The following is a 56,709-nucleotide window of genomic DNA, read 5'->3' as shown; positions in this document are numbered from 1 at the left end:
CCAGCCCCGCCAGGTAGCGACCGCGCACCGTCTCGGGGGTGCAGCGGCGGTGCAGGTCCACCACGGCGGGCGCGTCCGCCTCGCGCACCTGGCGCAACGACAGCGGGACGCCCTCTCCGGTACGGACGATCCGGTCGGTGGGCACCGGGCCGGCGGAGGGCATCACCGAGCGCACCAGGGCGTCGGCGCGGCTGGACTCGGTCCAGGTGAAGGGGCGGGAGGCGCGGCGCACCAGCACCCCGCGCAGCGGGCCGACCGGCACCAGCAGGGAGGTGCCCGGCTCCGGGCCGCCCGGGCCCTCGGCCCGGGTCAGGTTGGTCCAGCGGGCCCCGTCGGCCGCCAGCAGCTCGGCCAGCGCGTCGGGCAGCCGGTTGGGGTGGGCGCGCAGCCGCGCGGTGAGCAGCAGGGCCCGGGTCACGTCGTCGCCGACCTCGCGCCGGTGGGCGGGGACCGCCGTCACCGTCCCGGTCGGGCAGTGCTCCTGGAGCGCGCGCAGCGCCGCCCCGGGGTCGCCCGGGATCTCCGCCACGAACTCGTCCACCACGCCCGAGACGTCGGTGTGGATGGACAGCCCCACGATGTCGCCGCCGCACCCCGCGAGGGCTCCGACGAGTCCGGCCAGACCGCCGGGCCGGTCCTCGACCGCGGTCCTGATGCGCCACAGACCCACAGCGCCCCCTGGAGAAGATGTTCCCGCCGCCGCGGGGACGACGCTGTCCCCGCGGCGGCGGGACGCGCACCGACGTGATCCCAGGTTGGGGGACGCAGGTTTCCGGGACGTTAGGCGCCCGTTGAGTTCTGCGCCCCGCCGCTCCGAACGGGGCTCAGGGGCGGCCGTGGGCCAGGACGCCGTCCTTCCACACCGCGGCGACCAGGGGGACGCCCGGCCGGTAGGCCAGGTAGAGGTGGTTGGGCGCGTCCAGCAGCACCAGGTCGGCGCGGGCGCCCGGGGACAGCCGGCCCACGTCGGTGCGGCGCAGCGCCAGCGCCCCGCCCGCCGTGGCCGCCCACACGGCCTCGTCGGGGGTCATCCCCATGTCGCGGACCGCGACGGCGATGCAGAACGCCAGGCTGGAGGTGAAGCACGACCCCGGGTTGCAGTCGCTGGCCAGGGCCACGACCGCGCCCGCGTCGATGAGCGCCCGCGCGTCCGGGTAGCTCTGCCGGGTGGAGAAGTCCACCCCCGGCAGCAGGGTCGCCACGGTCGGCTCGGGCCGCCCGCCCGCCTGCGCCAGCGCGTCCACGTCCTCGGCGGACAGGTAGGTGCAGTGGTCCACCGACGCCGCGCCCACCTCCACCGCCAGGCGGACCCCCGGGCCCTCGCCCAGCTGGTTGCCGTGCACACGGGGCAGCAGCCCCCGCTCCATCCCGGCGGCCAGCACCCGGCGCGAGGCCTCCTCGTCGAAGGCGCCGCGCTCGCAGAACACGTCGATCCACCGCGCGTGGGGGGCGCACGCGTCCAGCATCGGGCCGGTGACCAGGTCCACGTACCCCTGCGGGTCGTCGGCGTACTCGGGCGCCACCACGTGCGCCCCCAGGAAGGTGACCTCGTCGGTCACCCGCCCCGCCACCCGCAGGGACCGCGCTTCATCGGCGACGGTCAGCCCGTACCCGGACTTGACCTCCAGGGTGGTCGTGCCCTGGGCGCGCGCCTCGGCGACAAAGCCGCGCGCCCGCCCCAGCAGCTCGGCGTCCGAGGCCGCCCGGGTGGCCGCCACGGTGGTGCGGATGCCCCCGGCGGAATAGGGGGTCCCGCTCATCCGGGCGGCGAACTCGCGGCTGCGGTCGCCCGCGAACACGATGTGGGAGTGGGAGTCCACGAAACCGGGGAGGACGCACCTCCCGGCGGCGTCCACCCGCGCGTCGGCGGCCGGGGCCCGGCCGCGCGGACCGGCCCACGCCACCGTCCCGCCCTCGATGACCAGGGCGGCGTCCTCGACGGCGCCGACCGCCCCCTCCCCCAGCCCGGGGTCGTTGGTGACCAGGGTGGCGATGTCGTCGATGAGGATGCTCTCGGGCACGTCGGTCACTTGAGGGTCTCCTTGTTGGCTTCCTCCTCCTCGCGGGCGAGGAGGATTCCGACCGGGCCGTGCGGCCCGGTCGGCGCTGTCCGCCTCACGGCGGCAGCCGGTTCCTGCTTCACGGACATGGCATCCCAGAGGTCTCCGCAGGCTGGCACGGTTCACCCCGGTAAGGGGATTTCTGCCCATCCGCGCACAAGGGTGTTCTTGGCCGCGTTGACATCAGCGTTCTCCCGGTGCCCGCACACGGTGCACCGGAAGCTCGCTTGGCTCTCGCGAGACTTCGGGTCCACATGTCCGCACGGATGACAGGTCTGCGACGTGTACGCGGCATCGACCTCCACCACACGGGTCCCCGTGCGGCGGGCCTTGTTCTCACAGGCGAGCTTGAAACCGTGCCAGCCCTTGGAAAGGATCGCCTGGTTCAACCCCGCCTTCGCCCGCACGTTCCGCCCCGGCATCTCGACGGTGCCCTTGGCGGAGGCGGTCATGTTCGCGATGCGGAGTCTCTCCAGCACCACCACCGCGTTCTTCGCGCACAGCACGGCCGCGGTCTGCGCGCAGAAGTCGGCGCGGCGGGCGCGGACCCGCCCGGTAAGCGCCGACAGCGCGGCCTTGGTCCTGGCCCGGTTGCCGGATCCCCGGCACCGGCGGGACAGCCGACGGCGCAGGCGGCGCTCCCGCTCGTGCTCTTTCGGAGTCTGGAAGGTGCGGTCGAACAGGTCTCCGTCGCTGGTGGCCACCGCCACCCCCCGGTCCACCCCCACCGCGCTGCCCGGAACGGCATGGATCCCGGGAGTGTGCTCGCCGTCCTCGCACAGCAGCGACACGTACCAGTGTCGACCGTCCAAAGAGACGGTCGCCGAACGGATCGTGCCCTGCGGGGCACGGGACCACCGGAATCGCACCCACCCCAGCTTGGGCAGCTTCACCCGGCCGCGCTTGCGGCCCAAGCGCTCCACCGCGATCCGCGGCCCGTCCGGAAACCGGAACGACGGTTTCCACCGGCCCTTGGCACGCCAGCGCACCTTGAACGTGCCGTGGCGACGGCACGCGAAGTCCAGGTCCTTCAACGTCTGCTGGAGGATGTGCGACGGCGCGACCCTCAGCCACTCCTCTTCGGCCTTGGCCTCGACCAGTTGCGCGGCTTGCAGCCGGTAGCCGCAGAACGGGACATCCTGCCCGCGCCGCCACCGCCGGAGGACCTGACGGCGCTGGTCCAGAGCGGTGTTCCACACCGCACGACAGATCGCCCCGTACTCGACACACCGCTGTGCCTGCTCATCGGTCAGCGACAACCGGTACCGGTACGCGGTCAACATCGGCGGGAACACCCCCTCTCTCTTCAGAACCGAATCTTAGGAATCACCGATGACAATCCGTATTCGCTCGAATACCCGACAACCCGAGCAGGGGGCGCTCAAATCAGCGACTTGATCACCGTGTCGAGGTCGCGGGCGAGGTCGGGCATCCGGGTGTGGACGCCGTCGCGGACGGTCCAGCGCCCGTCGGCCATCACGTTGCGCACGTCGGAGGCGTCGGCGGCGAACACCACCGCGTCCACCCCGCGCGCCGGGTCCGCGCCGGCCAGCCGCACCCCCTCCAGGGGCACGTTGACCAGGTCGGCGCGGGACCCCGCGGCCAGCGCGCCCGCGTCGTCCCAGCCCAGGGTGGCGTGGGCGGTGGCCGCGCGCAGCAGGTCGCCCGCGCCCAGGGTGCCCCGCCGGTGGGTGCGCAGCCGCTCGTGCAGCTCCACGGCGCGCGCCTCCTCGAACATGTCGATCCGGGCGTGCTGGTCGCTGCCCAGGCTCAGCCTGCGGGCGTCCAGGTCGCCGGTGCGGGGCAGGCCGTCGGCCAGGTCCCGTTCGGTGGTGGGGCACAGGCACACCACCGAGCGGGACCCGCGGATCGCCGCGACGTCGCCGTCGGTGAGGTGGGTGGCGTGCACCAGGCTGGTGCGCTCCCCCAGCAGCCCGGCGTCGCCGAGCACTGCGGTGGGGGTGCGGCCGTGGGCGGCCAGGCAGGCCGCGTTCTCGGCGGGCTGCTCCGACAGGTGGACGTGCAGCGGGCCGCCGATCCCCGCGGCGGCGGCCGCCACCTCGGGCAGCTCCCGCGGCGGGACCGCGCGCACCGAGTGGGCGGCCGCGCCCAGCAGGGCGTGACCGGGCAGCGGCCCGAACGAGCGGACCCGCTCAGCCCACCCGGCGGCGTCGCCGTCGCCGAACCGCGTCTGGGGCCCGGCCAGCGGCCGGTACGTCCCGTCCGGCTCCAGCCCGCCCGCCAGGTAGCAGACGTCGAGCAGGGTCAGCCGCACCCCGGCGTCGGCGGCGGCCGCCACCAGCGCCCGCCCCATCTCGTTGGGGTCGGCGTAGCGGACCCCGCCCGGGGCGTGGTGCAGGTAGTGGAACTCGCCGACGCACGTCACCCCGGCCAGGGCCATCTCCGCGTAGACCGCGCGGGCCAGGCGCAGGTAGGTATCCGGGTCGAGCCGGTCGGCCACCCGGTACATCACCTCGCGCCAGGTCCAGAACGAGCCGCCGTCGGCGTGGGTGCGCCCGCGCAGCGCCCGGTGGAAGGCGTGCGAGTGCGCGTCGGCCAGGCCCGGAAGGGTCACCCCGGGCAGCACCTCGGCGTCGGCGGGGGCCGTGGTACGGGCCGTGACCGCGGTGAACCGGCCGCCGGCGACCTCCAGCAGCACCCCCGGTTCGGGGGTGCCGTCGGCGGAGCCGGTCCAGGCCCATTCGCACCACAGGCGGGTCGGCGCGCTCATCGGACCGCCTCTCCGGTGAGCAGGTCGGCCAGGACGTCGGCCAGGGCCGCCACCCCGGCGTGGCAGTCGTCCGGGCGCGCCCACTCGTGCGGGGAGTGCGACACCCCGGTGGGGTTGCGCACGTACAGCATGGCGGTGGGGACGTGCGCGGCCAGCACCCCGGCGTCGTGCCCGGCGCCGGTGGGCAGCACCGGCACCGCCGGGCCGTCCCCGGCGAGCACCGCGCCGAGCCGGTCGCGCAGGCCCTCGGTGAAGGCCACCAGCGGGGTGCGGGACTCGGCGGTCACCGCCACCCCCACCCCGTGCTCCAGGGCTGCGCGCTCGGCGGCCCCGCGCACCCCGGCCACGACCGCCTCCAGGGCGGCCTCGTCGGCGGCCCGCGCGTCCAGCCAGGCGTTGACCAGCGACGGGATCGCGTTGGTGCCGTTGGGAGTGACCCGGGCCTTGGCGACGGTGGCGCGGGCGCCGTGTGCGGCCGCCATCTCGCGGGCGGCCAGAATGGTGTGCGCGAACGGCAGCATGGGGTCGTTGCGGTCCTCCAGGCGGGTGGTCCCCGCGTGGTCGGCGCGGCCGGTGAAGTCCAGCCGCCACCGGCCGTGCGGCCAGATGGAGGAGCCCACACCCACCGGGTGCGGGGTGTCCTCCAGCGCCCGGCCCTGCTCCACGTGCAGCTCCACGAACACGTCGAGCAGTCCCAGGGTCGCGGGGTCGGCGCCGGCGGCCGCCGGGTCCAGCCCGGCCCGCTCCATCGCCGCCGCCCAGGTCGTCCCGTCGGCGTCGGTCAGGCCCAGGGCCCGCTCCGGGGAGATCTCCCCGGTGCTCAGCCGGCTGCCCAGGCAGGGGACGCCGAACCGGCCGCCCTCCTCCTCGACGAACACCGCCAGGGCCAGCGGCCGCGCCGGGCGCACCCCGCGCCGGCGCAGCTCGTCCACCGCCGCCAGTGCGCTCACCACCCCCAGCGGGCCGTCGAAGGCCCCGCCCGAGGGCACCGAGTCCAGGTGCGAACCGGTGGCCACGGCGCCCGGCCCCGGCGCGCCCCACCAGGCCCACAGGTTGCCGTTGCGGTCGGTCCGCACGTCCAGTCCGCGGGCCTTCGCCTCCTGGACGAACCAGGCCCGGGCGTCGGTGTCGGCGCCCTCCCAGCTGAACCTGCGGTAGCCGCCGTCCGGGTCCCGGCCCACCGGGGCCAGGTCCGCCCACATCCGATCGAACGCCCCCGCGTCGGGGGCGGTGCCGTGCTGCGCCACCGGGACCCTACTCCCCCTCGCGCATCGGAACGCGGATGCCGTGGGCCCGGGCGACCTGCTCGGCCTGCTCGTACCCGGCGTCCACGTGGCGGATGACGCCCATGGCCGGGTCGTTGGTGAGCACCCGCTCCAGTTTGGCGGCGGCCAGGTCGGTGCCGTCGGCGACGCTGACCTGGCCGGCGTGCAGGGAGCGGCCCATGCCCACGCCGCCGCCGTGGTGGATGGACACCCAGGAGGCGCCCGAGGAGGTGTTGACCAGGGCGTTCAGCAGCGGCCAGTCGGCGATGGCGTCGGAGCCGTCCTTCATGCCCTCGGTCTCCCGGTAGGGGGAGGCCACCGAGCCGGTGTCCAGGTGGTCGCGGCCGATCGCCAGCGGGGCGGAGATCTCCCCGGCCGCCACGAGCTCGTTGAACCGCTGTCCGGCGGCGGCCCGCTCGCCCTGTCCCAGCCAGCAGATGCGGGCCGGGAGCCCCTGGAACGCCACCCGCTCGCCGGCCATGCGGATCCACCGGCCCAGGTGCTCGTTCTCGGGGAACAGGTCCAGGATCGCGCGGTCGGTGCGGGCGATGTCGGCGGGGTCGCCCGACAGCGCCGCCCACCGGAACGGCCCCTTGCCCTCGCAGAACAGCGGCCGGATGTAGGCGGGCACGAACCCGGGGAAGTCGAAGGCCCGGGTGAACCCGCCCTGGCGGGCCTCGTCGCGGATGGAGTTGCCGTAGTCGAACACCTCCGCCCCCGCGTCCAGGAACCCGACCATCGCCTCCACGTGCGCGGCCATCGACTCGCGGGCCCGCACCGTGAACTCCTCGGGCTCGGCGGCGGCCAGGCCCTTCCAGTCCTCGAACGCCACCCCGGCGGGCAGGTAGGCCAGCGGGTCGTGGGCGGAGGTCTGGTCGGTGACGATGTCGATGGGCGCCCCGCGCGAGAGCAGTTCCGGGAACACCTCGGCGGCGTTGCCCAGGACGCCGATGGACAGCGGGCGGCGCTGGTCGCGGGCGGCGGTCGCCAGCTCCAGGGCGTGGTCCAGGCCGTCGGCGCGCACGTCCAGGTAGCGGTGCTCGATGCGGCGGTCGATGCGGCTGGAGTCGCACTCCACCACGATCGCCACGCCGTCGTTCATGGTCACCGCGAGGGGCTGGGCGCCGCCCATGCCGCCCAGGCCGGCGGTCAGGGTGATGGTGCCGGCCAGCGTCCCGTTGAAGCGCTTGGCGGCGACCGCCGCGAACGTCTCGTAGGTGCCCTGGAGGATGCCCTGGGTGCCGATGTAGATCCACGAACCGGCGGTCATCTGCCCGTACATGGTCAGCCCCTGGGCCTCCAGGCGGCGGAACTCGGGCCAGTTCGCCCAGTCGCCCACCAGGTTGGAGTTGGCGATGAGGACGCGGGGCGCCCACTCGTGGGTGCGCATGATGCCGACCGGGCGGCCGGACTGCACGAGCAGGGTCTCGTCGCCCTCCAGGTCGCGCAGGGACGCGGTGATGCGGTCGAAGCTGCGCCAGTCGCGGGCGGCCTTGCCGGTGCCGCCGTAGACCACCAGCTCCTCGGGGTGCTCGGCGACCTCGGGGTCGAGGTTGTTGTGGAACATGCGCAGGGCGGCCTCCTGCTGCCAGCCCTTGGCCGACAGGGTGGTGCCGCGGGCGGCGCGGACGGTGCGCGGGGTGCTCATGGTGCCGTGTCCTCCTGGGGGTCTCACTGCAGCGGGGTGACGGATTCGGCGGCTGCGAGGACCGAGCCGTCGGTGATGAGTTCGCCGACCCGGGCGATCTCGGGGGCCAGGTAGCGGTCGGGGCCGGGGCCCTGGACGTGCTCGCGCAGGGCGCGCACGACGGCGCCGGTGGCCGGGCCCGGCTCCAGCGGCGAGCGCAGGTCCAGGGCGCGGGCGGCGGTCAGCAGCTCGACGGCCAGCACGCCGGTCAGGCCGTCGACGGCGCGGCGCAGCTTGCGGGCTGCCGACCAGCCCATGGACACGTGGTCCTCCTGCATCGCCGAGCTCGGGATGGAGTCGACGCTGGCGGGCACCGCCAGGCGCTTGAGCTCGGAGACGATGGCGGCCTGGGTGTACTGGGCGATCATGTGGCCGGAGTCGACGCCGGGGTCGTCGGCCAGGAAGGCGGGCAGCCCGTGCGAGCGGGACACGTCGAGCATGCGGTCGGTGCGGCGCTCGGCGATGGACGCCACGTCGGCGACAGCGATGGCCAGGAAGTCGAGCACGTAGGCCACCGGCGCGCCGTGGAAGTTGCCGTTGGACTCCACCCGGCCGTCGTCGAGCACCACCGGGTTGTCGATGACGCTGTCCAGTTCCCGGCCGGCGACGGTGAGCGCGTGGGCCAGGGTGTCGCGGGCGGCGCCGGCCACCTGGGGGGCGCAGCGCAGCGAGTAGGCGTCCTGGACCCGGCTGCAGTCGGGGCCGCGGTGGGAGGCGACGATCGGGGAGCCGGCGAGCAGGGCGCGCAGGTTGGCGGCGGAGGCGGCCTGCCCGGGGTGGGGGCGCATCCGCTGGAGGTCGTCGGCGAACACCCGGTCGGTGCCCAGCAGCGCCTCCACGCTCATGGCGGCGGTGATGTCGGCGACCTTGAGCAGCCGCTCCAGGTCCGTGCAGGCCAGGGCGAGCATGCCGAGCATGCCGTCGGTGCCGTTGATGAGCGCCAGGCCCTCCTTGGCGCCCAGCTCCACCGGCGTGATCCCGGCCTCGTGCAGGGCGGTGAAGGCGGGCTTGAGCTCCCCGGCGGAGTCGCGCACGTCGCCCTCCCCCATCAGGGCCAGCGCGACGTGCGACAGCGGGGCCAGGTCGCCGGAGCAGCCCAGGCTGCCGTACTCGTGCACGACGGGGGTGATCCCGGCGTTGAGCAGGGCGGCCAGGGTCTCGACGGTGGCCACCTCGACCCCGGTGTTGCCCGAGGCCAGCGTGCGCAGGCGCAGCAGCATCAGCGCGCGCACCACCTCGCGCTCCACCTCCGGGCCGGCGCCCGCGGCGTGCGAGCGGATGAGCGAGCGCTGCAGCCGCGCCCGCAGGTCGGGCGCGATGTGGCGGGTGGCCAGGGCGCCGAACCCGGTACTGACGCCGTACGCGGGGACCTCGCCGCGGGCCAGGGCCTCGACCCGCTCGCGGCCGTGCCGGACGGCCTTGCGGGCCTCCTCGGTGAGGGTGACGTGGGCGCCGTGGCGGGCGACGGCCAGGACTTGGGCCGGGGTGAGCGGGGCGCCGCCGACGGTGACGGGAGCAACTGCTGTGGACATGCCCCCATTCGACACCCCGCGCCACCACCGCCGCAGGCCCGACACGGCCATTGTGTCTGAGATACCGGACATCGGCCGAACCGGCCCGTGGCAGACTCGGGGCATGAGCATCGTCCCGGCGGCGACCCGCGCCCTGCGGCTCCTGCGGTTCCTGGCGACGCGCCCGGGGCCGGTGTCGGCGGCGGCCGCCGCCGCGGAGCTGGGCATCCCGCGTTCCAGCGTCTACCAGCTGCTGGAGGCGATGGCCGAGGAGGGGTTCGTGACCCACCTGCCGGAGGAGCGGAGGTGGGGGCTGGGCGTGGCCGCCTTCGAGATCGGCTCGGCCTACCTGCGCCACGACGGTATGGAACGGCTGGCCCGGCCGCTGCTGGCGCGCCTCACCGAGGCCACCGGCGCCACCTCGCACCTGGGGGTGCTGCACGGCGCCGACACGCTCTACCTGCTCAAGGAGCAGCCGCCGCACGCGCCGTCGCTGATCACCGGGGTGGGGGTGCGCCTGCCCGCGCACCTGACCGCGTCCGGGCGCGCCATGCTGGCGCTGCTGCCGCGCGCCCAGGTGCGCGCCCTGTACCCCGGGGCGGCGGCGTTCACCGACCGCACCGGGCGCGGCCCGGGCGACCCCGCCGAGCTGCGCCGGGTGCTGGCCGAGGAGGCGCGGCAGGGCTGGTCCATGGAGGACGGCCAGGTGACGGAGGGGTTCGTGTCGGTGGCCGCCGCGGCGCTGGACCACAACGGGCGCCCCGCGGCGGCGATCAGCCTGACCGTGCCCAGCGCCCGGCCGGTCACCCCCCAGGCGCTGGCCGGCCGGGTGCGCGACGCGGCCGCCGAGCTGACGCGCAGGCTCGGCGGCCGCACCCCCTAGGCCGCCTTGGGGCGGACGCGCTGGACGATCCCGGGGAAGGGCGCGGTGTTCTCGATCATGCGCAGGATCTTCTCCTCCAGGTCCTTGGGCACCTGGACGTAGAACTGGGTGGCCGCCTCGGGGTCCTCCTCCAGGCCCAGGGCGCCGGCGCTCTCGGCCCAGGAGGGCAGTTCGGCGTCGGTGCGGGGGGTGTCCAGCGAGAACTCGATGAAGTAGGTGGTCCGGTGGGCCACCACGGTCTCCTCGCGGATGCGCCGGATCTCGGGCCAGGCGATGAAGGTGCCCTCGCCCGGGAACCACCACTTGCGCTCCTGGAGCACCGTGACGCCGTCGCTGTCGGCGCTGATCCCCTGCCGGGTGATGCGCTGGGGCAGGCCGCGCAGCACGAACACGTTGCTCACCGGGCCGATGAACATCATCGTCAGCGACGCCGAGACCCACAGGGCCACCGACCCGACCGTCGTCTCGTCGTTGAGCACGTGCCAGAACGTGGAGCCCAGGACCACGAGGAAGCCGAGGGTCAGGGTGGCCGAGAAGTAGGCCACGGCGATCCACATCCGGGCGTTGGGTCCGCGCAGGCTGACGTATCTGCGCAGGTGGGAGACTCCGGTGGGCGGATGGGTCAGGTCCGAGGGGACGCCCCGTGTCACAGGGACGTCCGAGGGGTCGGGGGAAGCCATGGGTCCATTGTCCCCCTCCCCCGCCGTGCTCGGTGCGTCCGACATGCCCGCTTCTGCCGCTATATAGGCGGTTCGGCACCGAACGGACCGGAACGATACGGTGAAATCCCGGGTGGGGAGGGGAGCGGGCCGTTAGAGTCCGACCCATGAATCCCAACACGAGACCGGGCGCGAGCGAGTACGACACCGAACTGAGGGCCGGTGGCCGGGTCGTCTCCCTGGACGGGATGGTCTACCAGGGACGCACCGTCCTGGTGGAGGGCCCGGAGATGTTCGAGCCCCTGGAGCGCTGGGCCAAGGGGGTGGCCGAGGCGCTGGGCGAGCCGGTGACCTGGCGGGCCACGGACCGCAAGGGGGAGCTCGCCGGACGCGGCACCGTCCAGCCGGGCCCCGCCGCTCAGAACCTGCGGGCGCTCTGAGCACCGCACTTGGCGCACTGGAACTTGCGGTCGTCGCCGAGAATCCAGTCGTGGTCCCCGCCGGTAGGGCATGCGGACATGGACACCAACTCCTTGGGAGGGGGCTGCGAGGGGTCTGCGCTGCTCACTGTACGTCCCACGCACCACACCAGTCCCGAGAATGAGGAAATTCCACTCTTCGCTCACCTTTGCCACGACGTGCGCGAACGCCGACGGGGCCCGTCGCACAGGCGACGGGCCCCGGGCAGGTTCGAAGCGAAGGGGGTGTGCGTCAGTTGCGGGCGGCGCGCATGTGGGCCTCGACCGCGGCACGGTCGGCGCGCAGCTTGGCCAGGGCCTCGTCGAGGATGAGCTTGCCCTCCTCCGCGCTGCGCCGCTCCTTCACGTACGCCAGGTGGGTCTTGTAGGGCTCGGTGCGCGGCGGCGACGGGGGGTTCGCCTTGTCCTTGCCCGCGGGGAACCCGCAGCGGGGGCAGTCCCACTCGTCGGGGACGAGCGCCTCACTGGCGAAACTGGGCACGACCTCGTGCAGGTTCGCACAGTAGAACGGGACCCGGATGCGCGGGGCGGCCTCGCCGCGCTCCGCCTCGCCCATGGGACCGGCTCCGACCCGGCTGCCACGGATGGCACTGCCACTACCCACGAAAAACTCCTTCGGCGAACACGCTCACCGGCGACTCTGGCGAGCTTGACTGTGGAGGGTGAGCACCCGCTGGGTCGCGGGTCACATCCCCCGGTTGATCAGCAGGCCGAGGACGACACCGGCGATGATCCAGAGGACGGCGACGATGATGGTCATCCGGTCGAGGTTGCGCTCGACCACCGACGATCCACCGAGCGAGGAGGTGACACCGCCGCCGAACATGTCGGAGAGGCCGCCGCCCTTGCCCTTGTGCAGCAGCACGAGGAGGACCAGCAGCACGCTGAGAAGCATCACGAAGATGGACAGACCGAGGATCACACGCTCACCCGTAGCTCGACCCCGCAGCGGGGGGATGGACACCTCGATCCCCCGCTTCCCTCCCGTCCCGTCGGTGCCGTCGCGGCACCGGCCCGGTTCAGGGGGAGGAGGAGATCGGGGACGATTTCGGATTTTACCGTGCCCTGAGTGACACGGGTGGGGAAACGGCAAGGGACGCAGGAACCCCACAGCGAAGTGTAGCCCGACCTGGAGACCCGTCGGGCGCCCCGCCCGTCACCGTTGCGCAACGGAGTGCGACGATGGCGGACGGGGCGGGAGGGGTCAGCCGTTCTCCGCGAAGCGGATGATCTTGACGAACTCCTCGGCCTTCAGGCAGGCGCCGCCCACCAGGGCGCCGTCCACGTCCTTCTCGGCCATGATGCCGGGGGCGTTGTCGCCCTTGACCGAGCCGCCGTAGAGCACGCGCACCTTGTCGGCCAGGTCGGCCGAGTACAGCTCGGCCAGGCGGCCGCGGATCGCCGAGCACACCTCCTGGGCGTCGGCCGGGGTGGCGACCTCGCCGGTGCCGATGGCCCACACCGGCTCGTAGGCGATCACCAGGCGCTCGGCCTGTTCGGCCGGGATCTCCTTGAGGGCGCCGTCGACCTGGGACAGCACGTGCTCGACCTGGCCGCCGGCCTTGCGCACGTCCAGGCCCTCGCCCACGCACAGCAGCGGCACGATGTCGTTCTTGAACGCGGCCTTGATCTTGGCGTTGACCAGCGCGTCGTCCTCGTTGTGGTACTCGCGGCGCTCGGAGTGGCCCACCAGGACGTAGGCGCAGTCCAGCTTGGCCAGCATGGCGCCGGAGATCTCGCCGGTGTAGGCGCCCTTGTCGTGGGCGGAGATGTCCTGGGCCCCGTACCCGATGCGCAGCCGGTCGCCGTCCACCAGCGTCTGCACGCTGCGGATGTCGGTGAACGGCGGCAGGACGACGACCTCGGCGGCCTCGTAGTCCTTGTCCTCCAGGGAGAAGGCCAGCTTCTGGACGAGCGCGATGGCCTCCAGGTGGTTGTTGTTCATCTTCCAGTTGCCCGCGATGAGCGGCAGCCGCTGGGTCATACGGATCACTTCCTCGGAAAGTCTCGGGGGTTCGCGTCAGCGCAGGGCGTCGATGCCGGGCAGGTCCTTGCCCTCCAGGTACTCCAGGCTGGCACCGCCGCCGGTGGAGATGTGGCCGAAGGCCGCCTCGTCGAAGCCGAGGGCGCGCACGGCCGCGGCCGAGTCGCCGCCGCCGACCACGGTGAAGGCGTCGGAGTCGATGAGGGCCTGGGCCAGGGCGCGGGTGCCCCCGGCGTAGGGCTCCATCTCGAACACGCCCATGGGGCCGTTCCAGAACACGGTCCTGGCGTCGGCGAGCTTCTCCGCGAACAGGGCGCGGCTGCGGGGGCCGATGTCCAGGCCCATCCGGTCGGCCGGGATGGCGTCCACGTCCACGTCGGCGTGCGCGGCGTCGGCGGCGAACTTCTCGGCGGCCACCACGTCCACCGGCAGGACGATCTCCACGCCCTCGCGCTCGGCCCGCTCCAGGTAGCCCCGGACGGTGTCGAGCTGGTCGGTCTCCAGCAGGCTGGTGCCGACCTCGTGGCCCTGGGCCCGCAGGAAGGTGAACACCATGCCGCCGCCGATGAGGATGCGGTCGGCGGTGCCCAGCAGGTTGTCGATGACGCCGAGCTTGTCGGAGACCTTGGAGCCGCCCAGGACCACGGCGTAGGGGCGCTGCGGGTCGGTGGTGAGCTTCTTGAGGACCTCGACCTCGGTCAGGACCAGGCCGCCGACGGCGTGCGGGAGCCTGCCGGGCAGGTCGTACACGCTGGCGTGCCTGCGGTGCACCGCGCCGAACGCGTCGCCCACGTACAGGTCGGCGAGCTGCGCGAACCGGTCGGCCAGCTCGCCGCGCTCGGCGTCGTCCTTGCTGGTCTCGCCGGGCTCGAAGCGCACGTTCTCCAGCAGCGCCACCTCGCCGTCGGCCAGCCCGTCGCAGACGGCGCGGGCGGACTCGCCGGCGGTGTCGGCGGCGAAGGCCACCTCGGTGCCGAGCAGCTCGCCCAGGCGGGCCGCCACCGGGCGCAGGGAGTAGCGGGGGTCCGGGGCGCCCTTGGGGCGGCCCAGGTGGGCGGCGACGATGACGCGGGCGCCGCGCTCGCGGAGCGCTTCGATGGTCGGCAGGGCCGCACGGATGCGCCCGTCGTCGGTGATCCGCTCGCCGTCCAGGGGCACGTTCAGGTCGGCCCGGACGAACACGCGCTTGCCGGAGACGTCGAGGTCGTCGATCGTCCGCATGCTGGTCTCCTCGTGACGAATATCGGGTCTTGCCGCCCCTGGTCGCAGGGGCCGGAAAGGGGCGCGCTCACGACGGCACCCCTCCGCGCGCAGTGCGGGCGGAGGGGTGCCGTGTCACGCGCCGGAGGCCGCGGGGGCCGGGGCGTCCTACAGACCGGAGCCGACCAGCTTGGCCAGGTCGACCAGGCGGTTGGAGTAGCCCCACTCGTTGTCGTACCAGCCGACGATCTTGACCTGCTTGCCGAAGGCCATGGTCAGGCTGGAATCGAAGGTGCAGGAGGGCGAGGTGCCGACGATGTCGGAGGAGACGATCGCGTCCTCGGTGTAGACCAGCACGTCCTTGAGCGGCCCCTCGGCGGCGGCCTTGAACGCGGCGTTGACCTCTTCCTTGGTGACCTCGCGGGTCAGGGTGACGACGAGGTCGGTGACCGAGCCGTCCGGCACCGGGACGCGCATGGCCATGCCGTCCAGCTTGCCCTTGAGCTCGGGGATGACCAGGGCGGTGGCCTTGGCGGCACCGGTCGTGGTCGGGATGATGTTCTGCGCGGCGGCGCGGGCGCGGCGCAGGTCCGAGTGCGGGAAGTCCAGGATGACCTGGTCGTTGGTGTACGCGTGCACCGTGGTCATCAGGCCCTGCTCGATGCCGAAGGCGTCGAGCAGCACCTTCGCCATGGGCGCCACGCAGTTGGTGGTGCAGGAGGCGTTGGAGATGACGTGGTGGGCGGCCGGGTCGTACTTGTCGTCGTTGACGCCCATGACGACGGTGAGGTCCTCGCCCTTGGCCGGGGCGGAGATGATGACCTTCTTGGCGCCGGCGGCCAGGTGCTTCTTGGCGTCCTCGGCCTTGGTGAAGCGGCCGGTCGACTCGATGACGACGTCGACGTTCAGCTCGCCCCAGGGCAGCAGGGCCGGGTCGCGCTCGGCCAGGACCTTGATGTTCTTGTCGCCGACGCGGATGAAGTCCTCGCCCACCTCGACGTCGCCCGCGAGGGTGCCGAGCACGGTGTCGTACTTGAGCAGGTGCGCGAGCGTCTTGGTGTCGGTGAGGTCGTTGACCGCGACGATTTCGATGTCGCCGCCGCCCGCTGCGACCGCACGCCAGAAATTGCGGCCGATCCGGCCGAAGCCGTTGACGCCTACACGGATGGTCACGGAACCAATCCCCTCATATATCGCACTTCATTTACACCCGTGCATTGCCGACCGGCTCGCGCCCGGACCGCGGTGTACTCCGCACGGACGGCTGTGAACAGGTGTTACGCCGCATCGGGTGTTCACAAAGAGCCTAGCGGAGGACGTGCGGGGGTCGGTTACCGACCCATGCCGACCGCGCTCCGAACGGCTCGTGGATTCGCGACCATCCTGGCACCGCAAAGCGAAGAGGTCTATACCATTTGCCGAAGTTATCGGCGAGTTCTCGCAGTTAACAAAGCCGAACATCGGTGTTACGCGCGCGCTGCGGCCCGGACGGCGGCGTCCCAGGTCAGGGCACCAGCATGTCCGGAGTGAGGTTCGCCTCGGTCCCCTCGATGCCCAGGTCGGCCGCACGCTTGTCGGCCATGGCCAGCAGCCTGCGGATGCGCCCGGCGATGGCGTCCTTGGTCAGCGGCGGCACCGACAGCTGGCCCAGCTCCTCCAGGGACGCCTGCTTGTGCGCCAGTCGCAGCTTGCCCGCCGCCACCAGGTGCTCGGGGGCGTCCTCGCCCAGGATCTCCAGCGCCCGCTCCACCCGCGCCCCGGCCGCCACGGCCGCCCGGGCGCTGCGCCGCAGGTTCGCGTCGTCGAAGTTCGCCAGCCGGTTCGCGGTCGCCCGCACCTCCCGGCGCATCCGGCGCTCCTCCCAGGCCAGAACACTCTGGTGGGCGCCCAGCAGGGTGAGCAGCGCTCCGATGGAGTCGCCGTCGCGGACCACCACGCGGTCCACCCCGCGCACCTCGCGCGCCTTGGCGTGCACCTTCAGCCGCCGCGCCGCGCCGACCAGTGCCAGGGCCGCCTCCGGGCCCGGGCAGGTCACCTCCAGCGACATCGACCGGCCGGGCTCGGTGAGCGAGCCGTGCGCGATGAAGGCGCCCCGCCACGCCGACTCGGCGTCGCAGGCCCCGCCCGCCACCACGTGCCGGGGCAGGCCGCGCACCGGGCGCCCGTTGTTGTCGACCAGCCCCGTCTGCCGGGCCAGCGACTCGCCCTCCTTGATCACCCGCACCACGTACCGGTTGCCCTTGCGCAGGCCGCTCGGGGAGAGCACGACCACCTCGGACTCGTGTCCGAACACCTCGGAGATGTCCTTGCGCAGGCGGCGCGCGGCGGCACCGGTGTCCAGCTCGGCCTCGATCACGATCCGGCCGCCCACCAGGTGCAGGCCCCCGGTGAACCGCAGGATGGTGGACACCTCCGCCTTGCGGCAGCATGGCTTCAGAATGGCCAGACGGCTCAGTTCATCCTTCACCACGCCGGTCATCGCCATCGCTGCGATCCTCCCCTTGAAACGACCTTGACCGGTGCCGCGCGCCCGAACACCGGCGTGCCGCCGCGGCCCCGCCACGAGCGACTTTCTCCGAGGAGACTACGTTACGAGACGCCCGGTGCCGACCCTTGAACGGCGTGTTGCCCGCACGACGGCGCCGTCGGCGCCGCGGGGCACGGGGTTCGTGGCGGTGTGCGGTCAATTGCCCCCGACCTGCGATGACAACAGCTCCAGCAGGTGGTCGCGCAGCACCACCGCCTGATTGTGCTCCTCGTCGCGCGCCGAGTACAGCAGCGTCACCGGCCCCCGGCGCGCGGCCTCCAGGATCGGCTCCAGCGCCCGGGGCCGGTCGGCCAGCTCCGCCCGGTAGCGGCGGGCGAACTCCTCGAACCTGGCCGGGTCGTGGCCGAACCAGGTGCGCAGCTCCGTGCTGGGACCCGCCTCCTTGACCCACGGCACGCCCTCCAGCGCGCTCTTGCGGACCCCGCGCGGCCAGAGCCGGTCGACCAGGAAGAGCGCACCCGGCGGCCGGTCCCCGCGCACCTCGTCGTAGACCCGTTCCACGGTGATGTCGTAGCCCATGGCGGCGGTGTTCCCCGGGGGCCGCCAGGGGGAACCCGTCAGTCGTTCAGGATCCGCTCGAAGGCCCGCGCCAGCAGCTCCGGGTCGTGCCGGGGGCTGCCGTCGCCCATCGCCAGGTCGGCCAGCTCCAACCGCCCGCCCAGGTCCCGCGCGGCCGCGGCCAGCGGCTCGGCCTCCTCCACCGTCCCCCGGTCGGCCAGCACCACGTCCACGCCCAGCTTCGGGGCGTGCTCGCGCAGCACCTCCAGGTAGGTCTCGGGCCGGAAGTCGTCGGTCTCCCCCCGCTGCGGGGACAGGTTGAGCGCCACCACCCGCCGGGCCCGCGTGGTGACCAGGGCGTGCGCCAGGTCCGGCACCAGCAGGTGCGGCAGCACGCTGGTGAACCACGACCCGGGGCCGAACACCACCCAGTCCGCCTCGCGCACCGCCTTGACGGCCTGCGGCTCCGCCGGGGGCTCCGCCGGGATCAGCGAGACGGAGCGCACCCGGCCGCCGGTGCTCGCGCACGCCACCTGGCCGCGGATCGTCGTCACCTCGTCGGGGCGCCCGGCGTCGGCGCCCACCACCTCGGCGGAGATGTCCAGCGGCACCGACGACATCGGCAGCACCCGGCCGTGGGCGCCCAGCAGCTGGCCCACCCAGTCCAGCCCGGCCACGGAGTCGCCCAGCAGCTCCCACAGCGCCACGATCAGCAGGTTGCCCACGGCGTGGCCGTGCAGCTCGCCCTCGGAGCGGAACCGGTGCTGGATCACGTTGCTCCAGGTGTGGCCCCACTCGTCGTCACCGCACAGCGCGGCCAGCGCCATCCGCAGGTCTCCCGGGGGCAGCACCCCCAGCTCGCGGCGCAGCCGCCCGCTGGAGCCGCCGTCGTCGGCGACCGTCACCACCGCGGTCACGTCGGTGGTCACCCGCCTCAGGGCCGACAGGGACGAGTACAGGCCGTGCCCGCCGCCCAACGCGACCACCCGGGGCGGACGTGTTCCGTCCCCGTCCGGTGCGGTGCTGTTCGCCATGGTCGTGGCCTGCCCCTCGTACCCGTGTGCAGCGACGGGCCGCCCCGCCGAGGACGGCGGACGCGCCCGACGTCCCCGAACCGCCGGAGCCCCCGCCCCACGGGGTATCGGCACCGACGGTGACCGAGTCAATCTAAGGGAAGACGGCCCGCTTGGCGATTCGGTTGACCCGGCCCCCGCTCACTCCCGTCCCACGTCCCGGTGCACCACGTGGACCTCCACGCCCTGGGTGCGCAGTCGCTCCGCGAACTGCTCGGCCATGGCCACGCTGCGGTGCTTGCCGCCCGTACAGCCCACCGCCAGCGTCATGTAGTGCTTGCCCTCGCGCTGGTAGCCCTCGATGGTGAGCTTGAGGACCTCGCTGTAGGCCTCCAGCATCTCCTTGGCCCCGTCCTGGGACAGCACGTAGTCGCGCACCGGCTCGTCGCGGCCGTTCATCGGCCGCAGCTCCGGGATCCAGTGGGGGTTGGGCAGGAACCGGCAGTCCAGCACCAGGTCGGCGTCCACCGGCAGCCCGTGCTTGAACCCGAAGGAGACCACGTTGGCGCGCGGGCGCGCCTCGTCGCTCTCCCCGAAGAACCCGATCACCCGCGCCTTGAGCTGGTGCACGTTGAGCTGGGAGGTGTCGATGACCAGGTCGGCCTCGCCACGGATGGCGCGCAGGGTCTCGCGCTCGCGGGCGATGCCGTCGGTCAGCCGGCCGTCGCCCTGCAGGGGGTGGGGCCTGCGCACGCCCTCGAACCGGCGCACCAGGGCGTCGTCGCCCGCCTCCAGGTACAGCACCCGCGCCGTGATGTCGCGCTTGCGCAGCTCCTCCACCGTGGACAGCAGGTCCTCGGTGAACGCCAGCGACCGCACGTCCACGACCACCGCCACCCGCGGCACCGCGCCGTGGGTGCGCCCCGCCAGCTCGATCATCGTCGGCAGCAGGCCCGGCGGCAGGTTGTCCACCACGAACCAGTCCAGGTCCTCCAGCGCCCTGGCCGCCGTGCTCCGGCCCGCCCCGGACATCCCGGTGACGATGACCACCTCGGGCGGCAGCTCCCCGCCCAGTTCGACCGTCATGTGTCTCCTCCCCCGTCAGTGCTGTTCGGTACCGGTGCCCCGTCGGTCTCCCGTCCCGCGGGACTCCCGGAAAGGTGCGCGTGCACGGACTCGGCCAGCTTGGGCCCGATGCCCGGCACCGCGGCGATCTCCTCGACCGTGGCCCCCGCCAGCCGCTTGACCGAACCGAACGCCTTGATCAGGGCGGTGCGGCGGGCCGGGCCCAGGCCGGGCAGCTCGTCCAGGGCGCTCCCGGTGAGCGCCTTGGCCCGCTTCTGGCGGTGGTAGGCGATGGCGAACCGGTGCGCCTCGTCGCGCACCCGCTGCAGCAGGTACAGGCCCTCGCTGGTGCGCGGCAGGATGACCGGGTCCTCGTCGTCGGGCAACCACACCTCCTCCAAGCGCTTGGCCAGACCGCAGACGGCGATGTCGTCGATGCCCAGCTCGTCCAGGGCACGGCGCGCGGCCTGCGCCTGGGGGCGCGCCCCGTCCACCACCACCAGGTTAGGGGGGTAGGCGAACTTCCCGGGTTTCGGCTCGTCGTCGATCACGTGACCGTCCTGTGCGGCGGAGTCGCCGCCGGTCTCCCCCATCCGGGCGACCTCGCCGCTGCGGGCGCTCTCCTCCAGGTAGCGCCGGAACCGGCGCTTGACCACCTCGTACATCGCCGCGACGTCGTGCTGCTCGGCGCCGCCCTCGCCGCTGCCGCGCACCGAGAAGCGCCGGTACTCGGACTTGCGGGCCAGGCCGTCCTCGAACACCACCATGGACGCGACCACGTGCTCGCCCTGGAGGTTGGAGATGTCGAAGCACTCGATGCGCAGCGGCGCCTCCTGGAGCTCCAGTGCCTCCTGGAGCTCGTTGAGGGCTCGGCTCCGGGTGCTCAGGTCCCCGGCCCGGTGGGTCTTGTGCCGGGCCAGCGCCTCCGCGGCGTTCTTCTCCACGGTCTCCATCAGCGACCGCTTGTCCCCGCGCCGGGGGACCCGCAGGTCCACGTTGGCGCCCCGGTGCCCGGCCAGCCAGCCGGCCACCGCCTCCGGGTCGGCCGGCTCGTGGGAGACCAGCACCTCGCGCGGGACCGCGGTGCCGGTCCCCTCGCCCTCCTCGGTGCCCTCGGCGGAGCCGTACAGCTGGCCCAGGAACGTCGCCATCAGCTCGGCGGGGCCCGCGTCGTCCACCTTGTCCACCACGTAGCCGCGCTGGCCGCGGATGCGCCCGCCGCGCACGTGGAAGATCTGCACGGCCGCCTCCAGCTGGTCGTCGGCCAGGGCGATCACGTCGCAGTCGGTGGAGTCGGGCAGCACCACCGCCTGCTTCTCCAGTGCGGCGCGCAGGGCCTCGATGTCGTCGCGCAGCCGGGCCGCCCGCTCGTACTCCATCTCCTGGGCAGCGGCCCTCATCTCGCCCTCCAGGCGGCGGATGAAGCGGCCGGTGTCCCCGGCCAGGAAGGAGCAGAAGTCGTCGGCCAGGGCGCGGTGGTCCTCGGGGGAGATCTTCCCGGTGCACGGCGCCGTGCACTTGCCGATGTACCCCAGCAGGCAGGGGCGGCCGCTGGTGCGGGCCCCCCGGAACACCCCCGCCGAGCAGGTCCGCACCGGGAACACCCGCAGCAGCAGGTCCACGGTCTCGCGGATCGCCCAGGCGTGCGAGTACGGGCCGAAGTAGCGCACCCCCTTGCGCTTGGCACCGCGCATCACCTGGACGCGCGGGAACTCCTCGTTGAGGGTCACCGCCAGGTAGGGGTAGCTCTTGTCGTCGCGGTACTTGACGTTGAACCGCGGGTCGTACTCCTTGATCCAGGAGTACTCCAGCTGGAGCGCCTCCACTTCGGTGCCCACGATCGTCCAGTCCACGTCGGCGGCGGTGGAGACCATCTGCTGGGTGCGCGGGTGCAGCCCCGCGAAGTCCCGGAAGTACGACGACAGCCGCGAGCGCAGGTTCTTGGCCTTGCCGACGTAGATGACCCGGCCCGCACCGTCCCGGAAGCGGTAGACCCCCGGGGAGGTCGGGATGGAGCCGGGCGCGGGACGCAGGTGAGGTGTCGCAGGCATGCCCCCATTCTGGTGTGCGGCGGTGACATCCGGCCACTCGCGCCCCGGGCGTCCCCCTCCGGGGACGAGAGCCGCGTCACGAGCACCACGATCAGGTCGCCCGAACGTCACGATCGGGTATCCGCATGCTCTAGGTTGGGCGGGTAGATCGACCCTTTCCGACATGAACGACAAGGGGGCCTCGCGTCGTGGACATCGACGAATATTGGGCCTGGATCGCCCTCGGCATCGCCGTGGCCATCTCCCTGGGACTGGTGTTCGCCGCGCGCTGGGTGCTCAAGCACAAGCTCGCCAAGATGTGGAGCATCGCGAACTTCCTGGTGATCAGGACCCGCTACTCCGGGTACGCGGCGGGCGCGGTGGTGGGCGCCAACCTGGGCATGCCCAGTATCACCGACGTGGGCTGGTCCACCTACGGCACGCTCCGGCACGGCATGGTGATCCTGATGATCGGGTCGCTGACCGCCCTGGGCATCAGCCTCGCCTACGCCGTCACCGACACCATCCTGGCCCGCCTGTCCCACGCCAACGGGGACGCCGACCGCAAGGCGCGCCGCCTGCAGACGCAGGTGCGGCTGCTGCGCCGGGTCGTCACCTCGATCATCGTGGTCGTGGCGGTCTCCGCGATCCTGTTCACCTTCCCGCAGGTGCAGGCGCTGGGCGCCGGGCTGCTGGCCTCCGCGGGCATCATCGGCATCGTCGCCGGTGTGGCCGCGCAGTCCACCCTGGGCAACCTGTTCGCCGGATTGCAGCTGGCGTTCAGCGACGCCCTGCGCATCGGCGACGTCGTCGTGGTCGAGGGCGAGTGGGGCCGGGTCGAGGAGCTGTCCCTGGTCAACGTCACCATCAAGATCTGGGACGAGCGCCGGCTGGTGGTCCCGGTCGCGAACTTCACCACGACCAGCTTCGAGAACTGGACCAAGTCGGGCACGGCGATCACCGCCAAGGTGATGATGCCGCTGGACTGGGAGGTGCCGATCGCCGAGCTGCGCGAGGAGGCGGGCCGCCTCATCACCGCCAGCGAGTACTGGGACGGGCGCAGCTGGTCCTGCCAGGTGGTGGACATCACCGAGAACGGCGAGGTGATGGTGCGCGTCGTGGCGACCGCCGCCAACACCGGCGACCAGTGGAACATCGCCTGCGAGATCCGCGAGCACCTCATCGGCTGGCTGGTCGAGCACTACCCGCAGTCGCTGCCGCGCAACCGCACCGAGGTCGTGGCCGCCGAGGACGAGGACGCCTTCCGCGCCGCGGCCGCCTCCGCCGCGATCCGGCGCGCGGAGCGCGACGCCCCGGGCAGCCGGGAGGAAGTCCCCGAGGACGCCTGACCCCTCGTGTGAACGTGCGGAACGCCCGGGACCGTGTCGGTCCCGGGCGTTCCGCGTTGGGCGCCGCGGCGCTCAGTCCAGGATGATGTCGGTGCCGTCGACGGTGACCGTGAACTCCTCCAGGGCCACCTGCGCGGGGCCCGTCACGACCTCGCCGGTGGCGTAGTCGAACTCGCTGCCGTGGCACAGGCAGCGGATGACGCCGTCCTCCACCTGCTGGACGGTGCAGCCGCCGTGGGTGCAGGAGGCGGCGAAGGCCCGGTAGTCACCGGCCTCGGGCTGGGTGACCACCAGCTTGCTGTGGCTGAAGACGGCGCCGCCGCCCTCGGGGACGTCGGTGGTCTGGCCGACCACCTGGCCCCGCCGGGCGTCCTGCGGCTTGGGGGGCTCCCCGCCGCAGGCGCTCACCGCGGTGACGGCCCCGACGGCCGCGACCGCCCCGGCCGTCCCGAGCAGGCGCCGCCTGCTCACCCCGCATCCGCACGTCTTCTCGACCGCCACGACGAACCGCTCCTCACCTGCGCGTCCAAACCTACGACGCACTGTAGTAGGCGGTCCGGAGTGCTTCGCCCCGGGCCCCGCGAAAGCCCCCGTCGGCCACTGCCGCCGGGCCACCCGCCGTCGTCGTCGGGCAGCCGGTCGGCCCGCACGCCGCCGTCCGACCCCCGATGGTCACCGTCCGCGGAAGGGGGCCGTCCTCGGCCCCGTGCCGCGGGACGGTCCCAACGGTCACCGTCCGTGCAAGGGGTCCACCGCCGGGGCCGGGCGCCCGGTGGGACACCCGTGGGGGCGTTCCGAACGCCGCACGACCGTCCTCGGCCGGGGACGACGGCGGCCCGCCCCCGGAGGAAGGGTCCGGGGACGGGCCGCGCACCCGCGGGTGCGGCTCAGAGCAGCTTGGCGAGGAACCGCCCGGTGTAGGACTCGGCGACCGCCGCGACCTCCTCGGGGGTGCCCTGGGCGACCAGGGTGCCGCCGCCGGAGCCGCCCTCGGGGCCCATGTCGATGATGTGGTCGGCGGTCTTGATGACGTCCAGGTTGTGCTCGATGACGATCACCGTGTTGCCGGAGTCGGTGAGCCGGTTGAGCACCCCCAGCAGCTTGCGGATGTCCTCGAAGTGCAGGCCCGTGGTGGGCTCGTCCAGCACGTACACGGTGCGGCCGGTGGAACGGCGCTGCAGCTCGGCGGCGAGCTTGACCCGCTGCGCCTCGCCGCCCGACAGGGTGGTGGCGGGCTGGCCCAGGCGCACGTACCCCAGCCCCACGTCGGTGAGGGTCTGCAGGTGGCGGCGGATGGCGTTGACCGGCTCGAAGAACTCCAGCGCCTCCGAGATCGGCATGTCCAGGACCTCGGCGATGTTCCTGCCCTTGTACTTGACCTGGAGCGTCTCCCGGTTGTAGCGGGCGCCGTGGCACACCTCGCAGGGCACGTAGACGTCCGGCAGGAACTGCATCTCGATCTTGAGCGTGCCGTCGCCGGAGCAGGCCTCGCAGCGCCCGCCCTTGACGTTGAACGAGAACCGGCCCGGCTGGTAGCCGCGCGTCTTGGCGTCGGTGGTCTGCGCGAACAGCTTGCGGATGTGGTCGAAGACCCCCGAGTAGGTGGCCGGGTTGGACCTCGGCGTGCGCCCGATGGGGCTCTGGTCCACGTGCACGACCTTGTCGACCTTGTTCAGGCCGTTGACCCGCACGTGCCGGCCCGGGACGTCGCGCGCCCCGTTGAGCTCCTTGGCCAGCGCCTTGTACAGGATCTCGTTGACCAGCGTGGACTTGCCCGAGCCCGACACCCCGGTGACGGCGGTGAACACCCCCAGCGGGAAGGCCACGTCGATGTCGCGCAGGTTGTTCTCGCGGGCGCCCTTGACGACCAGCTCGTGCCCCTTGGTGAGCGGTCGGCGCACCGCCGGCAGGTCGATGGAGCGGCGCCCGGACAGGTAGTCGCCGGTGAGCGACGCCTCGTTGGTGAGCAGCTCGTCCACGATGCCCGACACCACCACGTGGCCGCCGTGCTCGCCCGCGCCGGGGCCGATGTCGACCACCCAGTCGGCGGCGCGGATGGTGTCCTCGTCGTGTTCCACGACGATGAGCGTGTTGCCGATGTCGCGCAGCCGCTGGAGGGTCTCCAGCAGGCGGGCGTTGTCGCGCTGGTGCAGGCCGATGGAGGGCTCGTCCAGCACGTAGAGCACGCCCACCAGGCCCGAGCCGATCTGGGTGGCCAGCCGGATGCGTTGGGCCTCGCCGCCCGAGAGCGAACCGGAGGAGCGGGCCAGGCTGAGGTAGTCCAGGCCCACGTCCAGCAGGAAGCCCAGCCGGGCGTTGATCTCCTTGAGGACCTGGGCGGCGATGACCGCGTCGCGGTCCGACAGCCGCAGGTCGGCCAGGAAGCGGGCGCTCTCGGCCAGCGACATCGAGGCCACCTCGGCGATGGACCGCCCGCCCACGGTCACCGCGAGCACCACCGGCTTGAGCCGGGTCCCCTCGCAGGCGGGGCAGGGCACGCTGCGCATGTAGCCCTCGAGGCGCTCGCGGCCGTAGTCGCTCTCGGTCTCGGTGTAGCGGCGCTTGACCCAGGGGATGACGCCCTCGAAGTCGGTGTAGTAGGACCGCTCGCGGTTGTACTTGGTGCGGTAGCTGACGTGGACCTGGGTGTCGTGCCCCTCCAGGATCGCCTTGCGGGCGCGCTTGGGCAGCTTCTCCCAGGGGGTGTCCAGGACGAAGCCGACCGACTCGCCCAGGGCGGTGAGCAGCCGCTCCCAGTACCCGCCGTTGGGGCCGCCCGACCAGGGGGCCAGGGCGCCCTCGGCCAGGGTCTTGGCCGGGTCGGGGACGATCAGCTCCGGGTCGACCTCCATGCGGGTGCCCAGGCCCGAGCACTCCGGGCAGGCGCCGTAGGGGGCGTTGAAGGAGAAGGAGCGCGGCTCCAACTGCTCGAAGGACAGGTCGTCGTAGGGGCAGTACAGGTGCTCGGAGAAGACCTTCTCGCGCTCGGGGTCGTCCTCGGCCAGGTCGACGAAGTCCAGCACGATGGTCCCGCCGGCCAGCTTGAGCGCGGTCTCCACCGAGTCGGTCAGCCGCCCGCGGGAGGACTCCTTGACGGAGAGCCGGTCCACGATCACCGAGATGTCGTGCTTGTCGTAGCGGCCCAGCTTGGGCGCCTCGTCCAGGCGCACCGGCCGGCCGTCCACGACCGCGCGGGTGTACCCCTTGGACTGCAGGTCCTTGAACAGTTCGAGGTACTCGCCCTTGCGGCCGCGCACCACCGGGGCCAGCACCTGGAAGCGGGTGCCCTCGGTCATCTCCAGCACCCGGTCCACGATCTGCTGCGGGCTCTGCCGGGAGATCTCGCGGCGGCACTGCGGGCAGTGCGGGACGCCGATGCGCGCCCACAGCAGCCGCAGGTAGTCGTACACCTCGGTGATGGTGCCGACGGTGGAGCGGGGGTTGCGGCTGGTGGACTTCTGGTCGATGGACACCGCCGGGGACAGCCCCTCGATGAAGTCCACGTCGGGCTTGTCCATCTGGCCCAGGAACTGGCGGGCGTACGCCGACAGGGATTCGACGTAGCGGCGCTGCCCCTCGGCGAAGATCGTGTCGAAGGCCAGCGAGGACTTGCCCGAACCGGACAGGCCGGTGAACACGATCATGGCGTCGCGGGGCAGGTCCAGCGACACGTCCTTGAGGTTGTGCTCCCGGGCACCCCGGACTACCAGTTGTTCGACCATCGAGTCAGACATCCTTCGGCTGTGGCACACAGGGCACCGGTCGGGCGTCGGCCTGCCGTGCGCGGTTCGTGTGTTCGGCGGTCGGGTCCCCCGGACGACCGCCCCGGCCCCGGATCCGGGCCGCTGAAGGGGGGTGGGGAGGGCGTGGGCCTCCCCGTCCGTCAAGACTAACGACCCCCGCCGACGGAATCTTCCGCAACGGAGAAGTGCCGTGTCCTGATGCCCGACGCCGATACGGGGTCCACTATAGACGAACGGGTGTTCGACGTCCGGGTTTTCGCGCGGTCCGGGGAAGAAGAACCGGGGGCGGTCCCGTTGAACGGGACCGCCCCCGGGCGGGAGCGCGGGACGGCCGTCAGGAGCGGTCGGCCGCGGAGTCCCTCTCGCCCTCCTCCTCGACGGCGGGAGGGGCGTTGCGCTTGTCGGCCGCGGACTTGACCAGGCTGCCGGCGATCGTGATCACCATGACGCCGATGATCACCGTCAGGGACAGGGAGGTGCTGATCTCCGGGACGTGCACGCCGTTCTCGTGCAGCGCGTGCAGGATCATCTTGATGCCGATGAACACCATGATCGCCGACAGGCCCCAGCTGATGTAGGCCAGGCGGTCCATCAGGCCGGCCAGCAGGAAGTACAGCTGGCGCAGGCCCAGCAGGGCGAAGGCGTTGGCGGTGAAGACGATGTAGGCGTCCTGGGTGAGGCCGAAGATCGCCGGGATCGAGTCGACCGCGAAGACCAGGTCGATGACGCCGATGGCCAGGATGACCAGCAGCATCGGGGTGATGTGGCGCTTGCCGTCGAGCTTCACCGTCAGGTGCGCGCCGTGGTAGCCGTCGGTGACCGGCCAGAACCGCTTGACCAGGCGCACGACCGGCGTCTGGGTGAAGTCCTTCTCCTCCTCGTCGCCCTTCATGTGGTCCCGGACGATCTTGTACCCGGTGTAGATGAGGAAGGCGCCGAACAGGTAGAAGACCTCGCTCCAGGCGTTGATGACCTGGGCGCCGAGGATGATGAAGATACCGCGCATGATCAGCGCGATGACGATGCCGATGAGCAGCACCTCGTGCTGGTACTTCTTGGGCACCGCGAAGGAGCCCATCAGCAGGTAGAAGACGAAGAGGTTGTCGACGCTCAGGCTCTTCTCGGTGACGAACCCGGCGAAGTACTCCGCGCCGGCGGTCGCACCGCCGTAGTACCACACACCGAAGCCGAAGATGATGGCGATGCCGATGTAGAAGGCGGCCCACCAGGCCGCCTGCTTGACCCCGAACTCCTGGGGGCCCTTCTTCTTGCTCCACGGGTGGTCCACGATGGCGAGGTCGATGACCAGGATCGCGATCATGGCGCCGATCGTGGCGACCCAGACCCACAAGGGTACGTTCACTGTCGTTAACTCCTCCGGTCAGTGCGCGCGGGCTGTTTGCACGCACGTCGAACTGCCGGAGGTCTCTCCCGCTCGCCTCGGAATCCGGGGCGAACCGACGGTACCGGGAACACGCCCTTGTGTTCCGTGATGACGACACCGCCGCGACAGGGATACTCCCCTCACATGCCAGGCCAGGATACCGGCCGCACGATGTGACCGTGCACGCCCGACCTGTGACCACGATGCCACATCCGCCCTCTCCGCAGAAGTAGCGCAGAGGACGAAGTAGCACGACCCCCAGGACACATCATCCGCTCCTGGGAGATATCTGGCGAACGAACAGGGGATCCGGGTATATAAGGCGCAAAACGCCCCCGACATTCCCTTTTCCCGTGTCACCGGCTTTTCCCGTGCCGCCTTTCCCGGGTCACCGCCCCAGTACCGACTTGTACACCGCGCACGCCGCCGCCACCGCGTCCTCCTCGCCGGGCAGCGAGCGCGCCGCCGCGGCGGACCGCGCCCGCAGGTCCGCGGCGAGGGCCGGATCGTCCAGCACCCGCCCCACCGCCGCCGCGAACGCCTGCGGGTCGCCCGGCGGCACCATGAGCACCGTCCCCGAGTACAGGTCCGGGATGCCGCCCACGCGGGTGGACACCACCGGCAGCCCCGCCCGCAGCGCCTCCATGATCACCAGCGACGGCCCCTCCCACTGGCTGGTCAGGCAGAACACGTCGGCGGCCGCCAGCAGGTCGGCCACGTCCGTGCGGTGCCCCAGCATCCGCACGTCGGCCCCCAGTTCCGCGGCGGTGTCGTGCAGGGTCCCCCACAGCGGCCCGTCCCCCGCGATCGCGATGACCGGCTCCGGGTGCCGGTCGGCGATCCGCGGGGCCGCCTCCAGCAGCATGTCCAGGCCCTTCTGCTCGGCCAGCCGGGCGATGGTCAGCAGCAGCGGCCGCTCGGGCAGCACCGCCAGGTCCGACCGGGTCGCCTCCCGGCCCTTGACCGGGGGGCCGGTGTCGGGCGCCGCGACCACCGCCGGACGGGCGTCGCGCGCCCCCACCCGTTCCAGCCGCCGCACCAGGTCCCCCGACACCCCCAGCACCACGTCGGCGCGCAGCGCCACGATCCTCTCCAGCACCGGGTAGGCGGCCGCCTTCAGGCCGTCCACCGGCGGCGGGGCGTTGTGCGCCGTCACCACCAGGGGGCGCGCCCCCGCCAGCGCGCACAGCGCGCCGGCCCGCATCCCGTGGGCGTGCACCACGTCGGCGCCACCGAGCACCGACCGCAGCCGCAGGACCGTCGCGGGATCGGCGACCGAGGGGGCCGCCCCGATCCGCACCGGCGCGAACCGCATCCCGGCGTCGGTGAACGCGAACTCCCGCTCGGCCGAGGCCGGGCCGACCACCGCCACCCGGTACCCCCGCCGCACCAGCCCCTCGCCCAGGGACCGCACATGCCTGCCCGCCCCACCGGTGCTGGTCCCCAGCACCAACGCGATCCTGCCGTTCACCGGCTCCCCCTCCTGCGTTCGAACACGCTCCGGACCCGATCCAGGGCCGCCCGCGCCGACGGCCGGTCCACCACGGCCGCCACCAGGGCGAACACCACCACCGCCAGCACACCCGACACCAGGGCCGCCCCCGCCGAGGACCACACCCCGCCGCCCGCCAGCGCCACGGCCACCGGGCGGCCCGCGGCCCAGCCCAGCGCACCGCCCGCCGCCACCGCCGCGAGCGACCGCCCCGCCCCGGCCAGCGCCGCCGGGCCGTGCACCCGCCCCACGGCCACCGCGCAGGCCAGCGCCGCGCATGTCAGTCCCAGTGTCGTCGACCAGCCCAGGGCGGCGATCGCCCACCCGGGCGGCACCAGCGCCACCGACACCGCCGAGCACGCCATCACCAGCAGCCAGCCCAGGGTCTGGGCGGCCGCCGCGGGCCTGCCGTGGTGGGAGGCGTACAGCGCCCGGCTGAACAGCGCCACCAGTCCGAACCCCACCACACCGGGCGCGTAGGCCGCCAGGGCCCGTTCCAACGCCACCGGGTCGTTGCGGGCGAACACCTCGGCCACCGGCGGCGCCGCGGCCGCCAGGGCGGTGCCCACCGCGGCGGTCAGCACCGCGGCGGCCCGCGCGGGCCCCGCCACCAGCTCCGCGTACGCGCCCCGGTCGCGGTCGGCGTGCGCCACCGCCAGCGCGGTGAAGGCGCTGGTGGCGATGGGGACCGCGATCACCCCGTAGGGCAGGGTGAACAGCGCCCACGCGTAGGAGTACAGCACCGATCCGCCCGCCCCGCCGCCGCGGTTGGCCAGCGCCACCGACAGCAGCAGGCACGCCTGCATCGCCACCAGCGGCACCAGGGACGCCGCCGCGAGGGACCGCACCCGCCGGCCCACACCGGGCGGGAAGACCAGTCGCGGACGCCAGCTCAGCCCCAGCCGCAGCGCCGGGCCCAGCACCGTCAGGAACAGGGCGACCACTCCGGCCGTCGTCCCCAGCGACAGCACCAGCTCCGCCCCCAGGGGCAGCCCGGCCGGGTCCTGCCGGTGAGCGCCGCCCAGCGGAACGAACAGCAGGTAGGAGCAGATGACCACCACGCTCGACACCAGCGGCGCCGCCGCCGGGGACAGGAACCGCCGGTGCGCCTGCAGCACCCCGTACAGCACCGCCGCCAGCCCGTAGAACACCACCTGCGGGGCGAACACCAGCAGCATCCGCACCGACAGCGCGGCCAGCACCCCGGGGTCGCAGCCCGCACCCGCTCCCAGCATCAGCGCCATCGCGTAGGGGGCGGACAGCGCGATCAGCCCGGCCAGCGGCACCGACAGCAGCAGCACCCAGGTCAGCAGCGCCGACGCAGTGTGCTCCACCTGCTCCCGCTCGCCCCGCCCGGCCGCGGCCGCCAGCACCGGGACCACCACCGCGGTCAGCGCTCCGCCGATGACGATCTCGAACAGCACCGCGGGCAGCTGGTTGGCGGTGATGTAGGCCGTGCCCAGGCAGGTGTCGCCCACCGTCTGGGAGAAGACCACCGTGCGCCCGAACCCCGCCACCCGGGCGCCGACGGTGACCGCGGCGATGAGCAGCGCGGCCCGGCCGACCCCCTGCGTCACCCCGGCGGCGAGGCGGGACACCCCGGGCCCCTCACGCGCACCGCCCCCAGCGGTCCAGTGCCCGCAGCGGCGGCACCCGGTCGATGACCCTGGAGAAACTCGTGACCTCGCTGGCCAGGGTCAGGGCCACGACCCCGCCCAGCAGCGCCAGCCGCACCGGGCGGGGGGCGCGGGCGGCCGCCGCCGCGCCCAGGGCGGCGCCCAGGGCGTTGGCTCCGGCGTCGCCGAGCATGGAGCGCTCGGCGAGGTCGTCGGGGAGCAGGGCGGCGCAGGCGCCGACAGTGGGCGCCAGCACCGGGGCCGCCGGGGAGGCCAGCCCGGGCAGGGCGGCCAGGAGGCCGAGTTTGACGGCGCGGCCCGGGCGCAGGTCGAAGAGGTTCACCAGGTTGGCGCCCGCGGCGATGAGCGCCCCGTCCACCAGGGTGTCGAGGGGGCCGCGGCGCAGCAGGGCGGCGGCGGCCAGGCCGGTGGCGCCGATCCCCGCCATCTTCACCGCCCCGGTGGTCACCCGCCCCCGGGCCAGGGCGCCCAGGTGGCCGCGCAGCCCTCGGGCGTCTGCGGATCCGGCCAGGTCGTCGTAGGCGCCGAACGCGGCCGCCCCCGCGGCGGCCAGCGCCGTCGCGGCCCGCACCCGGGGGTCCAGGCCGGGCGTGAGCAGGCTCGCCGCGCACACCCCCGAGGCCAGGGCCGGCCCCTCCTGGAGGGTCACCCGCCGCCCCCGGAAGTTGGTCCGCCACCAGGCGGCCGGGCCGGGTCCCCCGGCCGGAGCGGGTTCCGCCGCCGGAGCGGGTTCCGCCGCCGGAGGGGACTCCGCGGCGCCGTCACGATCGGCGGCGGCACGGGTGAGCAGGGTGTAGGCGGTACGGGCGGCCGCCGCCGCGACCGCGGCGCCGACCAGCCCCTGCACGGCGGACGCGGAGACGGGGGTCCGGCGGCGGCCGGCGCCCGGACTCTGGAAGGACGGGCCCATCACTCCTCCCCCCGGGCGGCCCTGCGGGCCTCGTCGGTGTCCGGGGACGGCGACGGGGACGGCGAAGGCGAGGCCGACGCCCGGGGCTCGGGCAGCGGGTCCGGCATGAACCCGCGCACCCCCTCGCCCACGCCGTAGGCGGCGCCGTCGCCGTCGACGTCCTCGGCCAGCGCCAGCACCGCCACGATGTCGCCCATCGGGCGGCCCGCCATGTCCACGGTCGCGAAACCCGCCTCCGAGGCCCGGGCCCGGGCGAGCATCCCGTCCCCGTGCGAGGACGGCACGTCCCCCGCCAGCACCAGCCCCTCGACCCGGTCGTGCAGGGCCGAGGAGAACGAGGCCAGCACCGTGTTCTCGGCCTCCCGGTCCTCGCGCCCGGCCTGCTCGGCCGAGGACGGGGCGACCACCACCACCGCGTCGGTCCCGCCCGCGGGCTCCCCGTGCACCGAGATCAGCCCGCCCTCGACGAACGTCTCCAGTGCGGCGGCCGGGTCGTGCCCGCCGTTCCGGCCGCCTTCCTCCCGGTCCTCCCCGTCGCCGTCGCGCTCGGAGGAGCGGGCCAGGGCACGGCCGATCTCGGTGCCCGCCTTCTCGTAGGTCCCCACGCCCTCCAGGGACGCCGGGTCGGCGGAGACCTGGAGCGCCAGCTCGTCGACGAACGCGGTGTTACTCGGATCGACGAACTCCGAGCGGACCTCGATCCGCCCGGAGACCGAGCCGCCCGCCTCCTTCACGCGGTCCTCCAGCGAGGCCGCCGTGTCGGCGTCGGCGCCCGGCGCCTGCACCAGCACCACGTCCAGGCCCCGCAGCCGGTCCTCCAGCAGGTCCCCGGCGGCGGCGTCGGCGAGCTCGTCGGCCCCGGCGTTGACCCGGTCGGCGACGTCGCGCTCGGCGCGCAGGTCCTCGGTCTGGCCCCGCAGCTCGGCGGTCTCGTCCTGCAACGTGTCGAGCAGCGGGTCCTGGAGCATGGTGGTGCCCAGGACGAGCCCCACCGTCAGCGCCAGGAACACCGCGATGATGGACACCAGGTGGTAGCGGAAATCGATCACGTGAACAGCCCCGTCAGCCAGTAGGAGAAGGCGTCCCAGCGCGCCGCGAGGAACGTGAGGTAGACCTGCCCGGCCGGTGAGCTGTAGGCGGCGACCACGATGGTCAGCAGGCTGGCCGCGACCAGCCCGAGCAGCGCCCAGGGGGAGATCCGCGAACGGTACAGGCGGCTCACGCCCTTGGCGTCCACGAGCTTGCCGCCCACCCGGAGCCGGGTGAGGAAGGTGCTGGCCATCCCCGACCGCCCCTTGTCGAGGAACTCCTCCAGGGTGGCGTGCGTGCCCACCGCCACGATGAGGGAGGCCCCGGCACCGTCGGCGAGCATCATCGCCACGTCCTCGCTGGTGCCGGTCGCGGGGAAGACCACGGCCGGGTAGCCCAGGTCGGTCAGGCGCTGGAGCCCGGGGGCCCGCCCGTCCCGGTAGGCGTGCACGACCAGCTCGGCGCCGCTGGCCAGTGCCCGGTCCGACACCGAGTCGAAGTCCCCGACGATGATGTCGGGCCGGTACCCGCCCTCCATGACCGCGTCGGCCCCGCCGTCCACGGCGATGATCACCGGCCGGAACTCGCGGATGTAGGGCCGCAGCGCGGCGATGTCCTCCCGGTAGTGGTAGCCGCGCACGACGATCAGGACGTGGCGGCCCTCCATCTCCGTGGAGATCTCGGGGATGCCGATGCCGTCCAGCAGCAGGTCGCGCTCGTGCTGGAGGTAGGCCATGGTGTTGGCCGCGAACGCCTCCAGCTGGGTGGCCAGCCCGGCGCGGGCCTCGGCCATGGCGGCGGCGACCGTCTCGGGGGTCTGCACGGTCCCCTTGGCGACGGGTTCCCCGCCCCGGTAGAGCACCCCGCCCTCCAGGCGCAGAGGCTCGCCGTCGCGGACCCGGGTGAACACCTCGGGGTCGACGTCGTCGACCAGCGGGATGCCCGCCTGGGTGATGAGTTCCGGGCCCTGGTTGGGATAGCGGCCCGAGATGCTCCGGGCGACGTTGAGGACCGCCGACACCCCGCACCCGACCAGCGCCTCGGCACTGACGCGGTCCAGGTCGACGTGGTCGATGACCGCGATGTCGCCGGGGCGCAGGCGCTTGGTCAGGTTCTTGGTGCGCCGGTCCGAGCGCACGGGAGCGACCAGCCCGGAGGGAGAGTCCGCCCGGGTCCGGCGGAACCGCATGACTGTGGCGCTGAGCGCGTCCGATACCTTCATCGCTGGCATACTGTCAGAACTCGCCTACGCAGAGTCATAACAGCGTGGTGGTCGGCGTGTTCGGTCATCGGCGCCCATGGCGCCGCACTCCGGCACCTACCCGGCTCGGGGCGACTCACCCATCACATGCCACGGCGGACCCGCCGGGGAGACCCTCAGGCCGCCGGGTAGGCGCGCTCCGGATCGGCGTTGACCAGCAGTTCCTCGGCGTGCGCCCGGCCCAGCTCGGAATCCTCCAGACCCGCGAGCATCCGCGACAGCTCGCGCACCCGGCCGCCCCGGTCCAGGCGCAGCACACCGCTCTCGGTGACCAGCCCGTCGGTGGACTTCTCGACCACCAGGTGGGCGTCGGCGAACGCCGCCACCTGCGGCAGGTGGGTGACCACGATGACCTGGGACCGGCGCGCCAGGCGCGCCAGGCGGCGGCCGATCTCGACCGCGGCCTTGCCGCCCACACCCGCGTCGACCTCGTCGAACACGAAGGTCGGCACCGGGTCCGCGCCCGCGAACACGACCTCGATCGCCAGCATCACCCGGGACAGCTCACCGCCCGAGGCGCCCTTGTGCAGCGGCAGCGGCCGGGCGCTGGGGTGCGGTGCCAGCAGCAGCTCCACCTCGTCGCGCCCGTGGGACCCGAAGTCCTCCCCCGTGGTGATCCGCACGCTCACCCGCGCGTGCGGCATCGCCAGCGCGGTCAGCTCCTCGGTGACCGCCGCGCCGAACCGCTCGGCCGCCTCGGTGCGGATCCGGGTGAGCTCGCCCGCCCAGTGGTCCATCCGCCCGTACAGCTCCTCGGCCTCGGCCCGCAGCTCCTCGATGCGCTCGTCGTCGCCCTCCAGGGACGCCAGCCGCTTGGCCGCGTCCTCGGCCCAGGCCAGGATGTCGTCCGCGGTCTCGCCGTACTTGCGCGAGAGCGAGGTGAGCAGCGCCCGCCGCTCCTGCACGTGCGCCAGCCGGGCCGGGTCGGCGTCCACCGACTCGGCGTAGGAGGCCAGCTCCGTGGCCGCGTCGGTCAGGATGTAGGACGCCTCGTCCAGCCGCTCGCCGATCGCCGCCAGCTCCGGGTCGTGCTCGCGCACCGCCGCCACCGCCTGGCGGGCCGCCGACAGCAGCGCCGACACGTCCACCTCCACGTCGGAGGCCGGGTCGCCCACCAGCGCCTCGTGCGCGGTGGTGGCCGCCACCCGCAGCCCGTCGGCGTGCGCCAGCCGGGTCTCCTCCGCCAGCAGCTCGGCGTCCTCGCCCGAGACCGGCTGGGCCGCGGCGATCTCCTCCACCCCGAACCGGAGCATGTCCGCCTCCTGGGCGCGCTCGCGCGCCCGCTCGGTCAGCTCCATCAGCTCCTCCGACACCTCGCGGTGCCGCCGGTGGGCCGCCGTGTACTGCTTCAAGGCCTTGCCCAGCTCCTCGCCCGCGAACCGGTCCAGCGACGCGCGCTGGCGGTCGGTGCGCAGCAGCCGCTGCTGGTCGGACTGGCCGTGCACGGCCACCAGGTCGTCGGCCAGGTACGCCAGCAGGCTCACCGGCGCCGACCGGCCGCCCAGCGTCGCCCGGGAGCGGCCCTCGGCGGACACGGTGCGCGCCACGATCAGCACGTCGTCGTCGAGCTCGCCGCCGGCCTCCGAGACCCGCTCGGCCACCCGGCCCTCGCGCGGGACCGTCAGCCGGCCCTCGACCAGCGCCCGGTCGGCGCCGGGCCGGACCCGCTGGGGGTCGGCGCGACCGCCGAAGAGCAGTCCCAGCCCGGTGACGACCATGGTCTTACCCGCGCCGGTCTCACCGGTGACGACCGTCAACCCCGGTGACAACTCCAACACGGCGTCGTCGATGACCCCGAGTCCCTGGATGCGGACTTCTTCGAGCACCGAACCCTCTCCTGATCGTCGGCCACACTGTCTTGACGTTCTCCCGCGCCTCCCGGACGGCGCACCCGCGCGGGTGCGCACGCGGTCAGCGGCCCTGCTCCCGGCGGCCGCGCCACCCCGCCACGGGGAGGCCGAACTTGGCCACCAGCCGGTCGGTGAACGGCGCCCGGTGCAGCCGGGCCAACCGGACCGGCGTATCGGCACGGGTGATCTCGATCCGTGCCCCGGCGGGCAATTCGACCATACGCCGTCCATCGCACCAGAGCACGCCCGGCGCCGTGTCCGGCAGCACCTCCAGCGCCACCGTCGCCCGCGGGCCCACCACCAGCGGCCGGGCGAACAGCGCGTGCGCGCTCAACGGCACCACCAGCAGGGCTTCCACATCCGGCCACACCACCGGGCCGCCCGCGGAGAAGGCGTGCGCCGTCGACCCCGTCGGTGTGGCGCACACCACCCCGTCGCACGCCCACCGCGACAGCGGGCGGCCGTCGACCTCCAGGACCGCCTCGACGATCCGCCGCGACTCGCCCTTCTCCAAGGTGGCGTCGTTGAGCGCCCACGTGCGCACCGAGGGGACCCCGTCGGCACGGCCGCCGTTGAACACGGCCACGTCCAGGGTCATCCGCTCCTCGACGTCGTAGTTGTGCTCCACGACGCTGCGGACGGTCGCGCCCAGGTCCTCGCGCTCGGCCTCGGCCAGGAACCCGACGTGCCCCAGGTTCACGCCCAGCAGCGGGGCGCCCGCGGGCCGGGCCAGCTCGGCCGCCCGCAGCAGCGTGCCGTCGCCGCCCAGCACCATGACCAGCTCCACGCCCTCGGCCGCGGACTCCGGTTCGACGACCTCGATCGGGGACAGGACACAGCCCGCCTCGGCGAGCTCGTCCACCTCGTCCTTGAGCATGCGCACGGTCAGCCCGGCGCTGCTGAGGCTCTCGTGGACCAGCCGTGCGCTGCGCACCGCCGCGGGCCGACCGGTGTGGGCCAGCAGGAGAACGCCGCGTCCGCCGGTCCTGGTCATCGTCGTCCCCTTACGTCCACTCCCCGAAGGGGAGTTCGAATGCGGGCCGGGGAGCCTGTGCGCCCACCCGGCCGGGTCACGTTACCGGACCCGTGCGACAGGGTGCCACGCCCTAGGCCGGCCCCTCCGCCACCGCCCGCTCCAGCCGGGCCGCGTCCAGCGCCGGGGCGCCCGAGCGCAGCCACAGGAAGTACTCGACGTTGCCCGAGGGACCGGGCAGAGGGCTGGCCGCCACGTCGACCGTGCCCAGGCCCAGGGTGAGGGCGTGGGCGGCCACGTCGGCCACGGCCTCGGCGCGCAGCTCGGGCTCGCGCACCACGCCGCCCGCGCCCACCCGGTCCTTGCCGACCTCGAACTGGGGCTTGACCATCATGGCGAAGTCGGCCCCGGGGGCGACCGCGTCCCGCAGCGGCCCCAGCACCAGCTTCAGGGAGATGAACGACAGGTCGCCCACCACCAGGTCCGGGCGCGGCTCGCCGACCATCTCCGGGGTGAGCTCGCGGACGTTGACCCGCTCCATGACCCGCACCCGGTCGTTGCTGCGCAGCGACCACGCCAGCTGGCCGTAGCCCACGTCCACGGCGGTCACGTGGGCCGCGCCCCGGCGCAGCAGCACGTCGGTGAACCCGCCGGTGGAGGCGCCCGCGTCCAGGGCCCGCCGGTCGGCCACGTCCAGGGAGAACGCGTCGAGGGCCCCGATGAGCTTGTGCGCCCCGCGGGACACGTAGGGGGGCTCGTCGGAAGGAGTGCGCACCACGATGGGCTGGTCCTGTCCGACCTGGGTGGCCGGCTTGGAGGCCACGATCCCGGCCACCTTGACCAGGCCCCCCTCGATGATCTCGGCCGCGTGGCCGCGTGAGCGTGCGTGCCCGCGGCGGACCAGTTCCGCGTCGAGCCGAGTACGTTTCGCCATGATCACCTAGGATACCGGCGGCTGCGGCGCCGGCTCCTGGTCCAGGGCCCCCAGCACCGCCGACAGCTCGCGGTGCAGGGAGTCGAAGACCTCCACGTGCTCGGCGGTGGGCAGGCCCGACAGCCCCTCCAGGCGCTCCCGGGTGCCCTCCAGGGTCCGGGCGGCCAGCTCCTCGGCCTGTTCCTTGGGATTCATCGCCCCTCCGGTATCGACGGTCCGCGGCGGCCCCGACTTCTGGGCGGCCCTACTTCTTGGTGGCGCTGCGGGACTTGGTGGTGCGCTTGGCCGCGCCCGCCCGCGTCCGGCCGCCCTTGGCCGCGGGCTTGGCCGCCCCGGCCTTGGCGGCGGGCTTCTTCGCGGCGGCCGCCCCGGCCTCCTCCGCGTCCTCGTCAGCGCCCTCGTCCGTGCCGTCCTCCCGGGCGGGCTCGGCCGCCGCGGCCCCGTCGGGGGACTCGGCGGCCACGGGGCTCTCGGGGGCCTCGGGGGCCTCCGGGGCGTCCTGTCCGGCGGCCCCGTCCGGGGCGGGATCCGCCACGGCGGCCGCCACCGCGGCGACGGCGGCCGCGGGCACCTCCTCGACCTCCACGGCCCGCACCTCCACCGCCGGGACCGAGGGCACCCGCTCCCGACCCGACCGGGCCGCCAGCCGCCGCTCCAGCTCCGCCACGCGGCGCACCAGGCGCTCGTGCTCGGAGCGCGGCACCACGTCCATCCGCTCCAGGCGGTGCTCCACCTCCGAGCGCACCAGCTCCGCCAGCGCCTCCCGGTTGGCCCGGCTGGTCTCCAGCAGCTCCCCCGCCAGCGCCTGGATGGTCCGCCCCACCCGCGGCGGGGTGCCACCCGGCTCCTGCTCCGCCGCCGGCGCGCCCGCCCCGCCCGCCCGCAGCAGGACCTTGGCCGCGGCCACCGCCTCCTTGCGGGACAGCTCGGTGAGACCACTGGCGGCATCCAGATACGTGCGCACCGCGTCGACGACCATGATTCGCGTACTCCTTGACGGACAGAACACCGGAAGGGGGAACGGCACCGGAAAACGGAAGGGCACCGTGGGCGGGGGGTTGCGCGCACAACGCTACCCGGGCGGCACGGCCCCTGCCACGCGAAACCGGGAGGTCGTCCCCTTCGTCCCTTTGCCCGGACGGCGCCGCCGCCCCGGCGCCCCGTGCCGCATACGGCATCATGTGCCCATGAACAGCATCGACGCATGCCTGGAGGGCATCGAGAAGCTCAACGAGCGGATCCTCGCCGAACCCGAGGCCGAACGCCGCCGGGTCATCGTCGAGCGCTCTGTCAGCGTGCTCGTCCCCGACCTGGGCACCGTGTTCGACATGCGGCTGACCGCCGACGGCCTCAGCGACATCACCCACCGCCCCCAGGACGCCCCGGCGCCCCGGGCCCAGGTGCACATCACCGTCGGCAGCGACGACCTCGTCGACCTCGCCGACGGGCGGCTGGACCCGGCCCGCGCCCTCCTGACCCGCCGGGTCAGGGTCGACGCCAGCATGGGCGACCTGCTGCGCATGCGCAAACTCCTGTGACCGGGCGGTACCTTGCTGGGATGCCACGCCAACCTCTCGGGCTGGAACCCTTCCGCGGTCTGCGCTACACCGACGGAGACCTCGACCGGTTCATCGACGGGGGATTCGACCTCGCCCGTCTGCTGGCCCCGCCCTACGACGTGCCCGACGCCGAGGAGGCGCGGGCCCTGCAACGGTCCGACCCGCACAACGCCGCCCGGGTCACCCTGCCCTTCGAGCTCAGCCGCGCCAGCGCCGACGGCACCGAAGGGGCGATCCCCCGCCGGTACCGCGCCGCCGCCGCGCTGCTGCACGACTGGGTCGCCACCGGCGTGCTCTCCCCCGACCCCCGCCCGGCCCTGTACGTGTACGAGCAGGTCACCGCGGACGGCCGCCGCCAGCGCGGGCTGATCGGCAACCTGCGCCTGCCCGACGAGGGCTCCGAATCCGCCGTCCTGCCCCACGAGGACGTGGCCGACGCGCCCGTGCACGACCGGTTCACCCTCATGGGGGTCGCCCGGGCCAACCTCGAACCCATCTTCCTGCTGTACCGCGGCGCGGGCGGCGCCGCCTCCGCCGTCACCGAGGCCGTCGCCGACCCGCCCCTGGTGGAGGCCCGCACCCGCGACGGCTCCGAGCACCGCCTGTGGGCGGTCACCGACCACGCCGACCACGCCCGGGTGTCCGCCGACCTGGCCGGCCGGTCCGCGCTCATCGCCGACGGCCACCACCGCTACGCCGCCTACCGCCGCCTGCACGCCGCCCACGGCGACCCCGGCTGGCGGTACGGGCTGGCCCTGCTCGTGGACAGCGACACCCACCCGCCCCGCCTGGGCGCCATCCACCGGGTCCTGCCGGGCCTGCGCCCGGAGGAGGCCGTGGCGGCCGCCCGCTCCGTCGCCGCGGTCGAGGCCGTGGACGGGGTGTCCGCCCGCGTGTACGAGGGGGTGGAGGGCCCCGCGCTGGTGCTGGCCTCCCCCGACGGCGAGGCCCACCTGGTGCACGGCTTCGACGACGACGCCCTGGCCCGGGCCATGCCCGGCCGCTCCGAGCAGTGGCGGCGCCTGCCCACCGCGGCCCTGCACGAGGTCCTGCTGCCGCTGTGGGGCGTCTCCGAGGAGGCGGTGCGCATGGTCCACGACGACCCCGGCGAGGCGGTGGCCGCCGCCCACCACGAGAAGGGCACCGCGGTGATCGTGCCCGCCCTGGACGTCCACCTGGTCTACGAGATCGCCGGGCAGGGCGAGCTCACCCCGCGCAAGTCCACCTCGTTCGGGCCCAAGCCGCGCACCGGGCTGGTCATGCGCCTGGTCGAGCCGTCGCCCCGGTACCGCTGAGCTCCCGCTCCGGGTCCTGGCCGCGGTGCGCCGCCAGGGCCCGCAGGCGCACCGCCCACACCACGGCGAGCGCCGTCGCCGCCGCGACCAGCAGCACCACCACGGACGGCACCGTGTACAGGGTCTGCACCCACGTGGCGTCGCGACCGCCCGCCAGCGGCGAGATCAGCCGGTGCGGGGCCAGGGCCGCGGCCACCACAGCGGCCGACCCCACCGCCCCGAGCACGCGCCGCCACCGGCGCCCGTCCCGCGCCCACACCCCGGCCCGGCGCACCCCGCGCACCGCCCCGGCGGCCACGGCCGCCACCGCGGCGACGCACACCAGGTCCAGCGCCAGCAGCCACGGCGCCGAGGAGCCGGTCGGCCCCTCCCCCTCGGCCAGGGCCACCAGGTTCCACAGCAGGGCGGAGGCGTCGCCCGCGCCCAGGCCGGTGTTGGCCATCACCGCAATCCCCACCCCGCTCTCCGGCAGCAGGGCCTGGTGGGCGGTGTAGGTGAACTGGATGCCGCCGTGCACCAGCAGCGGCGCGCCCCCGCCGGTCTCCTCCACCTGCCAGCCCAGGCCGGAGTCGGCCGCCGGGCCCGTGCCGCCCGCGGCGGCGTGCGTCAGCGCCACCGCGTCCGCGGGCACCCCCGCGCCCCCGTCGGCGGTACGGCCGCCGGTGTTCTGGGAGACCAGCCACCGCGCCATGTCGTCGGCCGTGGACACCATGCCGCCGCTGCCGTTGAAGTAGCCCTGCGGCTCCGGCAGGGCCCGGGCGCCGCCCAGCACCGCCACGTGCCCGGGGGCGACCCCGGCCGCGAACACGTCCCGCGCGGTGTCCACCGTGACCGTGTCGGCCATCCCCAGCGGGAGCAGCACCCGCTCGCGCAGCACGTCCGCGAACGGCTCGCCCTCCATCACCTCCACCATGCGGGCCGCGACGTGGTAGTTCGGATTGTGGTAGTTGCGCTCGGCCCCGGGGTCGGCCACCATCCCGGCGCCGGCCAGCCGCGCCACCGCGCCCTCCAGGTCCGCCGGGGTCGGCTCGCTCTTCTCCCGGAACCCGCGGTCGGACATGCCGGAGGTGTGCGTGAGCAGCTGCCGCACGGTGATCCGCGCACCGCGCGGGTCGTCCACCGCGAACTCCGGCAGGTGCTCGACCACGGGGTCGTCCAGGTCCAGCCTCCCCTCCTCCACCAGCGACGCCACCACGAGGGCGGTGAACGCCTTGCTCACCGACGCCATCCCCATCGGGGTGTCGGCGCCCACCGGCTCCCCGCGGGAATCGACCCCGTACCCGGCCGCCCGCACCACCTCGCTCCCCCGCGTCACCGCGACCGCCACCCCGGGCAGCGGCGCGTCCTCCAGGTAGGCCTCCACCCGTGCGTCCACCGCAGCGGCCGTGAGACCATCCACGGGCGCGGCCGCCGCCGCGGGCGCCGCCCACGACAGGACCGCCGCCACCGCCAGAGCCGCCGCCGACATCGTTCTCATCACCATGGCGCCATGCTCCCGGCCGGCCCGCTCCGCGCACCACGGTGCCGACCGCACACCCACCCTGCGGTACACCCCACCCCGAGGAGGAGACCCGCCCCATGACCGCCGCGCCCGAACCCGCGCAGGACGCGCCGCGCACCCGCGCCTCCCTCGCCCGCGACCTGGCCGGCCTGGGGCTGCGTCCCGGGGAGACCGTCCTGCTCCACTCCTCCCTCTCCGCCCTGGGCTGGGTGTGCGGCGGCGCCCAGGCCGTCGTCCAGGCGCTCCTGGACACCCTGGGTCCCACCGGCACCCTCGTGGTGCCCACCCAGACGATGGACAACAGCGACCCGTCCCAGTGGCGCAACCCGCCGGTGCCCGAGTCCTGGTGGCCGACCATCCGCGACCACACGCCGGGCTTCGACCCGCACGCCACCCCCAGCGCGCACATGGGACGAATCCCCGAGCTGGTGCGCACCCTCCCGGGGGCCGTGCGCAGCCCGCACCCGCAGACCTCCTTCGCCGCCGTGGGCCCGCGCGCCCACGCCCTGCTGGACCACCACCCCCTCGCCTGCCGCCTGGGCGACGAGTCGCCGCTGGGCCGCCTGCTGGACGCCCGCCTCCTGCTGCTGGGCACCGGCTACGACTCGTGCACCGCCTTCCACCTCGCCGAGTACCGGGTGCCCGCGCCCCGCACCGAACCGGTGGGCTGCGCGGTCGCCACCCCCGACGGCGGCCGCGCCTGGGCCGCCTTCACCGACACCGCCCTGGACTCCGACGACTTCCCCGCCCTGGGCGAGGCGTTCGAGGCCACCGGAGCCGTCACCACGGGCCCGGCCGGCTCGGCCACCGCACGCCTCTTCCCGGTCGCCGACGCCGTCGCCTTCGCCACCTCCTGGCTCACCGCCCACCGCCCCATCGCCTGACACCCCCGCCCGCCGCCGCACGTCCCCCGCCGCCCCGAAGACGCCCCGGCCTCCGGTCGACGGGCCCCTGCCGGCCGACGAGCACCCGCCCCCGGCCGCCCCCCGACTCGCACCTCCGCCCCAAGGGCCGCAACGACCGGGAACGGCCCGCCCCCGCCCAGCAGGCCCCACCGAGCCGGTACAGGCGCGGCGCCCCGGCCGACCACCGGTCCGGCACCCCGCTTCCGGGACCGGGAACGCCCCGCCCTCCGGCCGACGGGCCCCGGCCAGGGCGGCGAGGGCGCGGCATCTCAGCGGGCCCCGGAGGCGGTGTCTCCGGGGTGGGGCCGGTCCGGGGCGCTGCGACGGACGGCACACCGGGTGGGGAGGCCCGCGGCCCCACCGGCCGGGGACCGCGTCATACCCTGGAGGGCGTCCGCCACCGCCGCAAGGAACGGGTCCGCCATGCCCCTGCTCGCCGCCGAGCGCCCCCTGAGCACGATCCACGACGCGATGCTCCTGGACCTGGACGGGGTCGTCTACATCGGCCCGAGCGCGGTGCCGGCCGCCCCCGAGGCGATCGACAAGGCACGGGCCGCGGGGGCGCGGGTGGCCTACGTGACCAACAACGCCGGACGCACCCCGGCCCGCATCGCCGAACACCTCACCCACCTGGGCATCAACGCCACCCCGCAGGACGTGGTGACCTCCGCCGAGGCGGCCGCCCGGCTGGTCGCCGAACGCCACCCGGCCGGCTCGGAGGTCCTGGTGGTCGGCGACACCGGGCTGCGCCAGGCGGTGCGCCGCATGGGGCTCGTCCCGGTCACCATCGCCACCGACTCCGTGGTCGCCGTGGTGCAGGGCTACTCCCGCTCCGTGACCCGGGACCTCCTCGACCAGGGCACGCTGGCGGTGTCGCGCGGCGCCCTCTACGTCGCCAGCAACGCCGACGCCACCGCCCCCACCGAATGGGGTGTCACCCCGGCCAACGGGTCCTTCGTCCGGGTGATCGCGCACGCCACCGGAGTGGAGCCGATCATCGCGGGCAAGCCCATGCGCCCCCTCCACGAGGAGGGCATCCGGCGCACGGGGGCCCGCGACCCGCTCATCGTCGGCGACCGCCTGGACACCGACATCGAGGGCGCGATCGTGCACGGCGCCGCGGGCCTGCTGGTGCTGTCGGGGGTGACCACCCCGCTGGACCTGCTCGCCGCCCCGGAGCACCGGCGGCCCAACTACCTGTCCTGGGACGTGTCGGGCATGAACGACACCCACCCGGGCGTCGACGCCTTCCACGGCGGCACCCGCTGCGGGGGCTGGACGGCGACCCACACCCCCGACGGCCCGCTCCTGGAGGGCTCCGGCGACCGCCTCGACGGCCTGCGCGCCCTGTGCGAGGCCGTGTGGGCGAACCCGGCGGTGGACCCGGCCGGCCCGGCCGCACGCGCCGCCCTGGCCGCCCTGGGCTGGTGAACCGGGCCGGGGCACCGCCCACCCGGGCCTGAACGCCTCCCCGTACGGCGACCTCCGCGGCACCCTCGCGCACCCCCGCCCGCCGTACCGGGCCGGGGCGCCGGACAGGACTCCCGCCGCACGGACCGCTCCCGTCCCGGGTCCGTGGACGCGGGCCGCGGCGGCACACGGGACCCCGCCCCCGGGCCGGGCGCCCACCGCCCCCGGCCCCGCCCCGGCGAGGCGGTCCGCTCCCGTACCGGACACGCCGGGTCCATGCCGGACCGGCGCCGCACCCGGCGTCCGGGGTCCGGCACGGCCGCCGACACCGGCCGCGGTGCGGGCCAGGGGGCGAGCCAGGGCGGCGAGGACCCGTACCAGCACCGCTCCGAGGAGACGCACCGGGCGGCGCGCCGCGCGGGCGGTCATCGCCCGGCCCCTTCCCCCGTCGCGCGCGGGAACGCGGCGGCGGGGAGGTCCCCGTCGGCCGGCCGCGAGCGGCGCACCAGCGCCACGGTCCGCGCCTCCACCTCGCACGTACTGCGCTCCTCCGCCCGCCCGTGCCAGAACCGGCGGCGCAGCGCCCCCGTCACCCGGACGACGTCGCCCAGCCGCCACTCCCCCAGCTCCGGATGCAGCCCGGGGTCGAAGCCGACGCAGTAGACCGCGTCGGAGCGGCGCCCCGACACCCCCTCGCGCGGGGGCCTGGCCATGCACATCCGCCAGCTGGCCAGGCGGTTCCCGTTCGCCATCTCCCGGAACACCGGCTCGGCGGTGATGCGCCCCACCAGCAGCACCTCGTTGCGGTGCCCGCCGTCCCGGCCGGGGTCCTCCCCCGGGTCCGTGCCCCGCGCCGCCCGTGCTCCCCGCCCCGCGCTCCGCAGACCGTTCTCCCGCATGCGTCGTCCTTCCCGAAGACCCTGTGGCACCGGCGTGGACCAGCGGGCGGCACGACGGCCGGCACGTGTGCCCCCACCTTCAGGATCACCGGGGCCGACCGGCGGCGAAAGGGCTTCGCCCCGCCTGTGGACAACCCTCCGGAACGGGGTCGTCCGATGATCCCGCCCCCGGTCGGGACGCACACCGCCCCCGTGTCCTAGAGTCGGATTCGGATGCGGTTCCTCCCGGAACCCACGACGACCACAGGGAACAGGGGTGCCTGCCGTGCACGACGACGTGGACGTGAGCCGCCTGCCCGAGGGGGTCACCCCCCTGGGCGACGACATCTTCGCCATCGACACGATGCTCGCCGGATATCCGGGCATCGTGTCCAGCTACCTCATCCGCTCCGAGCGCCCCTGCATCGTCGAGGTCGGCACCGCCGGTTCGGCCCGGGTCCTGCACGACGCCGTCACCGCCATGGGCCTGGCCCCCGCCGACCTGGCCACCATCGTCGTCACCCACATCCACCTCGACCACGCGGGCGGCACCGGCGACATGGCCGCCCTCTTCCCCAACGCCGAGATCGTCGTCCACGAGCGCGGCGCCCGCCACCTCGCCGACCCCAGCCGCCTCATGCGCAGCGCCGCCATGGTCTGGGGCGACCGCCTCGACACCCTGTTCGGGCAGATGCACCCCACCGAGGCGCGGCGCATCCGCTCCGTCGCCGAGACCGGCGAGATCGACCTGGGCGGCGGCCGCAGGCTCGTCACCCACTACGCCCCCGGGCACGCCAAGCACCACATGGGCCTGGTCGACACCCTCACCGGCGACCTGTACGTCGGCGACGCCCTGGGCGTCTACAACCAGCTCACCGGCGACGTCCGCCCGGCCACCCCGCCGCCGGACTTCGACATGCAGGCGTGCCTGAGCACCCTGCGGCTGTTCTCCGACATCGACGCCCAGCGCCTGATGTTCTCCCACTTCGGAGCGGTCGACACGGTCGCCGAGACCATCGACCGCGCCCGGTCCGAGCTGCACCTGTGGGTGGAGACGGTCCGCGAGTCGCACGGTTCGGCCGGCGACCTCGACCACGCCATCGCCATGGTGCGCGACAAGGTCATCAGCCGGTACAAGCCGCTGCCCCCGGACGCCTCCCCGGAGTCCGCCGCCGTCCTGGACATCCTCAGCGGCGCCGAGGCCAACGTGTCGGGCATCGTGCACTGGCTCGACCGGCTCGAACAGGAACGCGCCGAGGCCGAGCGCAAGGAACGCGAAGAACAGGGCTGAGCGCGCCGGGGCCGGCTCGGTGCGACGGCACGGCGGTGTGAGGGGCGGGGATGGCGGGGGTCCGCCCCCTCACACGGCCCCTGCACCGTGGCGCCCGGACGGGTGACGGCACGTCACGGGCCGGAGCGGGAGAAGTCACGGGGAACGGTGACGCGTCCACGGACGCGTTCACACCGGCGGAGAGGGTCCGGGCCGGCTCCGGCGGGGAGCGCGGAAAGGCCCGGAAAACCATGTGCGGGGGTGACCCGGGCCACCTAGGCTCACCGCATGACGCTCCAGATCCGGCCGATGGAAACCGAGGACGTCCCCGCCGTCCTCCCGTTCCTGCGCGCCCACCACCCCTACCGTGTCCTCACGGAGAAGGCCGTGCGCTGGCGCATGGCGAACCCCACCCCCCATTCGACGGACCTCCCGATCGTGGCGACCGACGGCGACGGCGGGATCGTGGGGTTCACCCGGTCCCTGCTCACCCGCCCGGAGGGGCGCGACCCGCACGGCCTGACCTTCCTCACCGCGGTCGCGGAGCGGTACCGCGGCGGCGACCTGGCCGCCCGCCTCCTCACCGCGTCCGAGGAGTCCCTGGTGGAACGCGGCGCCCGCACCCTGCGCACCGAGGTCGCCGAGGAGCCGGTCCAGGCGGGCGGCCCGCTGCTCCACGGGGTCGCCCTCGACCACGGGTACGCGGAGGAGGAGACCCATCACATCCTGGGCCTGGACCTGTCCCTGCTGCCCCCGGCGCCGGAACCGCCCGCGGGCGTGGAACTGCGGACGTTCCGGGAGTACGCCGACGACCCCCGGCCGGTCTACGAGCTCGACCGGCTGGCCAGCGAGGACGAACCCGGTGCCGTGCCGAGCGTCGGCTTCATGACCTTCGAGGACTGGGTGAACGGGCCCTGGAACCACCCGCTCACCGACCTCGACCTGAGCCTGGTCTTCCTGCACGAGGGCACCCCCGCGGGCATCACCTGCTACGCCTCCGACCGCAGGAGCCGCATGGAGTCGTCGATGACGGGGACCCTGCGCGAGTACCGGGGGCGCGGGCTGGCCGGATACGCCAAGCATGTCGCCCTGCTGCGGGCGCGCGAACAGGGGTTCACCCACGCCGCCACCGGAAACCACGAGAACAACGCGCCCATGCTGGCCATCAACGCCCGGCTCGGCTACGCGCTGCTGGGCAAGGAGACCGGTTACGTCAAACCCGTCGTCTGACCGGCCCCCTCAGGGGCGGGCGCCGGGCAGGTCCAGCGCCCGCAGCAGGTGGGCGTAGAGGCCGTCGGCCCACGACAGGCTCTCCTCCGGGGGCAGGACGTCGAACTCCCGCACCTCGACCGTCTCGAACTCGCCGCTGAGAGGGGCCGTCTCCAGGACGGGGGCGTGGGTGACGACCGTGACGTGCCCGTCGGCGAGCACGTAGTACCCGGCGACCTCCACCGCGCCCAGGGTCGCCCCGGCCTCCTCTGCCGCCTCCCGCCGGGCGGTGTCCACGACGCCCTCCCCGGCCTCGGCGTGCCCGCCGGGGAACTCCCACGCGCGCCGCCGGTTGCGCACCATCAGCGCCCGGCCGCCCCGGTGGGTCAGGCACACCACGGAGTCGTACGCCGGGGGAAGGACTCCCAGACGCACGACGGCGCCGCCGAGCGGTCCACGACCGCCCGGCGGCGCCAGGGGATCCGGGGTCAGTCGCGCTCCCGGTCCCGCGGGGCGTCGGCCCCGTCGTCCTTCACTGCCTCGGGCGCGGCGTCGGACTCGTCGGCGGAGTCGTCCTCGGGCTCGTCGGCGTCGCGGACACCGTCCTCGAAGTCCCCGTCCTCGTCCTCGAAGTCCTCAGGCTCGCCGGCCCGGGAGTCGTCCTCGGCCTCGTCCTCGTCTTCGAGGGCGGGATCGGCCGGACGGGCCTCCCGCGGGGCCTGCGGCTCCGCGAAGTCCTGTTCCTCGAAGTCCTGCTCCTCGGCGTCGGTCCAGATGATGCCGTCCTCCGGGTCGACGTCGACCAGCTCGACACCCTCCAGCACGGCCAGGCGCTCATCGGCGTCGGTCACCCCGTCGCTGTCCACGGCGGAGGCGCGCGAGAAGTACTCGCGGGCGTCCTCCTCGCGGCCCAGCTCCTCCAGGACGTCGGCGTAGGCGTAGAACAGGCGCGCGATCCACGGCCGGGCGCGGCGCTCCTTCAGCTCGGGAACCTGGAGCTCGGCCAGGGCGCCCTTGATGTCGCCCATGTCCCGCCGGGCGCCGGCGGCCACGATGCGCAGCTCGATGCGCTCGGCGGCGTCCAGCTGCTCGCCGGCCGGGTCCCCGGTGATCTCCAGAGCCCGCTCGGGGCGGCCCAGGCCGCGCTCGCAGTCGGCCATGATCGCCAGGAAGTTGTCACGGCCGCTCATGCGGCGCGCGGCACGCAGGTCGGAGAGGGCCTCCTGCCACTTGCCCACCGTGTAGGCGGCGACACCGGAGGCCTCCCGGACACCGGGGACCCGGGACGCCTTGCGCCGGGCGTAGGCGGCGTGGGCGTAGGCGCGCTCGGGGTCCTCGTCCACGAGGAGGCCGGCCGCCACGATGTGCTTGCCGACCAGCTCCGCCAGGGACTTGGGCAGCGAGCTGAGGTCGCGCCTGGTGTCGGCGTCGAGCTGGTCGTAGGTCGCCTCTTCGGGAAGCTGGGGAGCGATGTCCGCAGGGTCGCGGTCCTCACGGGGACCGCGACGGTCGTCGCGCCCGCGGTACCCGCCCCGGTCGTCACGGCGGCCACCCCGGTACCCGCCGCCCCGCCGGTCGTCACGGCGGTCGCCCCCGCGGTATCCGCCGCGGTCATCGCCACCGCGGTACCCGCCGCGGTCATCGCCACCGCGGTACCCGCCGCGGTCATCGCGCCGGTCGCGGTCTCCGCGGTAGCCGCCACGGTCGTCGCCGCCACGGTAACCACCACGGTCGTCACGACGGTCCCGGTCACCGCCGCGGTAGCCGCCACGGTAACCACCACGGTCGTCACGACGGTCCCGGTCACCGCCGCGGTAGCCGCCACGGTCGTCCCGGAAACCACCCTCACGACGGTCACCACCGCGGTAACCACCACGGTCGTCACGGCCGCGGTACCCGCCCTCACGGCGGTCGCCACCGCGGTATCCGCCGCGGTCATCGCCACCGCGGTACCCGCCGCGGTCATCGCGCCGGTCGCGGTCTCCGCGGTAGCCGCCACGGTCGTCGCCGCCACGGTAACCACCACGGTCGTCACGACGGTCCCGGTCACCGCCGCGGTAGCCGCCACGGTCGTCCCGGAAACCACCCTCACGACGGTCACCACCGCGGTGACCACCACGGTCGTCACCGCCCCGGTGGACCCCGCGGTCGTCACGGCGGTCGCGGTCGCCCCCACGGTAGCCGCCACGGTCATCGCGCCGGTCGCGGTCCCCGCGGAAGCCGCCGCGGTCATCTCCGCCACGGTAACCACCACGGTCGTCACGGCGGTCGTCGCGGCCGCGGTACCCGCCCTCACGGCGGTCGCCGCCACGGTATCCGCCACGGTCCTCGCCACCGCGGTATCCGCCGCGGTCATCGCGCCGGTCGCGGTCGCCTCTGTAACCGCCGCGGTCGTCGCGGCCCCGGTAACCACCACGGTCCCGGTCCCCGCCGCGGAAACCACCGCTGCGGTCATCACGGCCACGGTCACCCCGGTAGCCGGAACGGGAGCGGGAGTCGTCACCACGTCCCCGACCGTAAGACGCGCCGGAGCGGTCACCACTGTGCTCGTTCGCTCCGGAGTCCTGGCGGTCTCCCGATCGGCTGTCCTCAGTCATCCAACCCGTCCGTCAACAGTCAAAAGCGCTGCCACTGAGCAGTAGCAGCGCGTCAAGTACTCGTGCCCTCCAGCTTACGTCATGGAGTAGATGCGGGCCGCCAAAGTCCAAGTGCTCAAAGTCCCAGCCCAGCGGGAAATACCAGCTCCCGCGGGCCGCCCGAAGCGCCCGCCCGGGCCGGGGTGTGACCGCCGGCCCGGCCCCGCCGGAGGTCGTTCGACGGGGCCGGTTCACGTCCCGGGGTCACTTCCCCGCGAGCGCTCCGACGGCCGCGACCCACTCCGCAGCGGCGAACTCCAGGTGGCCGAGCTCCCGGTGCCGGGTGTCGCGCACGGCCGTGATGGAACCTTCCGAGACCTCGACACAGTCACCCTGGGCCCCGCTGTAGCTGGACTTGTGCCAGGTGTTCTCGTTCACCGCAGTTCTCCTAGGGCCTCAGATATCAGGTTCCGGGACGCCGCGGGAGGCAATGCCCAGATCTGCAGATCTCCGAACACGGCCTGCAGTCTCACCACGGCGTGCTCATCGCTGAGCAGTGTACTGCCCGAGGCATGCTCCACCTCGACCAAAGGTGCTTCCTGCAGGGAGGTCAGCACACGGAACGGCCCCGAGTGCCCGCCATGGTAGGGCGCGTCCACGGGCAGGACCAGGATGCGCACGTCCCGGGAGGAGGAGAGGTCAAGCAGGTGCTGTAGCTGCTCCCGCATCACGTCCGGAGTGCCGACCCGGGAACGGATGACGGCTTCCGAGACGATCGCCAGGAGGCGGGGGTTGCGCAGTTTCCTGAGCATGTCCAACCGGTGGGTGCGCAACTCCACCAGCTTCTCGACTTCTTCATCCGTGTCCTGGGGTCGCCCGTCCCGAAAGATGTGCCGGGCGTACCCTCCCGTCTGAAGCAGTCCGGGGATGAGCAAAGGGCTCCACATCTTGATGTCGGAGGCCCGTTCTTCGGTCTTGACGACTTTACGGTGCCAGTCCGGATCGTCCTCCGTTTGCTTCGTGTCCTCCCAGCGGCGGATGAGTTCGCCGTTCGCACCGAGGGACCTCTCGGCCTCCACGAGGAACGGCCGCTTCGGGGCCCTGTAGGCGCGCTCGTACTTGCTGATGGTGGACATGCCGTACCCGGTCGCCTCTGCCAGGTCGTCGAGTGTGAGCCCGCGCTGCTTGCGCAGCTTCCGTAACTCTCGGCCGAAGCCGACCCATGCGGGGATGATCTTTTCAGCCATGAGTAAATATTTACAGATGAGCTCTACATCCGTGTACGGAATGCCTCGGATTGCGGTCGACATCAGGAAAGCCGTTGAGTTGCCACTGTTCACCGTGAACCATGGGGTGCAGGCGATGGACAGCAACCGATCGGGACTTAACTGCCAAACAGTCCAATTCGGTCAAATTCAGGTGTCCACAAAAAGCCCTGGCGACCGTTTGCTGCGGTCCCCGGGCGGGGTCCCTACCGGATATCGAACTCACCGAGGAGAGACGCAATGAAGTGTATCGCCGGATGGCACGGCCCTCCAGGGGGCGACCGGGAGGCACCGGCCCTGACAGAGGAACGGCCACGGACGCGCCACCTGCGGACAGGCGAACCGGTCACCGTGCACCGACTCGCGTCCGAGGCGAACGCGACCTCCCGTGCGGATCGGAGCACGAGCACCACCGCTGGAACCGCCTTCGCGCTCCACCACCGGGTCAGTCGGTTCGGCGACCTGCTGTCGCCGGAGTTCTCCCCTGATCGCACCGGAGCGGTGCCGCTCCCACCGAGGTCCGAACCGGGCCCGGCTCCGGACCTGGGCCCGGGGCCGGCCCGGTCGAAGCGCCGAAAGCCTCCCAGCATGGGCCGGGTGATCCCGCTGCGGCCGGGCCAGGCCGGGTGGGCCCTGCCCCTGGCCGAAGGGCGCCCCCTGGCCCTGGTGCCGGGGCACGGCCGCCACCACCGGCCCGAGCCCCGGCGGCACCTGTCATTGGAGGAGTACAGCCACCGGTTCCCCAAGCGAATCCCGATCGTGGCCGCGACCAAGGACTCATCCTCGGCCGACACGTCCGGCTCCGCTCCCCCTCCTACTCCGCCCGCCAAGCCGTCACAACGGCTCCGAGCGCGGTGGCGCGCGTCCCGGGTGCGGACCTACGTGTCCCACCCGGGGAGGGACATGGCCCCGCTCTCGCTCGCGGTGCGCGCCTACCTCGAGCGGAAGGTGAAGTGAATGTCCGTCGGTGACATCCGGATCGCGGACCTGTTCGAGGCGATAGGCGACGCTTTGACCCTGCCGCCGGGGACGGCCCCGGCGGACGAGACCGCCCGTCAAGCCCTGCTCGGACACCGCATCGCCGCGGTATGCGCGGCGGTGGACCACGTGCAGGCCACGGGTGATCCGATCCAGGCCCTCGCCCTGCTCGACACACAGGTCGAGGCACATCCGATCGCCTACACCCCACAACCGCAGCGAATCCCGGGAGGTGGCCGATGATGCCGTCGCTATGCGAGCAGACCAGCCTGAACAGCTCCGGCCTCCGCCGCACCTGTGTCCTGGAGGCCGGTCATGCCGGCGAGCACGAGGACCTTGTCGGGTGGAGGTGGGAACCACCCGGGGCCGTGCTCGAACGGCTCCGCTCCACCTGGGGAGGTACGCACAGGATCGCCTGGACCGGGTCCCTGTGGGTGGCGACCCACAAGGACCCGAACGCGGCCTGGCGCACACACGTGGAACCCACACCCGCCCAGTTGGAGGAGCGCCTTCGCCGGCACGCGGACTCTACCGCCACAGGTGTGGGGCGCGGTGGCTCCTCCCTGCCGGGCATGAGCGGGCGTTCACCCGACCGGGAACCCCGGCCATAGCCGTGTCACGCCAGTGGGATGCCCGGCCCGAGGGGTGAGGCGGACTGTGAGGTTTCCAGGACGGTCACCATGTGGGGACGGCGGTCTGTGGTCGCAGTGACGGGTGACTGGTTTCCAAGAGCCCGACCGCTTGGAGGGTACAGCCGCGGAGCGTGGATCCGTCCCCGCGCAGTCGGCGCCCGGCAGACCACCGGAGGGGTGCGTTGGGCGCACGTCCTGGGTGGTGGGGGTGCGCTTTCCGGGGACGGGTCCACGCGAGGCGCGCGCACCCGCACCGCCTGGAAAGGTTGGGGGCGCCGGCGGCGGTGCGGGCGCTCCACGCTGTTGCCTACTCCCGCGGATGACCGCAGTACGGACGGGAGCAGGGGTGAAAGCCGCGCGCACCCGCGGCCCCAGGCCCAGAGGGGTGAGGGGAGGAAGAACCGCCACCTCCGCCCCAGGGGGTGACGGCCGTACATACCCGCGGCCCCGACCACAGACCGGAGGAAGGACCGCGACCTGCGCCCCGGACCGATGGCCGCAACCCGCACTTGCGCTCCTACCTGGAGAAACAACGGGCCGGGTAGGTGATGGAGATGGCCGCTACCGACACCCTCTCCACTCCGCGCGGGGCGATCGCGGTCAAGGAGTCGGCCGCCCTGGTTCCCGGACAGGCCCGGCGAAAACGCTCTGCTGGGGCCGGGGCCAAGGGAGAGCGGCTTTACCACTGGGCTCTCATCGACGATCGCTGTGATGAGTACGGGGCGTGGTTGGTGCTGATGCGCCGCAACCGTACCAATGGTGAGCTGGCGTTCTTCCACTGCTACGCCCCCGAGGCGGTGCCGCTGTCGCGGTTGGTAGCGGTGGCCGGGCGCCGCTGGAGGGTGGAGGAGTCCTTTCAAGGACACGCTGGACGTTGCCACCACCCCAGACAGGCAGTTCAGGAATCATGACAAACCGAAAGTCCAACTGGAGTACCAGAGTCACCGTGCTTCGTCTGTCATCCGGAGCTGCTAGGTATGGGGGACATTCCACCCCCTGAAGGGTTTTCCCATGCCTGTGTTGACCGAGTTCGCGGGTCTGCCCGTGGTCGAGTTCCCTGCCAGTGGCACGGACGAGGAGCGGATCATCCGTGCCCGCGAGCGGGGCGGGGATCCGCACGCTCCCGGCCCTGTGGCCTGGCGGCTGCGGTACGACAGAGAGGAGTGCGAGGAGCACCTCGCCCGTTTCCTGTCCGTGGTGGACACCGAACGGGTGGGTGCGCTGGTCATCGGAGACTGGGAGGCCGCCGCCGGAGGCCAGTACCGGATCGCACGCCTGCTGACCGAGCACGCCCATGCGTTGCCGAACCTGCGTGCGCTCTTCTTCGGCGACATCGACGGCTCGGAGTGCGAGCTGTCCTGGATCGACCAACCCGACCTGGCCCCGCTCGTGGCGGCCTTCCCCCGGCTGGAGGAGCTGGCTGTGAAGGGCGCCGACGGCATAGACGGCGAACTCGGGCTGCTCATCCCCTCGCACGCCTCGCTGCGTTCCCTGACGCTGGAGACCGGTGGCCTGCCGGGCCGGGTCGCGCGTCAGGTGGCGTCGTCGGGGCTGCCCGCGCTAGAGCACCTGGAGCTGTGGCTGGGGATGTCGGACTACGGCTGTGACACCTGGCCGTCGGACCTGGAGTCGGTGCTCTCGGGTGAGGTGTTTCCCCGACTGCGATACCTGGGTGTGCGCAACGCCGAGACGCTGGACGGGTGGCTTCCGGCACTGGCCGACGCACCCGTGCTCAAGCGCCTGGATGTGCTCGACCTGTCGCTGGGCGTCCTCACGGACCGGGGCGGTCAGGTGCTCGTGGACCGGGCCGCGGCCTTCGCTGGTCTGCGCAAGCTCGATCTGCACCACCACTACCTGAGTGAGGAGATGGAGGAGCGGGTGCGGGCCGCGTTCGACGGGTCCGGGGTGGAGGTCGACCTGTCCGACCGGCTGGAGCCCGAATACCACGGGGACGATGACGAGCCCTTCTACTACACCGCCGCGTCCGAGTAGCCGGGACCCCGTCCGCCCTCCCCGGCCCCAGGGGGGTGTCGGGAGGAGAAACCTCCGTCCGCACCCCAACGGGTGACAGCCACAGGTACCCGCGGCCTCGGCCTCGGCCTCGGCCCGGAAGAAGAACCGCAACCTCGCTCCAAGGGGTGAAGGCGACAGGTACCGGGACCTCCGCCACAGAGGGGTGCAGGCCGGCGGTCCCTCCTCCCCTGACCCTCGCGGGCCAGGGCCGCGTGAATGCTCTGCCTTCACCCCCGAGGGGTCGGGAGGGCAATGCCGACAGGGGTTACTACGGCGGGCGGCTGGGGTGACAAGCGAGGTCTGAGCAACAGCCTGTTTCCAGTCGGAGCGTTCTTTCCCTGGACCTGTGGCTGAGCGTGCCGCCTGGCGCCGACCCGTCCCCTGAACCAACCCCCGCCACCCCGGACGTGCACTCAACGCACCCGCCCGGCGGTCTGCCGGACCTCGTACGCGGGGACGGATCGACGCCCGGCCCGGGTCTGTACCTTCCCAAACGGTGACCGGTGGAGCACAACGCTTCTGAGAGAGCGCCCGCAGACCGCCCTTCCCAGATGGTGACCGACCTGGAAACCTCACAGTCCGCCTCACCCCCTGGGGCTGCGGTTGAGTCCCGCTCTACCAAAACCCCCCTGGAGCCCGGCCGAGTCCCGCTCTACCGACACCCCTTGCGGCCCGGGCCGCGTGACGCCCTCCGGCTGTGGCCAAGGCCTCCAGGACAGGCGGAAACCCCTGGGTGTCCGGGACAGAGGAAACCACCCGCCCCGACCCCTTGGAGCCGAAGGAGACGATGCTCCCTCCGGCAACCCCCGAGACCCCGGACAGACCCGCCCCCACCCCACACAGCATTGAAAAGGGAACAAACGGAAAGACCACTGCGGCCGCCCCCTGCGACCAAGGCCCCCAGGACACAAAAAAAAGGGGGGCCGCTACGCGACCCCCCACACACAAACACCCACACCCCGAAAACAGGGAAAGCCCCCACCCGAAGGCAGGGGCTCTCAACCCGAAGAAAACCGTGGCGGCAACCTACTCTCCCACCCCAC

The 56,709-nt window shown here is 73.5% G+C and carries 51 protein-coding genes (1 of these 51 only partly in view); 14 read left to right on the top strand and 37 right to left on the bottom strand.

Annotated features, from left to right (window positions below; all coding sequences use genetic code 11):
- From ABZ249_RS29430 to hutH, 7 genes are all read right to left on the bottom strand, one after another.
- A protein-coding gene (locus ABZ249_RS29430; RefSeq protein WP_355269290.1) for a GNAT family N-acetyltransferase crosses the window boundary here: on the bottom strand, positions 1-670 show its 5' portion. It extends 419 nt beyond the left edge of the window; only the first 670 of its 1,089 coding nucleotides appear in the window; its start codon is at positions 668-670; its stop codon lies off the left edge, out of view.
- A 154-nt stretch (positions 671-824) separates the two neighbouring features.
- The gene (gene hutI / locus ABZ249_RS29425; protein ID WP_355269288.1) at positions 825-2,030 is read right to left on the bottom strand and encodes an imidazolonepropionase; all 1,206 of its coding nucleotides are present in this window, start codon (positions 2,028-2,030) and stop codon (positions 825-827) included.
- Positions 2,031-2,182: 152 nt separating this feature from the next.
- A complete protein-coding gene (locus ABZ249_RS29420; RefSeq protein WP_355269286.1) occupies positions 2,183-3,355 on the bottom strand; it encodes a transposase in 1,173 nt (390 codons plus the stop codon).
- Positions 3,356-3,441: 86 nt separating this feature from the next.
- Complete coding sequence (locus tag ABZ249_RS29415; protein WP_355269284.1) at positions 3,442-4,791, bottom strand: formimidoylglutamate deiminase; 1,350 nt, start codon at positions 4,789-4,791, stop codon at positions 3,442-3,444.
- The gene (locus ABZ249_RS29410) at positions 4,788-6,038 is read right to left on the bottom strand and encodes an allantoate amidohydrolase (protein ID WP_355269282.1); all 1,251 of its coding nucleotides are present in this window, start codon (positions 6,036-6,038) and stop codon (positions 4,788-4,790) included. The genes ABZ249_RS29415 and ABZ249_RS29410 overlap by 4 nt, the downstream gene beginning before the upstream one ends.
- 7 nt (positions 6,039-6,045) lie before the next feature.
- Positions 6,046-7,704, bottom strand: coding sequence for a urocanate hydratase (gene hutU, locus ABZ249_RS29405; RefSeq protein ID WP_355269280.1), 1,659 nt, complete (start codon positions 7,702-7,704; stop codon positions 6,046-6,048).
- Between the two features lie 23 nt (positions 7,705-7,727).
- Complete coding sequence (hutH, locus tag ABZ249_RS29400; protein ID WP_220560026.1) at positions 7,728-9,275, bottom strand: histidine ammonia-lyase; 1,548 nt, start codon at positions 9,273-9,275, stop codon at positions 7,728-7,730.
- Between the two features lie 103 nt (positions 9,276-9,378).
- Between hutH and ABZ249_RS29395 the strand changes: the two genes are divergently transcribed.
- A complete protein-coding gene (locus tag ABZ249_RS29395; RefSeq protein ID WP_355269278.1) occupies positions 9,379-10,137 on the top strand; it encodes an IclR family transcriptional regulator in 759 nt (252 codons plus the stop codon).
- Here ABZ249_RS29395 and ABZ249_RS29390 read toward each other — a convergent pair.
- Positions 10,134-10,817 carry a hypothetical protein gene (locus tag ABZ249_RS29390; RefSeq protein WP_355269276.1) on the bottom strand — a complete coding sequence of 228 codons (684 nt, stop codon included), beginning with the start codon at positions 10,815-10,817 and terminating at the stop codon, positions 10,134-10,136. The two genes, ABZ249_RS29395 and ABZ249_RS29390, sit on opposite strands and share 4 nt — an antisense overlap.
- 146 nt (positions 10,818-10,963) lie before the next feature.
- Between ABZ249_RS29390 and ABZ249_RS29385 the strand changes: the two genes are divergently transcribed.
- Positions 10,964-11,236, top strand: coding sequence for a hypothetical protein (locus ABZ249_RS29385; RefSeq protein WP_220560021.1), 273 nt, complete (start codon positions 10,964-10,966; stop codon positions 11,234-11,236).
- Positions 11,237-11,507: 271 nt separating this feature from the next.
- On the opposite strand, the gene ABZ249_RS29380 is transcribed toward ABZ249_RS29385, so the two are convergent.
- From ABZ249_RS29380 to uvrC, 10 genes are all read right to left on the bottom strand, one after another.
- Positions 11,508-11,879 carry an RNA polymerase-binding protein RbpA gene (locus ABZ249_RS29380; protein ID WP_073381179.1) on the bottom strand — a complete coding sequence of 124 codons (372 nt, stop codon included), beginning with the start codon at positions 11,877-11,879 and terminating at the stop codon, positions 11,508-11,510.
- 81 nt (positions 11,880-11,960) lie between these two features.
- Positions 11,961-12,197 (bottom strand): preprotein translocase subunit SecG, encoded by a 237-nt coding sequence (secG, locus tag ABZ249_RS29375; protein WP_220560020.1) that lies wholly within the window; start codon positions 12,195-12,197, stop codon positions 11,961-11,963.
- Between the two features lie 282 nt (positions 12,198-12,479).
- Positions 12,480-13,259, bottom strand: coding sequence for a triose-phosphate isomerase (gene tpiA, locus ABZ249_RS29370; RefSeq protein WP_220560019.1), 780 nt, complete (start codon positions 13,257-13,259; stop codon positions 12,480-12,482).
- Between the two features lie 36 nt (positions 13,260-13,295).
- Complete coding sequence (locus ABZ249_RS29365) at positions 13,296-14,480, bottom strand: phosphoglycerate kinase (protein ID WP_355269273.1); 1,185 nt, start codon at positions 14,478-14,480, stop codon at positions 13,296-13,298.
- A 147-nt stretch (positions 14,481-14,627) separates the two neighbouring features.
- A complete protein-coding gene (gene gap, locus ABZ249_RS29360) occupies positions 14,628-15,632 on the bottom strand; it encodes a type I glyceraldehyde-3-phosphate dehydrogenase (RefSeq protein WP_220560017.1) in 1,005 nt (334 codons plus the stop codon).
- Between the two features lie 331 nt (positions 15,633-15,963).
- Positions 15,964-16,944 carry a DNA-binding protein WhiA gene (gene whiA, locus ABZ249_RS29355; protein ID WP_220560016.1) on the bottom strand — a complete coding sequence of 327 codons (981 nt, stop codon included), beginning with the start codon at positions 16,942-16,944 and terminating at the stop codon, positions 15,964-15,966.
- 198 nt (positions 16,945-17,142) lie between these two features.
- Positions 17,143-17,526 carry a DUF488 family protein gene (locus ABZ249_RS29350; protein WP_355269270.1) on the bottom strand — a complete coding sequence of 128 codons (384 nt, stop codon included), beginning with the start codon at positions 17,524-17,526 and terminating at the stop codon, positions 17,143-17,145.
- Positions 17,527-17,564: 38 nt separating this feature from the next.
- Positions 17,565-18,539, bottom strand: a complete 975-nt coding sequence (gene yvcK, locus ABZ249_RS29345; RefSeq protein WP_220560014.1) for a uridine diphosphate-N-acetylglucosamine-binding protein YvcK — start codon at positions 18,537-18,539, stop codon at positions 17,565-17,567.
- Between the two features lie 180 nt (positions 18,540-18,719).
- Positions 18,720-19,604 (bottom strand): RNase adapter RapZ, encoded by an 885-nt coding sequence (gene rapZ, locus ABZ249_RS29340; protein ID WP_355269268.1) that lies wholly within the window; start codon positions 19,602-19,604, stop codon positions 18,720-18,722.
- The gene (uvrC, locus tag ABZ249_RS29335; RefSeq protein WP_355269266.1) at positions 19,601-21,634 is read right to left on the bottom strand and encodes an excinuclease ABC subunit UvrC; all 2,034 of its coding nucleotides are present in this window, start codon (positions 21,632-21,634) and stop codon (positions 19,601-19,603) included. The genes rapZ and uvrC overlap by 4 nt, the downstream gene beginning before the upstream one ends.
- Positions 21,635-21,822: 188 nt before the next feature.
- Between uvrC and ABZ249_RS29330 the strand changes: the two genes are divergently transcribed.
- Positions 21,823-22,962, top strand: coding sequence for a mechanosensitive ion channel domain-containing protein (locus ABZ249_RS29330; protein WP_355269264.1), 1,140 nt, complete (start codon positions 21,823-21,825; stop codon positions 22,960-22,962).
- A gap of 72 nt (positions 22,963-23,034) precedes the next feature.
- Here the strand turns inward: ABZ249_RS29330 and ABZ249_RS29325 are convergent, their stop codons facing one another.
- The 13 genes from ABZ249_RS29325 to ABZ249_RS29265 all read right to left on the bottom strand — a co-directional run bounded on the left by ABZ249_RS29325 (position 23,035) and on the right by ABZ249_RS29265 (position 39,154).
- Complete coding sequence (locus tag ABZ249_RS29325) at positions 23,035-23,433, bottom strand: Rieske (2Fe-2S) protein (protein ID WP_220565655.1); 399 nt, start codon at positions 23,431-23,433, stop codon at positions 23,035-23,037.
- Between the two features lie 416 nt (positions 23,434-23,849).
- Complete coding sequence (gene uvrA, locus ABZ249_RS29320) at positions 23,850-26,684, bottom strand: excinuclease ABC subunit UvrA (RefSeq protein ID WP_355269262.1); 2,835 nt, start codon at positions 26,682-26,684, stop codon at positions 23,850-23,852.
- Between the two features lie 355 nt (positions 26,685-27,039).
- The gene (locus ABZ249_RS29315) at positions 27,040-28,068 is read right to left on the bottom strand and encodes a TerC family protein (protein WP_355269260.1); all 1,029 of its coding nucleotides are present in this window, start codon (positions 28,066-28,068) and stop codon (positions 27,040-27,042) included.
- 409 nt (positions 28,069-28,477) lie between these two features.
- On the bottom strand, positions 28,478-29,560 hold the full coding sequence (locus tag ABZ249_RS29310) for a glycosyltransferase family 4 protein (protein WP_355269258.1): 1,083 nt from the start codon (positions 29,558-29,560) through the stop codon (positions 28,478-28,480).
- Complete coding sequence (locus ABZ249_RS29305; protein ID WP_355269256.1) at positions 29,557-31,179, bottom strand: lipid II flippase MurJ; 1,623 nt, start codon at positions 31,177-31,179, stop codon at positions 29,557-29,559. Before ABZ249_RS29305 ends, ABZ249_RS29310 begins: the two co-directional genes overlap by 4 nt.
- Before the next feature lie 10 nt (positions 31,180-31,189).
- Positions 31,190-32,128 carry a hypothetical protein gene (locus ABZ249_RS29300; protein WP_355269254.1) on the bottom strand — a complete coding sequence of 313 codons (939 nt, stop codon included), beginning with the start codon at positions 32,126-32,128 and terminating at the stop codon, positions 31,190-31,192.
- Positions 32,128-33,177 carry a copper transporter gene (locus tag ABZ249_RS29295; protein WP_355269252.1) on the bottom strand — a complete coding sequence of 350 codons (1,050 nt, stop codon included), beginning with the start codon at positions 33,175-33,177 and terminating at the stop codon, positions 32,128-32,130. The genes ABZ249_RS29300 and ABZ249_RS29295 overlap by 1 nt, the downstream gene beginning before the upstream one ends.
- Positions 33,174-34,346, bottom strand: a complete 1,173-nt coding sequence (steA, locus tag ABZ249_RS29290) for a putative cytokinetic ring protein SteA (RefSeq protein ID WP_220565654.1) — start codon at positions 34,344-34,346, stop codon at positions 33,174-33,176. The genes ABZ249_RS29295 and steA overlap by 4 nt, the downstream gene beginning before the upstream one ends.
- A gap of 188 nt (positions 34,347-34,534) precedes the next feature.
- Entirely contained in the window at positions 34,535-36,244 is a 1,710-nt protein-coding gene (recN, locus tag ABZ249_RS29285) for a DNA repair protein RecN (protein ID WP_355269250.1), read from the bottom strand.
- A gap of 85 nt (positions 36,245-36,329) precedes the next feature.
- Positions 36,330-37,262, bottom strand: coding sequence for an NAD kinase (locus ABZ249_RS29280; RefSeq protein WP_355269248.1), 933 nt, complete (start codon positions 37,260-37,262; stop codon positions 36,330-36,332).
- Between the two features lie 112 nt (positions 37,263-37,374).
- A complete protein-coding gene (locus ABZ249_RS29275) occupies positions 37,375-38,175 on the bottom strand; it encodes a TlyA family RNA methyltransferase (RefSeq protein WP_355269246.1) in 801 nt (266 codons plus the stop codon).
- 6 nt (positions 38,176-38,181) lie between these two features.
- A complete protein-coding gene (locus ABZ249_RS29270; protein WP_355269244.1) occupies positions 38,182-38,370 on the bottom strand; it encodes a hypothetical protein in 189 nt (62 codons plus the stop codon).
- A gap of 49 nt (positions 38,371-38,419) precedes the next feature.
- Positions 38,420-39,154 carry a membrane fusogenic activity family protein gene (locus tag ABZ249_RS29265; protein ID WP_355269242.1) on the bottom strand — a complete coding sequence of 245 codons (735 nt, stop codon included), beginning with the start codon at positions 39,152-39,154 and terminating at the stop codon, positions 38,420-38,422.
- A gap of 208 nt (positions 39,155-39,362) precedes the next feature.
- Between ABZ249_RS29265 and ABZ249_RS29260 the strand changes: the two genes are divergently transcribed.
- Positions 39,363-39,713 carry an SCP2 sterol-binding domain-containing protein gene (locus ABZ249_RS29260; protein WP_355269240.1) on the top strand — a complete coding sequence of 117 codons (351 nt, stop codon included), beginning with the start codon at positions 39,363-39,365 and terminating at the stop codon, positions 39,711-39,713.
- A gap of 20 nt (positions 39,714-39,733) precedes the next feature.
- Entirely contained in the window at positions 39,734-41,029 is a 1,296-nt protein-coding gene (locus ABZ249_RS29255; protein WP_355269238.1) for a DUF1015 domain-containing protein, read from the top strand.
- Here ABZ249_RS29255 and ABZ249_RS29250 read toward each other — a convergent pair.
- On the bottom strand, positions 40,992-42,512 hold the full coding sequence (locus ABZ249_RS29250; protein WP_355269236.1) for a serine hydrolase domain-containing protein: 1,521 nt from the start codon (positions 42,510-42,512) through the stop codon (positions 40,992-40,994). The genes ABZ249_RS29255 and ABZ249_RS29250 overlap by 38 nt on opposite strands.
- Before the next feature lie 95 nt (positions 42,513-42,607).
- Here ABZ249_RS29250 and ABZ249_RS29245 point away from each other — a divergent pair, with 95 nt between their 5' ends.
- Positions 42,608-43,414, top strand: coding sequence for an AAC(3) family N-acetyltransferase (locus tag ABZ249_RS29245; protein ID WP_355269234.1), 807 nt, complete (start codon positions 42,608-42,610; stop codon positions 43,412-43,414).
- A gap of 444 nt (positions 43,415-43,858) precedes the next feature.
- The gene (locus ABZ249_RS29240; RefSeq protein ID WP_355269232.1) at positions 43,859-44,866 is read left to right on the top strand and encodes an HAD-IIA family hydrolase; all 1,008 of its coding nucleotides are present in this window, start codon (positions 43,859-43,861) and stop codon (positions 44,864-44,866) included.
- Between the two features lie 404 nt (positions 44,867-45,270).
- On the opposite strand, the gene ABZ249_RS29235 is transcribed toward ABZ249_RS29240, so the two are convergent.
- Entirely contained in the window at positions 45,271-45,744 is a 474-nt protein-coding gene (locus tag ABZ249_RS29235) for a single-stranded DNA-binding protein (protein ID WP_355269230.1), read from the bottom strand.
- Positions 45,745-46,009: 265 nt separating this feature from the next.
- On the opposite strand from ABZ249_RS29235, the gene ABZ249_RS29230 reads away from it, so the two are divergent.
- Together ABZ249_RS29230 and ABZ249_RS29225 are read left to right on the top strand one after the other, a co-directional pair.
- Positions 46,010-47,014, top strand: a complete 1,005-nt coding sequence (locus ABZ249_RS29230; protein WP_355269316.1) for an MBL fold metallo-hydrolase — start codon at positions 46,010-46,012, stop codon at positions 47,012-47,014.
- Between the two features lie 267 nt (positions 47,015-47,281).
- Positions 47,282-48,223 carry a GNAT family N-acetyltransferase gene (locus tag ABZ249_RS29225; RefSeq protein WP_355269228.1) on the top strand — a complete coding sequence of 314 codons (942 nt, stop codon included), beginning with the start codon at positions 47,282-47,284 and terminating at the stop codon, positions 48,221-48,223.
- A gap of 9 nt (positions 48,224-48,232) precedes the next feature.
- Here ABZ249_RS29225 and ABZ249_RS29220 read toward each other — a convergent pair whose 3' ends face one another.
- Together ABZ249_RS29220 and ABZ249_RS29215 are read right to left on the bottom strand one after the other, a co-directional pair.
- On the bottom strand, positions 48,233-48,637 hold the full coding sequence (locus tag ABZ249_RS29220) for an NUDIX domain-containing protein (protein WP_355269226.1): 405 nt from the start codon (positions 48,635-48,637) through the stop codon (positions 48,233-48,235).
- Positions 48,638-48,690: 53 nt separating this feature from the next.
- Positions 48,691-49,545: a hypothetical protein gene (locus ABZ249_RS29215; RefSeq protein WP_355269224.1), complete on the bottom strand. Its 855-nt coding sequence runs from the start codon at positions 49,543-49,545 to the stop codon at positions 48,691-48,693.
- Here ABZ249_RS29215 and ABZ249_RS29210 point away from each other — a divergent pair.
- Entirely contained in the window at positions 49,513-50,844 is a 1,332-nt protein-coding gene (locus ABZ249_RS29210; RefSeq protein WP_355269222.1) for a hypothetical protein, read from the top strand. The genes ABZ249_RS29215 and ABZ249_RS29210 overlap by 33 nt on opposite strands.
- Before the next feature lie 198 nt (positions 50,845-51,042).
- Here ABZ249_RS29210 and ABZ249_RS29205 read toward each other — a convergent pair whose 3' ends face one another.
- Together ABZ249_RS29205 and ABZ249_RS29200 are read right to left on the bottom strand one after the other, a co-directional pair.
- Positions 51,043-51,216 (bottom strand): DUF397 domain-containing protein, encoded by a 174-nt coding sequence (locus tag ABZ249_RS29205; RefSeq protein ID WP_355269220.1) that lies wholly within the window; start codon positions 51,214-51,216, stop codon positions 51,043-51,045.
- Positions 51,213-52,025, bottom strand: coding sequence for a helix-turn-helix transcriptional regulator (locus tag ABZ249_RS29200; protein WP_355269218.1), 813 nt, complete (start codon positions 52,023-52,025; stop codon positions 51,213-51,215). Before ABZ249_RS29200 ends, ABZ249_RS29205 begins: the two co-directional genes overlap by 4 nt.
- 606 nt (positions 52,026-52,631) lie before the next feature.
- Here ABZ249_RS29200 and ABZ249_RS29195 point away from each other — a divergent pair.
- The 4 genes from ABZ249_RS29195 to ABZ249_RS29180 all read left to right on the top strand — a co-directional run bounded on the left by ABZ249_RS29195 (position 52,632) and on the right by ABZ249_RS29180 (position 55,645).
- The gene (locus tag ABZ249_RS29195; RefSeq protein WP_355269216.1) at positions 52,632-53,000 is read left to right on the top strand and encodes a hypothetical protein; all 369 of its coding nucleotides are present in this window, start codon (positions 52,632-52,634) and stop codon (positions 52,998-53,000) included.
- Positions 53,001-53,264: a hypothetical protein gene (locus ABZ249_RS29190; RefSeq protein ID WP_355269214.1), complete on the top strand. Its 264-nt coding sequence runs from the start codon at positions 53,001-53,003 to the stop codon at positions 53,262-53,264. It abuts the gene before it with no gap.
- Between the two features lie 943 nt (positions 53,265-54,207).
- Positions 54,208-54,564: a hypothetical protein gene (locus ABZ249_RS29185; protein WP_355269212.1), complete on the top strand. Its 357-nt coding sequence runs from the start codon at positions 54,208-54,210 to the stop codon at positions 54,562-54,564.
- A gap of 100 nt (positions 54,565-54,664) precedes the next feature.
- Positions 54,665-55,645: an STM4015 family protein gene (locus ABZ249_RS29180; protein ID WP_355269210.1), complete on the top strand. Its 981-nt coding sequence runs from the start codon at positions 54,665-54,667 to the stop codon at positions 55,643-55,645.
- The last annotated feature ends 1,064 nt before the right edge of the window (positions 55,646-56,709 follow it).

The sequence above is a fragment of the Nocardiopsis sp. NPDC006139 genome (assembly GCF_040614155.1).
GTDB classification, from domain to species: Bacteria; Actinomycetota; Actinomycetes; order Streptosporangiales; family Streptosporangiaceae; genus Nocardiopsis; species Nocardiopsis changdeensis.
This window is presented reverse-complemented; position numbering and strand designations above follow the sequence as displayed.

Bases quoted from the DNA above. Each gene is read 5' to 3' on its own strand.
- ABZ249_RS29415 (WP_355269284.1), bottom strand. From the start codon at position 4,791: ATGAGCGCGCCGACCCGCCTGTGGTGCGAATGGGCCTGGACCGGCTCC.
- hutU (WP_355269280.1), bottom strand. From the start codon at position 7,704: ATGAGCACCCCGCGCACCGTCCGCGCCGCCCGCGGCACCACCCTGTCG.
- hutH (WP_220560026.1), bottom strand. From the start codon at position 9,275: ATGTCCACAGCAGTTGCTCCCGTCACCGTCGGCGGCGCCCCGCTCACC.
- ABZ249_RS29395 (WP_355269278.1), top strand. From the start codon at position 9,379: ATGAGCATCGTCCCGGCGGCGACCCGCGCCCTGCGGCTCCTGCGGTTC.
- ABZ249_RS29390 (WP_355269276.1), bottom strand. From the start codon at position 10,817: ATGGCTTCCCCCGACCCCTCGGACGTCCCTGTGACACGGGGCGTCCCC.
- ABZ249_RS29385 (WP_220560021.1), top strand. From the start codon at position 10,964: ATGAATCCCAACACGAGACCGGGCGCGAGCGAGTACGACACCGAACTG.
- tpiA (WP_220560019.1), bottom strand. From the start codon at position 13,259: ATGACCCAGCGGCTGCCGCTCATCGCGGGCAACTGGAAGATGAACAAC.
- ABZ249_RS29365 (WP_355269273.1), bottom strand. From the start codon at position 14,480: ATGCGGACGATCGACGACCTCGACGTCTCCGGCAAGCGCGTGTTCGTC.
- whiA (WP_220560016.1), bottom strand. From the start codon at position 16,944: ATGGCGATGACCGGCGTGGTGAAGGATGAACTGAGCCGTCTGGCCATT.
- ABZ249_RS29350 (WP_355269270.1), bottom strand. From the start codon at position 17,526: ATGGGCTACGACATCACCGTGGAACGGGTCTACGACGAGGTGCGCGGG.
- yvcK (WP_220560014.1), bottom strand. From the start codon at position 18,539: ATGGCGAACAGCACCGCACCGGACGGGGACGGAACACGTCCGCCCCGG.
- rapZ (WP_355269268.1), bottom strand. From the start codon at position 19,604: ATGACGGTCGAACTGGGCGGGGAGCTGCCGCCCGAGGTGGTCATCGTC.
- uvrC (WP_355269266.1), bottom strand. From the start codon at position 21,634: ATGCCTGCGACACCTCACCTGCGTCCCGCGCCCGGCTCCATCCCGACC.
- uvrA (WP_355269262.1), bottom strand. From the start codon at position 26,684: ATGGTCGAACAACTGGTAGTCCGGGGTGCCCGGGAGCACAACCTCAAG.
- ABZ249_RS29300 (WP_355269254.1), bottom strand. From the start codon at position 32,128: ATGGGCCCGTCCTTCCAGAGTCCGGGCGCCGGCCGCCGCCGGACCCCC.
- steA (WP_220565654.1), bottom strand. From the start codon at position 34,346: ATGCGGTTCCGCCGGACCCGGGCGGACTCTCCCTCCGGGCTGGTCGCT.
- ABZ249_RS29280 (WP_355269248.1), bottom strand. From the start codon at position 37,262: ATGACCAGGACCGGCGGACGCGGCGTTCTCCTGCTGGCCCACACCGGT.
- ABZ249_RS29275 (WP_355269246.1), bottom strand. From the start codon at position 38,175: ATGGCGAAACGTACTCGGCTCGACGCGGAACTGGTCCGCCGCGGGCAC.
- ABZ249_RS29270 (WP_355269244.1), bottom strand. From the start codon at position 38,370: ATGAATCCCAAGGAACAGGCCGAGGAGCTGGCCGCCCGGACCCTGGAG.
- ABZ249_RS29265 (WP_355269242.1), bottom strand. From the start codon at position 39,154: ATGGTCGTCGACGCGGTGCGCACGTATCTGGATGCCGCCAGTGGTCTC.
- ABZ249_RS29260 (WP_355269240.1), top strand. From the start codon at position 39,363: ATGAACAGCATCGACGCATGCCTGGAGGGCATCGAGAAGCTCAACGAG.
- ABZ249_RS29255 (WP_355269238.1), top strand. From the start codon at position 39,734: ATGCCACGCCAACCTCTCGGGCTGGAACCCTTCCGCGGTCTGCGCTAC.
- ABZ249_RS29250 (WP_355269236.1), bottom strand. From the start codon at position 42,512: ATGGTGATGAGAACGATGTCGGCGGCGGCTCTGGCGGTGGCGGCGGTC.
- ABZ249_RS29245 (WP_355269234.1), top strand. From the start codon at position 42,608: ATGACCGCCGCGCCCGAACCCGCGCAGGACGCGCCGCGCACCCGCGCC.
- ABZ249_RS29240 (WP_355269232.1), top strand. From the start codon at position 43,859: ATGCCCCTGCTCGCCGCCGAGCGCCCCCTGAGCACGATCCACGACGCG.
- ABZ249_RS29235 (WP_355269230.1), bottom strand. From the start codon at position 45,744: ATGCGGGAGAACGGTCTGCGGAGCGCGGGGCGGGGAGCACGGGCGGCG.
- ABZ249_RS29225 (WP_355269228.1), top strand. From the start codon at position 47,282: ATGACGCTCCAGATCCGGCCGATGGAAACCGAGGACGTCCCCGCCGTC.
- ABZ249_RS29200 (WP_355269218.1), bottom strand. From the start codon at position 52,025: ATGGCTGAAAAGATCATCCCCGCATGGGTCGGCTTCGGCCGAGAGTTA.
- ABZ249_RS29195 (WP_355269216.1), top strand. From the start codon at position 52,632: ATGGGCCGGGTGATCCCGCTGCGGCCGGGCCAGGCCGGGTGGGCCCTG.
- ABZ249_RS29190 (WP_355269214.1), top strand. From the start codon at position 53,001: ATGTCCGTCGGTGACATCCGGATCGCGGACCTGTTCGAGGCGATAGGC.
- ABZ249_RS29185 (WP_355269212.1), top strand. From the start codon at position 54,208: ATGGCCGCTACCGACACCCTCTCCACTCCGCGCGGGGCGATCGCGGTC.
- ABZ249_RS29180 (WP_355269210.1), top strand. From the start codon at position 54,665: ATGCCTGTGTTGACCGAGTTCGCGGGTCTGCCCGTGGTCGAGTTCCCT.